The following is a 57,671-nucleotide window of genomic DNA, read 5'->3' as shown; positions in this document are numbered from 1 at the left end:
TCTACAATGAAACGCTCTATCACTTCTTCACTTTCTGGAATAACTTCGTAAGTCGAAATTTTTACGCTATAATCTAAATTATTATCCCATTTGCATAGATGCAAGCTATAAGTCCGAGTTCCCTCCGTACCAAGATGATTTTTAATTCTCGTTTTGAAGTTTGTTGTCGAGCTTCCAACATACAATATATCAGATGAAGTTCTATTATATTTAGAAAGATTAACCCTATCCTTATTTTTAACTTTTAGCTTGTTTGCTGAATGATAATCTTCAAAACATTCAATTAATCTCTTTAGTTTCTTTTGGGATTGAACTTGTAGAACATAAATAAGCGGATTATTATTTTTAGGAATTTTATCTATATATTTTTTTAGAGTTGTCCTATCTCTGAACTCTAAGGAATGAAAAGATACTTCACAGAACGGCTTAACCGCAATTTTTGAAAATTGGTCAGCTATATTCAATGCAAACTTTTCAGATTGCTTTACAATGTCTTTTGTGTCAATTTTCATCTACATAATTTTCTTACGTTTCAAACTGGTCAATTTCACTTTTTCTTTACTTAATTCGTCATCCCAAAAGAGCACTGCCGATTTATAATTTCTATTTTGCGAAGAGGGGTAAATAATTCCCGATATTTTATTCTTTCTATTTTTATTAAATGGATATCTTAAAAATTCGGTCACAACTTGAGTTGGAACGTATTCAGTATGCTCTTTCCCATCCTTAGTGATTTGTTGAGTAATATCTCGTACAAATGAGTATAAAAATAAAAGCAGGTAGTATTTTTTCTTGTCTTTAATTCCGAAAATACTCGGTATTTTAGGTAGCATATTAAAATCAACAACAATCTGATTTTCTAATATTTCAAATTCTGCAATTGTAACGTATTTTTTGTATTTATTTGTCCTGTTTATTGTTTCTAAGATTGCTGTATCAACATCAAAAGCAGAATAAAACATTGATATTCCTGAAGGACTGAACCTATTCGGGTAAATTGCTTTTCTGTTTGGTGGAGCAGATATTTCTTCAAAGTCAGTAATTTTTGTTTTGAAGTCGTGCTGTCTGCAACGATAAAGTTTTGTTCCTGCCGGGATTACTTTTATTATATGTAATTGCGAAATAAGTTTTCCAACCTCTTGTAATATTTGAAAGGCTTTAGGTTGACTACTATCTCCTGACGAAAAAAGATAGCGGGATTTGTGTTTAATAATTTCTTTGAAATAATTCCACTGAAATTCTAAATCATCTTTAATATTGTCATAATATAAGTCTGGTTGAGCCCAGGCAATATCTTCAATTGAGTTAACGACATCTTCGATAACTTCAAAAGGTTCAGCATTTAACTCTATGTGTTCTTGAATGAGTTCGTCAGGAGTATAAATTTCTCCAAGATAACCTCCCTCTCTTGAATTGTAACTCATAAAATTGGCTGCATCTTCGTAAAAATTTGAAATGCCATCCATAATAAATTCCATCAAACTTTCAAGCGGGACAACCTTTAATTCTTTACCACAATAATCGCAATAACCGTCTTGGTAGTTTTGTTTAATGTATCGATTGATACTTTTGTCGTCAAAATGTTTGATACAAATATTCTTATCTGGAATACTGTTCAAATTTCTACTTTCCAATTCAAGCCATCTTTGTTTTACTCCTCCCATATATAATTTGCCGTTCTTTGTTAAAAGACAAATTTAATGAATTTTAAAAGGTGCTTTTAACCTTTTTAATCTAAGACCAAAATTAATAAAACGACGTTCTTTTGCTTCTTTTCTTTGGTCGCTGTGTGGAAAGAAAAGAAGTCTTTTAAACACAAAAAATGGGATACCGAATATCCCACCAAAGAATGTCGCAACCTGTTTGGTAAAATGTAAGGAAAGGAATGTGCGGAGCGGTGCATTTTGACAAAGTGGTTGCACCTATTCAAACCGCAAAAATGCGTTTCCGACCGTAGGCGAGGAATTGCATTTTTGCCCGCCGCCCTGATAGCTATCGGGGTTGGTCAGGCGATTTTTAGGGGTTGGCTTTGGAAGTTTTTCAGATTAAGGAAAAAACCTCTGTTTTCGGTCATTCCAAAGCGGAACATATTCCACAATAAAGAACAACCCATTTGAGCCAGTGTTGTATTGATATACAAATCCTGTTTTTCCAATGCTTCTGCCAAACTGCAACTTGGCGTATTGTCTGTTTGTTCGGACTGTTTCAGCAGTTCGCCAAATTCATCCGTAACCATTGGCAGGCTTGCCACCGTTTCGTACTTTTCGGAGTCGGGTTGTTTGATTGTTCCGATAGTAGATAGTATTACTTGCCCTGTATCTCTGCTATTTCCGAAATCAATCCAATATTTGGCTTCGTCTCGATGGTTTCTGCGTATATTCATCGTCTTTAACATTTCTGTAACATCAAACCGTGTCTGTACATTATCCACACAAGTAATGTAAATTGTTGCTTTCGTATTTTCAGGCAAACCTCCTAAGTCGTTTCTTTCAAATTTTTTGGTTTCTGCTTTCCAATTTGTTCCCATAAAACGATTGACACGGTTTATAAGTGCTACGGACTTATACATACCTGTTTCACTCGGTGCAAAACGCTGTCTTCCCAAATTGGCTTCCGTAATAATATCATCGTCCCACAAACGCACCTGCAAGCCTGCGTGTCCCAATTCTGTTAAACTGTGGCTCATTTCCATTAGGGCGGTCAATACCTTTGATCCTGTACCACCTGCTCCGATAAGATTCACCTCAATCGGATTGGTGGGGCTTATCAGGTAATTATCCGTAAAATGTACTTTCATTTTCTCTGTATTCATCACAATAGATTTTTAAGGGTTTTGTTATTCGTTTTTAAAACTTTCTTCGGAAAGGGTTTATCCGTCCCGATAAGGTCTTTCCATACTTCCACGCAATCACCTTTTATCGGATTATGATTACCTAATAAATGACTGAAATAGGAATTAAAAAAATAGTATTCCCAAGCCTGTACAAATTCTTCAACCGATGCAGATTTTTTAATTTCAACGCTTACCGTTCCCATACAGACTTTTCCGTCATCGTAGATGTTGAAAAATGGGGTGTAATGCAGTTTGGTGTTCTCAGTTGGTCTTCTATCGCTCGCAAGGGCATAAACGCTCAGACTATTTTTGCTCGCTTTCCAAACCATTGATGGCACATAGGCTTTACCGTTGGGTATTTGCAGTCCATCTACAAAAAATAATTGTCTTTGCTGTGCTTTAGTGTACCATATAACCGTGCCTTTTTCCTCGCTCGGATTGAGGTGCAGAATATTGGTAGGCAAAATTCCGTTCGGCTTTAAAAAGGCTCTGTCCCTGTCTTTTTCGGTACGTAGTGCCTTTGCCAATACGTTGGCTTCTCTTACGGTTAAAGGGTGGGCATTGATGGGATTTCCATTTTTATCCATATCAAAATGCTCCACATATACATCGGCTGTCCGTCCTTTGGTTTCATAGAATACCAAAGCCGATTTGGGATGGTACAATGTTCCGAAGTCCTGTGTTATATCGTTTATCGTTTCCATATTCTTGCATTTAACATTGGTTCAAAATATCGCTTAGGCTATGCAATAGTTGAAATAACCTGTTTTCAAAACAAAGATTGTTGACGGTTATATCCCTGCCGTCAAACTGTTTCAGTATAGTGGGTTCTTCCATCTGTCCGTATTCCTGCAATTCGTTATTTACGGATTCTATCAAGGTTTCATTGAGCCAACCTTTGTGGTCTGCGTAAAAGGAGATATACTTTTCCATTCCGATAATGTTGTCTATATCTTCTTCAGATGCTTCTCCGTTGGGTTTTGCATTACGGGAAACAGTGGCATCGGGATAGGTCTGATAGAGAGCAAAGGCTTCTTTTGCTACTGTTAAACATTCCCTGTCAAACTCATTCCTTACTTTGAACTTTTCAATACGCTGTTCAAATACGGTCAGATTGGTACGGTTATAAATCCGTTGTTCGATATAATCCCCGATAAATTCGGATTCTTTTATCTCTGATAAATAAACTTCGGATTCTTCCGTATAGTCGTCCTGTTCAACCCAATCGTTCATCATTTCGTACATCCAATAGAGGTAACTCGCTTCCTGTCTGTAATACGGAATATCGGCTATATGGTACAGATAAGCACAAACGGACAATAATAAATGAGCGTTTGCTTTTCTCTTTTTATCGTGCATAAGACGGTACAATGGCGAAACAGGAATATAGAACAGTGTTGCACCTGTATTGTAGCGTTCTTCACTTACAAAATAGGTTTTCTTACTGTCCTGTACCAAACGGATTTCTTCCCAATCCAAAACTTTACTCTTTAACTTTTCCTCTATATCGGACATCGCCAATGCCATATTATAGGGGTAGGCAAATTGTTTGGTCTGTGCAGGTTCAATATTGTAATGTTCTGTCAATTTGGAAAGGGACTGAAAAAAATCCCTTTCCATTTTATCCAATTTTCTGCAAGCCTGTACGGTTTTCGTTTCTTTCAGTTTAGGCAGAAACGTACTTTTTAGAAAACCATTGGCAACATCCCTATTGGAACCGAACTGCGTTTGTCTTTCTGTACTTCGTTCGCATCCTTTGGCTTTTGCATCCAACCTGCGAACTCGTTTAACTGGCGGTGCAATTGTCGTTGCCTCTTCTGTTCGGGTATTGTGATAGTTCCTGATAGGATATGTTTTTGCATAGTTCATCGCTTTTTAATTTTGGTTTAACCTTTCGTACCCATTACGCTCTCAAATCTGTACTCTACTGCATCATCTTTTATTTGCGGCGCAGATGCTTTGGCAGTCGTGAGAATGGGGTACATATTGGCGTAATAATTCATTACCGCTTCCACGCTCCAACGTGGCTCTGGGTCGGTCAGTCTGATGTCCTGTCCTTTTTCTTTGAGTATAAAAACTCTATCTAATTTCGTTGCTAATAACATAATGCTCATTTTTAATGGTTAATACTCGTTTTCATCTTCGTCCTCGTCTGCTATGTCTGTCGGACAATCGGCAATAGCTACTTCCGTTTGTGGCGGTTCGGGTGCTGTTTCTTCCGTTGCTCCGAAAAGGCTCGGTGTTGCGAACTTGTCGGACAATGATGTTTTGCGTTTGCGTAACTCGTCCGCTTTTTCAGGGTAGTCCGTAATATCGGGTACTTTCATCCACGCTTCACGGTGTTTGCCCTCTTTCTCCAACTCGTCCACCTTGTCCATAGCCTGTTTGAATTTCTTATCTTTGGTTTCCTGCTCTTTTTTCTCTTTCTCGGTTTTGGCTTTCTCAATTGCCGATTGTGCTTTGGCTTCATCCAATTGCTTTTGGAATTTCTCCATATCCACCATTAAACCCGATACCTTTTGTACAGGTGTGCTTATCTGCTGAAAAAATCCTTCGTCAAACTCCTGTGCCGAAGCATTAAATGTCAATGGCGGAATAAGGTTTTTGGCACTATCTCCGCATTGTTCGTTAAGAAGTAGAATAGATACAATTAGGTTATTTTTTGCTCCTTTGGTTATCGTCAGTTGTAGATTTCCTGTAAAATCCAACTGCTGTATTTGATTGAAAAAATTTGTGTTCATCATTCTAAAATTTTAATTGTTATTACGTTTTTCTTTGATTGCTTTTAGTTTCTCGTGCATATCCTGCCAATAGGCTTTTTGTCTTTTATCGAACTCCGAAAAACTTTTGTCTTCGTGCTTGTATTCCTTGTAATCTGCTGATATTTGAATGGCTTCGTCAAGATTTTGTATTTCAATGGAATAACCGTTTAAATCTGTTATTTTCATAAGACTGCCAATTTTCGGGATAATAGTATTTCCAAAATTTCGCAATCGCTTTCGTATTCTTCATTTTCAAAATAATAACGGTCTGTTTGTTCGTCATAACGGTACTGCTCCAAGTCTTCATCACTTAGACAAACATCATCCAAAATACCGTTTGAATAGGTGGCTTTACCATATATTTGGTTGCCCACTTCTGCATACTCCTGTACAAAATCTACCTTGTAGTGTTCTGCTATCTTTTGCACTACTTCAATGTTAGGCGACCATTTTGTTTCATATTGAAATATGCCTATAACATCATCATCTTGATAAATATCAAAAAACCAATCTCCTTTAGTGTCGTCTGAAAATTCGGGTAACTGTCCGCAATTTTCTTGCTGTTGCTTTTCAATCATTGTTTTGAATAGCTGTTGTATCTGTTCGATTGCTTCGGGTTCTCCCTCGAAAACAACTGTGTTACTGCACCAATTTGCCATAATATTTGGTTTTAATAGGCTACCACCAATTAAGGCGGTAGCCTGTTGGTTATTTAATTAAGGTTTAGTATTTCCGCTCCGTCCATTGCAAAAGCGGTACACAAGTCAAATGCCTTTTGTGATTTCATCTGTGCCGTTCCGCCCAATACAATACTCTGTAGTTTGGCTTCGTCATTCTTGTAATTTCGCACATTCTGATAGTATCCTGTGACGGCATTGTACGCTCCGAACAAAGTGCCTTTTGTTGTGTCCATTTGCTGTGTGTCACTCATCATAGCATAACCAAAAGCGTCATCTACTACATTTTTGAACATAGTGGAAACCTCATCTTCTGCACCTTTTTTCAGTAGGTCAAGTGTTTCCTTGTTCGGGCAGAGTGCCATTTGAATGAGTTTTCTTACCTCTCGGTCGGTTACTTTTACCTTTGTCCACTCGTTGAAAATTCCCTCTAACTGCGTACTTAGTGTGTTTGCCAATCCCATAATCCTGTGAGCATTTTCGATACGCTGTTTTGCTCCCGATGTGTGTTTGATACGGACTACATTTGTCATATTCCGTAATGAAGCGTTAAGGGTATTTTGGCAGACGATACGGATAGGCGTAAACGCTGCGGTAATACTTCCGCTACCATCGTGCGAAGTGGTTAGGAAAATGTATTTTTCCGTAACATCATCGCCATTGCCTACACGGATATAGTCGGGCAATTTAGCTGTGATAAAAATGCGTTCACCTTTGCCCAATGCTCCTGCGGTTTCATAGAGAATACCCTCGCCACCACCTACGATAGCATCAAAGAAATTAAAGGCTTCACGGTTCTGTACGATGTGGTAATCCTTACCGACTACACCCAAAACTTCGTTGTTATCGGTGCGAATGTTGGCAAAGTAGTTAGGCACTTCCAATTCGTTACTGCCTATCTCGATACCCTGTGCGGTTTCGATAATGCCCGAACCTTTGGTAAATAGTGGGGATTTTACGACTTCATAGTCTAACCCTGCGTGCTTGATAGCTTCCGCACTTGTCGGGTATTGTTCCACGATTTGCCCCAAACCGTGCCACGCTTTTTGCTGTACTGTAAAGAAACTGTACTTTCCTGTTTTCTCGTTGAAATTGATGTTGTGTGCCATAATGCTAAAAATTTGACGTTAAAAAATGATTGAATACTCGTTGTTAAAATGGGAGGTCGTCGTCCGTTCCCTGTGCTGTAAATCCGTTGATGTCGGTTTGTTCAGTAGCCTGTACGGTTTCGGCTCTCCTGCTACCTCCGTGCAGTTTGATATTCGAGGTATGGAAGTTTAAACCTGCTTTTGGCTCTCCGTCCTTGCCTGTCCACGCTCGTGTACTTACTCGCCCTGTGAGTTCTACCAAAGTGCCTTTGGTCAGTAGCGTTGCCACCTTTGCAGAAATCCAATAGGCACAATCGAAGTAGGTCGTTTGCTCTACTCGTTCGCCCTGCTTGTTGCGATAGTTGTCGTTCGTAGCGATTGAAAAATTCACTACCTGTCTTTCGTCTTTTAGTGTGTGGACTTCTGCGTTTCTTGTTAGTCTTCCGATGATGTTCATATTCTTTGATTTTTAGAAATTGATTTTTGATTTAATTTTTTTTGATTTATTCGGTAATGAGAGGAGGTGCTGTTTCGTTTCATTACCATTTTCAATGCTTTTAATTTTCATACCTGACATTTTTTTTATTCGTCCAAAGAGCCGGAGTATGCTATGTTTCGTTTCACGAGCATTAAAGGTTCGTGTTTAGTCGACACAAGGTTTTGAAAAACAAATACTACCCAACGGGTGGAGATTTTTTTTCAAACTTGCTTGACCTTTTGGCGGCGTTAAGAACACGGAAATACCTTTGCTCTTGAAATGGAACAAAAAAGCATACGGCACTTTGGATAAAAACTATTGTGGAAGTGGAAAAAATGGCATTGCAAAATGGTTTATAGTGGATTGAAATAACACTTCCATTTAGCTGAATGGATAAATGCTTTTTTAATATGGTGGCTTGTATGAGCCACCATAACAGGTATTTGAAAAGTGTGGTAAAAGGGAGTAGCGGGACGGCATTTTTCAAATTTCTGTTTCGGAAGTAGCACGAAGCTCTTTTACAGTATTGGGAGTTGCGAGGGGAATGTAAATGTGCTTTGGCTATCCAAGAGTAAGTAGATTACATGGTCTATATAATGCCTAATAAGTTTGGCTACATAAAAAAACAGACAAAAGAGAAATTAATCAATACATAGTTTAGCCAAATACTACCTTTCAAGGCCAAACACTTCATTATTTATGTGATACCGATCTTTCGAAGCTAATTTTCAGGTTTAGTAATGATTAGACTGCATATGCTATGAGGGAGAAATCACATAATATGAAAATTACACCAGAAAAGATAGTGAAAATGTTAAAACATGAACACATTGACTTGAGTGTAGAAGAGGCTATGAAAGTGTTAGCATTTTTAAAAAAAATTGCAAGGATAACCGTAAGTAAATATTTGGAAATAAATGATTATTGATAGAACGGAGACAGCAGATTTATATATTCGTGTCAGTACTGATGAACAAGCGGATAAGGGGTATTCACAACGTAGCCAAGAGGAGATGTTAAGGAAATACTGTGACAATCACTGTATCGAAGTAAGGAACGTAATATTTGAAGATCATTCGGCCAAATCGTTCAACAGACCTGAGTGGAAAAAATTGCTTTCTACTCTGAAAAAGCATGTACATAAATCAGACCTTGTCCTATTTACTAAATGGGACCGGTTCAGCAGAAATGCGGGCGACGCCTACCAAATGATAAATACACTCCGTGATTTGGGGGTAGAACCACAAGCAATAGAACAACCTTTAGATCTATCAATTCCCGAAAATAAGATGATGTTGGCTTTTTATCTTGCGGCTCCAGAGGTGGAAAACGACCGTCGTGCTCTCAACGTATTTTTTGGTATGAGGAGAGCCAAGAAAGAAGGCCGTTATATGGGACTTGCTCCAGTTGGATATAAAAATAAAATTGATGGACTTGGAAACAAGTACATCGAACCAAAAGAACCAGATTCTACCATATTGCTTTGGGTATTTGAAGAGCTCTCTAAAGGTGTTTTCAATACGGAACAAGTTTGGAAAAAGGCGAAAGAGAAAGGGTTAAAATGCAGTAAAAATGCTTTTTGGCAGTTAATCCGTAACCCGTTATATTGTGGGAAGATATTTCTGCCAAAATATAAAGATGAAGAAAGTCGCTTTGTGCCTGGGCAGCACCAGCCGATTATCTCGGAAGAACTTTTTGAGAATGTACAGGAAATATTAGATGGAAGAGGAAGAAAGTATCGCTCCAAAATTCAGACCCAAGAGGATTTCTTATTAAGAGGGTTTCTTATCTGTCCGATATGCAGAAACCTACTTACAGCAAGTAAATCAAAGGGAAGAACAAAACACTATAGCTACTACCACTGTCGAAAAGGTTGTACTTACCGTATCAGTGTGGAGAAATTAAACTTGGCATTCGAAAAAGAATTAGGAAAGTTTGTGCCTAAAGAAGAAGTTCTATCTATATACCGAGATATAATTGCTGAGACCTATTACGAACTCACGCATAGTTTACAGATTACCAAGAGACAGCTTTCCTTCCAACTTAAAGACTACGACGGCAGGTTATCCCATATCCGTAATTTATTGGCAACACAAAAAATTGACCCTTTAGATTATCTTGAAATTAAGGCCCAATATAATGCTGCTCTCAATGAGTTAAAAGAGAGGCTGGAGACTCTTTGTAACGGAACTCCGTCTATAGAGAACTTATTGAAAAAAGATATAAAGATGTTAATGACGTTGGATAGCGTATTTGAAAAAGGGGAAATTGAAGATAAACGATCTCTGGTTCAAATTCTATACCCGGAAAAGCTTTTATTTTATGGAACGTTGATTCAGAATACAAAGTCAAACGATGCGCTAAAAGCTCTTTATTACTACAAAGCTGATTAAGCCCTAACATGTCAGAGACGAATGTCGATAAAACACCCGTTATGTATGGTGTTTCATTATTTGTTTGTTACTCCGATTCTTACACTTCCCGTTAAATTGAGGTTTAAAGTTAAATAGGCTCTTAGACCAAATTAAATCATTAAATTAGTGCCAACAAAAGCCAAATGACGCCAACGACAGACAAAGTGGTCGAAGCTCAATGTTCTACAGGCTTTTCTTACATTAAAATTTGATGAGAGGTATGAGATATTTAGCAGATTTATACATTCGGGTAAGTACGGATGAACAGGCAGACAAAGGGTATTCTCAACGGAATCAAGAAGAGATGCTGCGGAAATATTGCATTTCCCATCAAATTGAGATTCGTAATGTAATCTATGAAGACCATTCAGCCAAGTCTTTTAATCGTCCAAGATGGAAGGAATTACTCCAAAGTTTAAAAAAGCGTAAGAATAACGTTAATCTAATTCTATTTACAAAATGGGATCGTTTCAGTCGGAATGCTGGCGATGCTTATCAAATGATAAACATATTGAGGAAACATGGTGCAGAACCGCAGGCTATAGAACAACCTTTAGATCTTTCCATTCCGGAAAATAAAATGATGCTGGCGTTTTATCTGGCTGCACCAGAAGTTGAAAATGATCGTAGGGCATTGAACGTATTCTATGGGATGCGACGGGCAAAGAAAGAAGGTCGCTATATGGGGCTGGCACCTGTTGCATACGTAAACAAAACAGAAGAAAACGGAAAAAAATATATTGTACCCAAAGAACCTGATGCTGCAATCTTGCGGTGGAGCTTTGAAGAGATAGCAAATGGAATCTATAATACTGAACAGATCTGGAAGCAGGCTAAAGCAAAAGGTTTAAAATGTAGTAAGAACGCATTTTGGCAGGTTATTAGAAATCCGCTTTATTGTGGCAAGATTTTCATTCCCCAATTTAAAGATGAGGAAAGTCGTTTTGTTCAAGGGCAGCACGAAGCAATAATTTCAGAATCACTTTATTATGAAGTGCAAGATGTTCTTGACGGTAGGGGCAGAAATTACCGCCCGAAAGTTAAAACCCTCGATGAATTTCCTATGAGAGGCTTTTTGATCTGTCCGGATTGTGAAAAATTACTCACAGGAAGTAAATCTAAAGGTCGAAATCGATATTACGCTTATTACCATTGCGTAGGCGGCTGTAAGCATCGGGTAAATGCAGAAAAGATCAATGATGTAATCAAGGACGACTTGTTGAAATTCATACCCAGAATAGAAAACAAGGAATTTTATCAGGAAGCAATTTGTAAAGAGTATCTGGAGCAGACAAACCAAATGCAGTTAGAGCAAAAAGAAATCCTTATTCAGATTAAAGACTTCGAAGATAGGCTTTCGCATATGAGGGATCTTTTGGCCACACGACAGATTGATGCGGAAGACTATCGTGAAATCAAATCACAGTATAGTATGAAAATTGCTGCATTTGAATCTCAATTGACGGCGCTTAACAACGATGTGGGTAATGTACAGAACCTAATAGAACAAGGGATATCAAAGATCATGGAAATCAGCCATAACCTTGAAAACGGAAGTTTAATGGAGGTTAGAAATGATATTGGTTCGATTTACCCTGAAAAAATACAATTTGAAAATAACGGAGTTCGAACCGCTAGGCGGAACGATTTCATTCAATATATCAACTTGATTAACAAAAAGTTAGGAGCAAAAAAAAACGGGACAAAAGTAGGTTTTTCTACTTTGTCCCGTCAAGTCGGGGTGGCAGGATTCGAACCTACGACCTCCACATCCCAAATGTGGCGCGATACCGGGCTACGCTACACCCCGAAAAGGTATCACCTTTTGTTTTGCTGGCACAAATATACGGCAATTTTGATTCTTGTCAATAGTTTTTTTTTTTCGCTAAGCTAACCGCTTCATTGATTGCAATATATTTTTTCACGACCTGTGGAAAAGGCAGGAAAGGACTGTGGATAAAAAAGAAAAAAACTATATAGATTAATAAAAATAATCACTACCTTTGCACGCACTTGATAAGAAGAGGGGCAGGAATATTGCAAAAGTATTTTTTTAATTCAAGAAAAAGCTGTAATATTGCATTCCGATTTTTTACAGGAATAAATCGTTAATAATTACTCGAAATCATGGATTTAGTAAAATTTGTAGAAGAACAAGCGGTAACAAAAAATGAAATTCCCGCTTTCAAAGCAGGAGATACTGTTAGTGTACATTATAAAATTCGCGAGGGAAACAAAGAGCGTGTACAGGTGTACCAAGGTGTCGTTATCCAATTAAACAGCGAAGGTACTAACGCTACTTTTACCGTGCGTAAAATCTCTAACGGGATTGGTGTAGAACGTATTTTCCCTGTAAACTCGCCAAACATTCAAAAAATTGAAGTGAACAGTGTAGGTAAAGTACGTCGTGCTAAATTGTTCTACTTACGTGGCCTTACTGGTAAAGCAGCTCGTATTAAAGCAAAACGCGTGTAATTTCAACACAGTAGAGATATTGAGAGCTCCAACCGAAAGGTTGGAGCTTTTTGCTTTTGTATAGTTTTTTATAATTCCAACCCTGAAAAATGAGCAAGACTATCCGATTGGAAAAATTTACGGCCAATGATTTTTTGTATTACTTCCAGTTGGTGAGTGATGCAACGGTTATGGCGATGATTACCGAAAGAGCGCTTCCTCAGGATGAAGCGGAAAGATTGTTTGCCGAAATATTGGCGAATAATACGCTGCATCCGTATTTTGGTAACTTTAAAATTTTAGATGCGCTCTCCGGTGATTTTATCGGATTGGCAAAGCTGGAAATAAGTAGTGTAGAGTGTGAAGAAGCGGAACTTGGCTATGTTGTTCTGCCAGTTTATTGGGGACAAGGGATAGCCAGTAAAGCTGCACAAATATTGGTTGATAGCGCATACAAACAACCTACTTGCCGTAAGTTGTTTGCTATTATTGATCCTCAGAATCTGCCATCTCGAAAAATCTTGCTGAAGAATGGTTTTGTGTCGAAGGAATTTAAAGACTTCGATGGTTTGTCAGGAGAAGTCCTTGAGCTGATTTTCTAAATCTTACCTCTTTTCCCAGACCTCAAATGTAAAGTCATAAGCATGCTTTTCGTCTTTACTATGATACTCCTGTTGTTTTAGCTCCCATTGGTCAGTTGGAAGTTCAGGGAAGTAAGCATCGCCATCTATCGTGGTATGCACCCGCGTAAGTAACACCTTATGTGCTAAGGGTAAAGTCTGTTCGTATATATTTGCTCCACCGATAATATAAATCTCACGTTCGTCCCTGCAATAGAGCATAACCTCTTGAATGGAATTGGCAACATCCACATCGTCGACAAGCCAATTCTGGTCGCGCGTAATGACGATATTGCGACGTTCCGGCAAGGGCTTTCCAATGGATTCGAAGGTTTTGCGCCCCATAACCACGGAATGCCCCATGGTGTTGCGTTTGAAGTATTTGAAATCATCGGGCAGGTGCCAAAGCATCTTATTGTCTTTCCCAATAGCATTATTTTCAGCAGCTGCTACAATTAAGGTTATTTTTAAATTATTCATTTTTATGAGATGTCAGACATTAGATATTAGACACAGTTTGTGCTATATGGCTTATCTCTGATATTTACTAACTTTTTTCTTCTTTGCTCTTGATTCTTTCTTCTTTTTTTTACCCCTAAATCTTAAACTGCTACCGGAGCTTTAATATGTGGATGGGACTCATAGTTGGCCAATTCAAAATCCTCGAATTTGAAATCAAAAAGATCTTTCACTTCTGGATTGATTTTCATCTGTGGAAGCGGTTTCGGTGTGCGGCTCAATTGTAATTCGGTCTGCTCAAAATGGTTACTATAGATGTGTGCATCGCCGAAAGTATGTACAAATTCTGCAGCTTCCATATCACATACCTGAGCGACCATCATAGTCAATAAAGCGTATGATGCAATATTAAAAGGCACGCCTAAGAAAATGTCGGCACTGCGTTGGTAAAGTTGGCAAGAGAGTTGAGGTTTTAGAATACCTTTCTCGGGTTGCGCTGGAGCGACATAGAACTGAAAGAAGGCATGGCAAGGCGGTAAAGCCATGTGCTCTATTTCAGCCACGTTCCATGCCGATACAATGATGCGTCTGGAATCGGGTGATTTTTTCAGTTGATGGATGACCTGTGTAATCTGGTCGATGTGTCGTCCGTCCGGTGTAGGCCAGGAGCGCCATTGAGAGCCGTATACAGGGCCAAGATTGCCATTTTCGTCAGCCCATTCGTCCCAGATGCTCACGCCGTTGTCTTTTAGGTATTTGATGTTGGTTTCGCCTTTTAGAAACCATATAAGTTCGTGAACGATGGATTTGAGGTGCAATTTCTTGGTCGTTATTACCGGAAATCCTTCTTTAAGATTGAAACGCATCTGATAACCAAAAACACTGCGTGTGCCTGTGCCTGTACGGTCTGTTTTGTCCACTCCGTTTTCGTATACGTGTTTCAGTAAATCTAAATATTGTTTCATGTGAAAGTTCGAATTGTATGGATACGAAGATACTTGTTTTTATATCATGGACATATCACAATTTTTCAACAACTGACATTTTGCTTCTTTTTATGTATTTTTGCAAAATTGTTATGAACAAAAAAGTTGCTTTTTATACATTAGGATGTAAGCTGAATTATTCAGAGACTTCTTCCATTGGTCGGATTTTTAAAGATGCAGGCTATGAAACGACTCCGTTTAATAGTCAAGCGGATGTATATGTGATTAATACCTGCTCGGTAACGGACCATGCAGATAAAAAATGCCGTAAAGTAGTGAAGGAGGCTTTGAAGCATTCCCCGAATGCTTATATAACCATTGTGGGGTGCTACGCTCAATTAAAACCCCAGGAGATTTCTGAAATCCCAGGTGTGGATATGGTATTGGGGGCAGCGGAAAAGTTCAATATCATTGAACATATTAACGACTTGACGAAGCGAGAAAAAGCTATTGTTCATAATGCACCGATTGATGAAACCCACCAGTTCGTATCTGCTTATTCTATAGGAGATCGTACACGTACTTTCCTCAAGGTACAGGATGGTTGTGACTATTCGTGTACTTTCTGTACTATTCCATTAGCACGAGGGGCAAGTCGTTCCGGAAATATTGAAAATATCGTCCGTCAAGCAGAAGAAATAGCAGCTTCGGGTGTGAAAGAAATTGTGCTTACCGGTGTGAATATCGGAGACTTCGGTATTCGTGATGGTAAGCGTCAAGACAAGTTTTTGGATTTGGTGAAGGCTTTAGATGAGGTAGAGGGGATTGACCGTATACGGATTTCTTCCATTGAACCTAATCTACTGGCGAATGAGATTATTGAATTTGTTGCCACGTCCAAACGTTTTGTGCCACATTTTCACATGCCTTTGCAATCTGGAAGTAATAAGGTGTTGGCTAAAATGCGCCGTAGATATAAACGCGAATTGTATGCAGAGCGTGTAGCTAAAATTAAAAGCTTGATGCCAGACTGTTGTATCGGGGTTGATGTGATTGTAGGTTTCCCAGGTGAAACACGTGAAGACTTCTTGGATACATATAATTTCTTAAATGATCTGGATATTTCTTATCTGCACGTTTTTACTTATTCTGAGCGTGAAAATACCATTGCTGCACAAATGGAGGGAGCTGTTCCAGGGGTACAACGCAGCGACAGGAGCAAGATGTTGCATATCCTTTCGGAGAAAAAACGTCGTGCATTTTACGAAAAGCAATTAGGAAAAGTAGGTGAGGTGTTATTTGAAGGCGATGTGAAGGATGGATATATGCATGGTTTTTCCAAAAACTATGTAAAGGTGAGAACACTTTACGATCCATTATTGGTGAACGAAATTGTGCCGGTGAAATTCTGCGCTATCACAGACCAATGTGAGGTGGAGGTGGAAGAACTACCAGAAGTGTTGGTGCATTAGCGTTCGTTATTATCCTTACATAAGGTTAATATTTTCTTCTTTTTAAGGTCACTATTGAATAACATTAAGATAATGTTTCGTTAGTGATGCCTTAATATCTTGCCAATAGATTTGTGCATCAAATTAAACAGATCTATATGGTATCAATGTACAAATCTAATCAGGTATTTAATTTACTGCTATTAAGCTTGCTTTTGCTTTTTACGGTGACTAATGTCATGGGGCAGGGAACGCAGGCTTCTATTGCAGGAATCGTGAAAGATGAAAAGAACCTTGCTGTTGGTAATGCGACGGTGCAGGTCAGGAATGAATCAACAGGCTTCACAGCTAGTTCACTTACGAACGATCGAGGAAATTTTGATTTCAAACAATTGCCTCTAGGTGGTCCGTATACCGTTACTGTCAATCACTTGACTTCGGGTGAGGGGGCGATTACGGGCGTGTATCTGAACCAGGGTGACGTGGCGCGTGTTGAGGTCGATTTAATATCCAGTGCGCGGGCATTGGATGCTATTGAAGTCAATGCTTCAGGCTTAGCCAATACCAAAGATTACTTGGGGGCAGCAACGGCATTTTCTTCACGAACCATCCGTTCACTGCCTGTGAACGGTCGTAACTTTACTTCTTTAACTGATCTTTCTCCATTGGCACGAGGTGGAAGTATTTCGGGACAATTGGGGTCGTCAACCAATTTTACGATTGACGGAATGAACGCGAAAAACCCAACCTCGGCCGGAGCAACGACAAGCAGAAGTGGAGCGCCATACTCCGTTTCTATGGAAGCGGTACGGGAGTTCAAAGTCGTAACAAACCAATACGATGTCACGTTCGGTAGGAGTGGTGGAGGTACTATCAGTGCGGCTACCAAATCGGGAACAAACACGTTGACAGGTTCCGCCTTTGTCTATGGCCGTGCCGACTGGTTGACCAGCAATTATGATATACGCGGAAATCGTCGTATTGGAGACTACTCCACTTATCAGTTTGGATTCTCTCTGGGTGGGCCTATCATTAAAGATAAATTACATTTTTTCGCTGTATGGGACAGACAACAGGATAATCGCTCATTACTGATTGCTGATATTCGTGAAGGAGCCAATGAGAATTTATATCGTATTAATCAGTCTAGCTTGAATCGTTATCTAGATATAGCAACCAGTAAGTATGGTGTAGCAAATCGTCAGCAGGTGGGAGCTATTGATAAGAAAAGAACTTCAGATGCCGGTTTTTTACGTTTGGATTGGCAGATCAATTCTAAAAACTTGTTGACTTTGCGGAATAACCTCACCTATGACTACAATCCTATGGGATTGGGCGACAATACCAGTATCAATATTCTGGAGTCTTATGGTAATGACAAAAACTTTGACAACAGCTTGTTGGCTACTTTGCGTACGGACATTTCGCCAAGGATTACCAACGAACTGAAAGTACAGCATCTTTATGTTTACCAAAACAGTACGCAGGGTGACCAAATTGGTAAGAACTATATCCCAAGAGCTATTGTGGAAAATATTGTCTCTGATATTAATGGAACGAACTTGGCAACGAATATTCAATTGGGTGGACATCGTTTTGCACAGGAAAGCTTCAAAAATAATGTATTTCATTTGACCAATAACTTGTATTACGACACAGATTGGGCAAAATATACTTTTGGAGCAGATTTGATGACCACGACTTCAAAATCTATCTACGGCTCGGAGGTCAACGGTCGTTTTCATATTCGTGATGGCGGTGGAGCGGATGCTTTGACCAACTTTGAGAACCAAGTAGCCTATCGTTACTATCGTGAGGTTCCTTTAAAAGATGATGTTTCTGTTAGAGGGACGATTATGAATTTGGGATTGTACGGTCAGATGCAAAAAGAGCTTTCTGCAGGACTGGAAATGACTGCCGGTGTAAGAATGGACTATGCTTCCTATCCGAAAGCTGTATTCAATCAATTGGTGTACGATGAATTGGGTATCCGTACGGATAACAAACTGGCTTCTTTTATCTTGCAACCGCGTGTGCAGTTTAGCTGGGATATCAATGAGAATAAAACAGATTACTTGCGCTTGGGAGCAGGAATATTTGCCTCAGATATCAATAATTATATGATTATCAATAACCTGACTTTTGATGGTAGCAACTTTGCGACTGTAGATGTTCGCGGAGCAGATGTGCCTACACCTGATTTCTTGGCATATCGTCAGAATATCAATGCAATACCTTCCTTGTCACAACACCAATTACCAACAATCAATTATACGGGCGAGGATGCGAAAGTGCCAACGGTTTATAAGGCAAATTTGTCCTATACGCGGTTCATCACTGAAAAGTTCAAAATGAGCTTGACTGGTTACATGACTTTGGGTAGGAATAACTATACCTACGTGGAGCGTAACTTAGTGGATGATTCTTTCTTCAGGTTGGCAAATGAAGGGAATAGAGGGGTGTTTGTACCAGTAGCAAGTATTCCTGCCAACGGACAGCCTGATTGGAAAGACGGTAGAAAATCTGATAAGCTTGGCCGTGTATTGGAGTTGACCAGTATGGGTAAGATTAATCAATATGCTGTTGTTGTGGATGGGGCATATAACTATCATAAAGATGGTTGGATCAATGTGAGCTATACGTGGAACGATGCTAAAGACAATACCTCGTTCAACGGTAACGTAGCGAATACGGCAACATTGGTGCAGCCGGTTGTCGATGATCCACGTAATCTTGGTAGAATCACCTATTCGGACAATCAGTTCAGACATAAGGTGGTGGTATACGGTACGCTGCCAACTTTCTATGGGGTAAATGTTGGTGTACGTTATACAGGGCTTGGTGGTACACGTTACAGTTTGCGTTCTGGTGGAAACACTAATGGTGACTTTGTGACATCAGACAATGATCTGGCGTATATTTTTGATTATACATCGTCCAGTACACCAGAGGCTATCCGCAACGGGTTGCAGGCGATTTTAGATAATCCAGAGGCGAGCAAAAGTATGAAAGACTTTATTACGTCATATGCAGGTGGTTTTGCAGAGCGCAACGGTGGTATCAATGGTTATTTTGGTACAATAGATTTGCGTGTAAGCAAAAACTTTAGATTCTATAAAACACATGGCGTAGAGCTTTCGGCAGAAATTTTCAACTTCGCCAATATGTTGAATAAAGAATGGGGTGTTAATAAATCTTTGGGTAGTCAAGCATTGTACCGTGTGACAGGGTTTGACCAAAGTCAACAGCAGTTTAATTATTCGGTGAATAGCATTGGGTTGGCTTCGCCATCGGGTAATCCATGGCAATTGCAATTTGGTGTTCGCTATAGTTTCTAAAATTAGAACGATCGAAAATAGGGCTGTCCGAAAGATAGAGTGATTGGCCACAAGATGCAATCTTGTGTGGCAGTTTGATAGACATCCGAAGTTTCGAAAAACTTCGGATGTCTTTTTTATTTTCTTTTATACGTATTGATGAGAATAATGACTATCAAAATAAAAATGACGCCACTCCATTGCAAGGGCGAAACATGTTCATGAAGGACAAAATAGGACATCATCACGGCTACGGGAAGCTCAACAGAGCTAAGGATACTTCCTAAGGAGTAACCTGTCTTGGGCATTCCGTAAGCAAATAAAACCGGTGGGATAACTGTTCCAAATAAGGAAAGCACCAAAGCGTAAGGCAAGATACTTTCCCATGTTCCCAACGACAGTAAGGAAACAGGAGTCAACACCAGCATGACCAATATGGAAGCGCCAGTAATCATTAAGGCACTTTTTTTCAGGACCGGATAATCATTGCCGACCCTGCCGTTCAAGATGATAAACAGAGAAAAAGAGGTTGCTGCTGATAAACCGTATAAAATGCCTGTTGTGGATATGGTTTCTGTGCCTCGTTCGATAATTCCTGTAGATAACAAGGTACCGAAAATAACGAATATAGAGCCAATCACTTGCACTTTTGAAGGCGGGCTTTTGAATAGTAGCCATTCCAAAAGTGCTCCAATCCATATGTATTGCATCAGCAGCACAATCGCTATAGAAGCGGGTACAAGTTCTACACATCTATAATAGAGAATGCTGACTGCTCCGGTACTCATTCCACATAGCATAATGAGCCAAAAAGGATGGGTATATTTCTTTTTTGTCAGAGTCTTTTTATTGGTGAGGAAGAAAGCTAACCATAAGAAAGCGGCTCCGAGGAGCACTTGTGTTCCAGTAACTTCCGCTAAGGTAAAGTCCTGTTTATAGGCTTTTTTAACAAAAGTAGAAAGAATACCAAAGCTTGCTGCACCTAGCGTAACGGCGGCGATGCCTTTGATTTTTACAAATGTAGACATGGGCGCAAAAGTAAATAAAAACCAGCAAAATTGGTCAGTCCATTGTCTAAAAGGGGACTTCTTACCCCCTGATATTGTATATCAAGGTGGATTTCTTTAAGTTTGTTATATGGTTCTAATGGTACGGAGATTTACAGGTACATGGCTATGTATAGTGCTGATTATGGTATTGCTTTCCTCGTGTGGAGCGAAGCGTAAAGTAGCACATCGAAACTATCCTGCAAAAGGATCAAGTTCACGCGGAGCTGTGCTGACGGATGCAAGTGATAGTCGCAATAAAGCCCTGTCCGGTTCGAAAATGGAGAACTATGCTAATCTGTTGGGCGTTCCTGTAAAGGAATTACGCAATGCACCGCTTTATAGTTTTATTGATGATTGGATGGGGAGCCCTCATCGATTGGGCGGAATGAGTAAATCTGGTGTTGACTGTTCCGGTTTTGTGGGATTGTTATATAATAGGGTTTATGGGAAAGATCTTCCGCGTACTTCACGCGATATGGGGGATAATGTGAAAAGGAAGTACGAAAACGGACTGCAGGAAGGCGATTTGGTTTTCTTTTCGTTTGGTGGTAAAAACATTGACCATGTTGGGGTCTATTTGCATAATAATAAATTTGTTCATGTTTCGACCAGTAAAGGGGTCATCATATCCGATATCCGGGATAATTGGTATTACAAGTACTTTGTTCGCTGTGGTACGCCTAAAATCTAACATTCAAATTACAATAGCAGTATAAAAGCCCATATAAAAAGTATCCGGTTCGTGGGCAATTCTGTATTTTTGCGCCAAATTATTTATTGTCATGAGCAAAAGGTCAAAAGCAATTTTTCTGGGACTGTGTATCATCGGTTCTTTTTTCATCTATTGTGTTTTTTATTATTCCAATATGATAAAGAACGCTCCTTACCGATATTCGGATTTTGAATATGTTGACCTTCAATATGGTGAACCAGACTCTATGTTGAATACGTATAATTCTGCTACGCAGAAATACCATTTTCTGAATAATCAGGATTCATTGGTAACGACCAAACTCAAATTGACAGATGATGATCTCCTGTATATTCACCGAAAGGCTATGGAAATGGGGTTCTGGAATGTGGATGATGATATGACTACGCCGCGTACTTCACCCGAAGAGGGGAAGAAAGTACCTCGCTTTATATTAGAAATCAAATATAAAGAAAAGTCTAAGCGTGTAACGATTGATACGGATTATCCAGGAAATCCGAAAATGCGCGATGCGGCGATGACCACTGTAGAAACGGTTGTCCAAACCCTTAACAGAGCCTACGCGAGATGATTTAAAAAGGTATATCGGGATGCTATTGGCATCCCGATATACCTTATTTTTCTGTTTACTTAATCTTCCTTATAATTTCCGTAATCAGTGGATAGGTGTTTTCACGTACTTTGTCCAATTCTTCTGCAGATAGCCACTTTGCATCTGTGATATCCTCTTCAGTCTGCGGAACAAGTTTTGGTACTTTATTCACGCCCATTTCATACCAATTGGTCTGTTTGAGAGTGAATTTGCCTCGCATGATATAGGTGTGATACGTTGTGCATAACTTTGGTCCTAAATAATCGATTTCAATTCCGCATTCTTCTTCCACTTCGCGGACCGCCGCCTCTCGCATTTTTTCATTTTCTTCTACTTTTCCTTTTGGAAGATCCCATTTTCCAAGTCTATGGATGAAAAGATAGGCACCTTCGCTATTTTTTACCAGTCCTCCGGCAGCCTTGATGATATTGATTTTTTGTAAAAGTCCTTTAAAGACCCGCTCTATATCAGGATGAATATAGAGGTAAGTTACGTCCTTTGCGACTTTGGTTTTTGAAGCTTGGAAAAGTTTTTCCAGATCAATGTCTTGTAAACCAATTGTTTGTACAGATGTTAATTTCTTGGGGAGAAAATCAGCCAAAATTAGCTGAGATTCGTTCATATAAATTTTATAAATTTGTGCCATGAAAATTATAAATGAGGTTGAACAAAAAGTTGCTGAATCCTTACTGCAAATTAAAGCAATAAAATTGCAACCTAAAAGTCCTTTTACATGGGCATCGGGTTGGAAGTCGCCAATTTATTGTGATAATCGTATTACTTTGTCTCATCCGGCTATCCGTACATACATCCGTCAGCGGTTAGCACAGTTGATTCAGGATGAGTTTGGGGCTGTGGAAATGATATCGGGGGTGGCAACAGCCGGAATACCTCAAGGGGTATTAGTGGCTCAAGATTTGGGATTGCCTTTTACCTATGTGCGCAGTAGCGCAAAAGGCCATGGAAGACAGAATCTAATCGAAGGAGAAGTGGTGAGCGGTCAGCGTGTTGTCGTTGTTGAAGATTTGATTTCCACAGGGAAAAGTAGCTTGCAGGCTGTTGAAGCTTTGCGCGCTGCAGGATGCAACGTTGTTGGACTTGTTTCTATCTTTACTTACGGTTTTGATGCAGCAGTTAATAATTTCGCAGATGCAAAATGCCCATTTTTTAGCTTGTGTAATTATGATGCCCTTATCAGTGTGGCTGTTGCGAATGGCTACGTGTTGGAATCGGATGTAGAATTGCTTGAAAAATGGCGTGTAGACCCAGCGGTCTGGTCTGGAGAATAAATTTTAAAGTAATGACTATCATACAAAATCATACCGATATTCAGAAGCCTATTGCCGAGGTTTATACCTTTTTGGCTGATTTGAATAACCACGAACAATTGATGCCGGATAACATCTATAATTGGTCATCGACAGTGGATGAAGCACGTTTTACCATCAAAAATATGGCAAAACTGGCCTTGAAAATCAGTCAACGAATAGACAATAAAGAAGTGGTCTGTATTCCTGTGGAAGAAGCCCCATTTGAAATTACGCTTCGTTGGACAGTGGAGAAGAAGGATGAAAATCTGACTACAGCGACCTTTATTATCGAGGCGCAATTGAATATGATGATGAAAATGATGGCATCAGGACCTTTGCAAAAATTAGCTGATCATCAGGTGAATGCTTTGAAGCGGATATTGGGTTAAATAGAATAGACTAAAACAAAAGGTCCTTGGCATGAGTCAAGGACCTTTTGTTTTATTGCGGGTGATAATTATGTCACGATTTGACAAAGCCTTCGGTAAGCGGGAAGAGTTTTGTATTTTTACAACAAATTAAATAAGCATTATTTAGATGGAGCTACACTTAAAACGCCCTTTGGCTTTTTTCGATTTGGAGACAACGGGGGTTAATATTTCTGTTGACCGTATCGTGGAGATATCGATTTTGAAGATTTTGCCTGATGGCAAAGAAAAGGTGCTGACGATGCGCATTAACCCAGAAATACCAATCCCGGCAGAATCTTCTATGTTCCATGGTGTTTACGATGAAGATGTCAAAGACATGCCTACTTTTAAGGAGAGTGCACGAGAAATTGCTGACTTCCTTGCAGATGCTGATTTAGCGGGCTATAATTCTAATAAATTTGATGTTCCTATGTTGATGGAGGAGTTTTTGCGTGCAGGTGTTGATTTCTCATTGAAGGGACGGTCATTTGTGGATGTACAGAATATTTTTCACCAGATGGAACAGCGGACATTAAAAGCTGCGTATAAATTTTATTGTGAAGCTGACTTGACCAATGCGCATACAGCAGAGGCTGACGTTCGTGCTACGTATGAAGTGTTGAAAGCACAGTTGAGCAAATATGAAAATGTGCAATTTGAAGATAAACACGGTAATGTATCCATTCCGGTTGTCAATGATGTGGATGCGTTGCATGAGTTTACCAACCTGAGTAAACCAGTTGATTTTGCAGGTCGATTGGTCTATGATGCAGATGGTGATCCAGTTATTAATTTTGGTAAGCACAAAGGGCGGAAGGTGACGGAAGTATTCGATGTGGAACCCAGCTATTATGCGTGGATGCAAAACGGAGACTTTCCATTATATACTAAAAAAGTATTGGAAGAAATCTGGAATGCACATCGTAACCAAAAGAAAGAAAGTAACAGAAATCAACAGGGTGAACAGAAACAGCCTTATCAGAAACCACAGCAGAAGTCTGCTGAACCTGCAAAGCCGATTACTTCGGATATGTTAGCCCAGTTGCAGGGAAAGTTTGGAAAGTAGATTAGTATTTAGATAATAGTATTTAGATGTTAGACGATAGTATTTAGATATTAGACATTAAATTTGAGATAATAGACATAAGATTAATAATGGCGAATATAGAAGAAATCGAACATTTACAATGTTTAATCATTGGTTCAGGGCCTGCAGGTTATACTGCGGCAATCTATGCAGCACGTGCTGATTTGAAACCGGTAGTATATACGGGTATCGTGCCGGGTGGACAGTTAACCCAGACTACTGAAGTGGATAACTTCCCGGGGTATCCGCAAGGAATTACTGGTCCTGTTATGATGGAAGACCTTAAAGCGCAAGCCGAACGTTTCGGTACAGATGTACGCTTTGGTTATGCCACTGAAGTACAGCTTGCCGAAGATGGTGGCATACACAAAGTGCAGATTGACGGTTCGAAATGGGTATCGGCAGAAACGGTTATCATTGCTACCGGAGCTACGGCGAAATGGCTGGGCTTACCTTCGGAAGAAAAATATAACGGATTTGGTGTTTCGGCATGTGCGGTATGTGATGGCTTCTTCTTCAAAGGACAAGATGTCGCTATCGTGGGGGCTGGAGATACGGCTGCTGAGGAAGCCACTTATCTGGCGAAATTGTGTAATAAAGTGTATATGTTGGTGCGTAGGGAAGAGTTTCGTGCTTCTAAAGCCATGGTACACCGCGTGATGAATACAGCGAATATCGAAGTGCTTTACAATACGGAAACCGAAGAAATATTAGGGAATGAAACGGGTGTAAACGCTGTTCGTGTCATTAACAACCAAACTAAGGAAACTAAGGTATTGGATGTGACGGGGTTCTTTGTGGCTATTGGTCATAAACCGAATACTGAACTTTTCCAAGGCGTATTGGAGATGGACGAAACAGGCTATTTGATTACTAAGGCTGATAGTACAGCAACGAATATCCCGGGTGTATTTGCTTGTGGTGACGTGCAGGACCATATCTATCGTCAAGCGATTACTGCTGCAGGAACAGGCTGTATGGCTGCCTTAGAAGCGGAACGCTATTTAGCGGCGAAACACAGTGAGGTTGAATAATAATTAAGTAGAGACGTAGCATGCTACGTCTCTACATTTTTCAGATTACCCCAAAATGCTTTAAAGCATTCCAAACGCCATCATTATCCACATCTGTGGTGATATAATCTGCAATTTCTTTTACTTCAGGGTTGGCATTGCCCATGCCTACACCAATGTTCACGTGTTGCAACATGGTGATGTCGTTGCCCCCGTCGCCAAAAGCCATCGTTTGCTTAAGATCTAAGTCAAAATGTTGACAAAAGATGTCAATCCCTACTTTTTTGCTTTGTCCCTTTGGATTCACATCGGCAAACAAGGGTGTCCAGCGGGAAGCCAAAGAGTTAGGCATCACTTTTTCCATAAACGCCTTTTCTTCTTCGGGACCTAAAAAGATGTTGGTTTGCAATATACTGGAAACATCAACGGTTTCCATGTTGACCAAAGGAGGAACAGGGAGATTGAGGTGCGCATACATTCCGGCAATTTCTGGGGTGACATCGTGGATAGTAATTTCCCGTTCCGACATAAAGGAAAAGCTTAACGGGTTTTGCTTGGCGTAATCCAATACACCTTGAATATCGGATGGGTTAATAGCTTGTTTGAATAATACATCATCTTCCTGTGTCACACAATAGCCACCATTAAAAGTGATAAAACCATCAAAATCTAAAAATTTGATATGGTCTATGCTATTTATAGAGCGTCCTGTCGACACGATCACCTTAATGTCTTTTGCTTGAAGCTTATGGATTGCCTCCTGAGTCGAGGCCGGTATTTCATGAGTCTTAAAACTTAAAAGAGTACCGTCTATATCGAAAAAAACGGCTTTAATCGTTGGGCTTTGCATAAAGACAAAGGTACAACTTCTTTATGGAATGAAAACGGAGGTTTTATTATCTTTGTGTTATGGATAACTATGCCACTTTTATTGATAGCATTCGCGGAAGTATCCAACGCGAAGAATTCATCAAACTTTCTTTAGGGAATTATCACGGGACAGAACCTTATTTGAAAAATATCTATGTGAAGCCTGTTTTGATTAAACGGCAAAAGAAACTGTCTTTTGTGTTTCGCTATAAAACGAAGGATATTACCAAGAATTTTGATGCAGATATGGCATTGTTGGAGATACAGGGGCTTCTGCAGGTGGAAGGTTTTCGTGTGGCAACATTGTTCAGCGAGACTGAAAATTTGATTTGCGAACTGAGCAAAAAAGGCGTGTGGGGAATACGTACAGAAAAAGCAACGGCTGTTGTGCCAAAGTCTTTGACCCACGATAAACAAAAATCCCGCAAACTGGGACAGGAACACAAAACGTATCTGGAAGAGTTGCGGTTAATGGATGCGGAAGGCAAAGTCTATAAAAATGCACAGGATAAATGGAAGCAGATCAATCACTATATTGAGATATTGAGTGCGATGTTGCAGGATTTGCCTACGCAGGATGTGCTGAATGTTGTGGATATGGGAGCGGGTAAAGGTTATCTGACATTTGCATTGTATGATTATCTTGTCGGGCAACTGAACCGACAGGCTACAGTTGTTGGCGTAGAATACCGCGAGGATTTGGTAGAACTATGCAACCAGATTGCGCGCAAATCACAGTTCGATGGTTTACACTTTGTACAAGGGACTATCGAAGATTATCACCCGACTAATGCGCTCAACGTATTGATTGCTTTGCATGCCTGCGATACGGCTACAGACGGTGCCATTGCCAAAGGCATCCTTAATGGTGCAGATTTAATTGTCGTAGCACCGTGTTGCCATAAACAAATCAGGCGAGAGATGGAGCGAAACAAATCCAAGAATGAACTGGATTTCTTGCTGAAGCATGGGATCTTTATGGAGCGGCAAGCCGAAATGGTCACGGATGGCTTGCGCGCTCTAATTATGGAATATTTTGGTTATCAGACGAAAGTATTCCAGTTTGTTTCCGATACCCATACGCCAAAAAATGTTTTGGTTGTAGGAGAAAAGAAAACGATTAATCCCAAGAGGCAACAGGAGATCTTAACCAAAATTGCGGCTACAAAGGCTTATTTTGGTATCGACTATCATCATTTGGAACGGTTACTTGCTGTCAAATAAGTGTACCACTTTATCGTCGATTTTTTCTTTATTGTCCGCGTTGATTATGTTTAGAATGTATTTAATAGATTCTAATCGGGCGACTTTTTTCTTGTCCGTATTGATGACTGTCCAAGGGGAGGAAGCTGCTGTTGTACGGAACATTTTATCGATATAATGGCTGTATTTGTCCCATAGTTCTTGCGCCTGCTGATCCAAATCACCTAATTTCCATTGTTTCAAAGGGTCATTTTTACGTTCTTCCAAACGTTCGGCTTGCTCTTCTTTAGAAATATTAAGAAACAGTTTGATCAGGATAATTCCGTCGTCGATTAGTAACTTCTCAACTTCATTGACTTGTTGTAAGAAACGTTCATGTTGTTCATCTGTGCAAAACCCGAAGACTGGTTCGACAACAGCACGATTGTACCAAGAACGATCGAAGAAAACAATTTCTCCTTTGTTTGGAAGTTTTTTGAGATAGCGTTGGAAATACCATTGGCCAGATTCTATTTCCGTTGGTTTCGGAAGAGAAACTACTTGATACCTTTTGGGATTCATGAATTCGGTAATTCTGGAAATTGTGCCTCCTTTTCCAGCTGCATCCCGGCCTTCGACAATAATTAATACCCGCTTCTTGGAATGGATGACGTCAGCCTGCATAGCATTTAATTTTTTGTGCAAGTGGTCCATTTCTTTTTCATAGGCCAGTTGTTCCAAAAATTTATCTTCTTTGATGATTTTATTATCCACCAAATAGTTGATGATCGACTGTTTATCGTGATAAGATGTTGCGGTTGATGAGGTTAAGGAGGCTTACAAAATAACCTTTAATCCTCCATAATAATTTCTCGTTGGAGCCGGATTAAAGAAACGGTTTCCAAATGCATTAATATCGTTTCCTAAGCTATATTGTTCATTCAAAAGGTTATCAATCCCGGCAAAGAATTGCAGTTGTCTGCTGTTATTAAACCTATATGTCCAATTACCTTTAAGCTGCACCAGATGAAACTTATCGGCAAACACCGTATTTGCATCATTCAAAGGCATGCTTGATGTGAAGATATGCGCTATATTAAAGTCAAATCGTTTTGGAAAGGAGATCGACATATTGTTGGACCAAACCCAATCGGGTACAGCCGTTATCTTGTTTTGCGAGAAATCGTCGTTGTTGACCAGATATTCGCCAAAGCGATAATGATTATACGAAACACTGGATTGTACACTTAATGCCTGTATCCATTGTTTCTGCTGTGGTGTGAGTAAATACGCCCATATCGACGCTTCAATACCTTTTTGTATCATTTCGCCTGCGTTGACATAGTATTCTGCTCCGTTTTCACGCAGTTGTCGGATAATACCGTTTTGCATATCATAATGGTATAAGGATAGGTCAGCTATAAACCGTCTTCGTTTGGATTCGAACCGGCCCCCGATTTCATAGTTTGTACCTGTTTCGGCTTCAAGGTCTGTATTGACAAGATTATCAGATGAACGAACCTCCGCAATGGTTGGCGTAGAATAGCCTTTGGAAATAGAGCCGCGAAGCGCTAAACGATCGGTCAACAGATAAGACGTTGCTACCCTTGGCATCCATATCCCACCAAAGTCGATATTGTCTTTTGAGGCAGAAGATTCGGGATAACGTTGCCGATAGGTTATTGTCGATTGGTTCAAGCCAATAGAACCTTCTATTGTCCAGCGTTGATAAAGCTTTGTCATAGCCCGATAGAAGAAGCTATGTTGCGTGTTGTCCAGATTATCTTTGGCTTGAGGATTGGTCGAAATACCACCTTCGTTGTCAAAATTATCGATTTTGTTCCAACCTTTTTGTCCTTCATAGCCTATCTGTATTTGCCAGTGCAAATTTTCTTGGTCGGTGTTTTTATAAGAAAAGTATGTGCGTAAGCCCAGATTTTGTTCTTTACGATATTCGTAGTTAGTGATAAACGGGTTCTCAAAATCGGTGTGTGACCCAAAAATGCTGATACTATGTGATAGTTTTTCGCTGATTTGGGTCGCATGGACCAAACCGCCAAAGAATGTTTTGTTATAGATACCCGCCTGTTGCTCTTTTGCTCCCGGGTTAGGACCTGCGGGGGGTCTCGACATTTTTGGGTTCTCATCCATCTGTGACTGAGTTAGTCCTCCAGGCGTACGATAGCCAACGTCACTGTATAGTGCGAAAAACCGTAATTGATTGCTTTGAGTATATTTCCACTGATGTGCGGTTTGAAAAGTCTTTTTGTTCAAAGCTGTATTTTCCCGATAGCCATCTGAACGGATAAAGGATTGGTCAAAGGAAAAATGATACTTGTCGTTTACTTGACGCTGTACGGAAAGCTGTTCCTGAAACAAGCCAAACGAACCGCCACTGATAAGCAAAGAGGCTTGGTTATCTGTTACATCAAATCCTTTAGGCTGTATACGCACCACACCCCCAGAATTGGCTCCATATAATGAACCGTCCGGACCTTTTAGGATATGTATACCCTGTATAGAAGCAGGATCAATGAGATTCAGATACGTATTGCCTCCGGCATCGGTCATTGGAAATTCGTCCACATATATTTTTACATTACGGATGCCAAAGGGAGAGCGGATTAAGCTACCGCGCATCGCCAATCGGTAACTTCCGGGCGAACGTTCCTCCATGCGAAGACCTGCTACTGTATTTAGTGCCGGTAACAGGGTAGTGGTTTGTTGGTTTTCGATAAGTTTACTATCGATGGTTTGCGCTGTTGCGGTTAATCCTAAAAGAGGTTGTTGACTAAAGTAGGCATTGATATTTACAGGAACAATTTCTTGATGGTTGCTAATGCTGTCAGTCGTTTGTGCAAGCGTAGTAGATGGAATCGTAAGAATAGAAGTGAAAAATAATAACGCAGCTGTACGAAACATGAAACCTAATTTTTTTAATATTATCTGTAATCGATGTGAGGAAAATATAGTGTTGATGCTAAATTAAAAAGCTTCGTTTAATCCTAAGAATAATCCGCGTTGTCCGAACCGTCCAAAAGCATAATCTATACAAAGATTGGTGCGTGTTGCTTTGTTGAATAGTAGTCGTAAGCCTGTCCCTCCGGCAGGTTGCCATTGTTGGAAAAGTTTGGTGCCAAGGCGGTCGTTGGCTGTTTGTAGATTGGCAAATACCACGCCGCTTAAAAACTGATTACGTAAAATCGGAAATCGGTATTCTACCTCTGTAGAGAAGAAGGAATTACCTTTGAAATAGCCATTGGTATAGCCTCGGCCTACGCGGGCAAAAGTGTCTTTTCCCGTGCCAGGTAGATCGAGGTAAGCCAAGTTTCCTCCAAGATTATAAGAGCCCCAATGCCAGAAAGCCAAAACATGATTTGGTCGGGATGACGAAAGTTGCCAGTACTTTCGGAAGTCTGTTTGTAATTGATAAGAACTTTGTGAACTTCCCATCCAGGCTTGGCTCATCCGTAAGACAATATCCGTATAGATACCTTTATAGGCACTGTTGGGGTTGTCGCGTGTCATATATTGCCAATTAAACATTAGACCATTGTTGTTGTAGTTTTTTGCACTGTAGCCTGTGAAATCACTGTAGGTTCCCAGAGGTGTTTGTGGATGGTTGCCCACTGTGTGTATATTCCGTTTGAGATCGATAAAAACCCCTGCTCCGATAAACATCCCTGGAGAGAGCTGTTTGTATAAACGTTCATTCAGACCATACACGGTATATTGATTGACAAAGCGTGTACGTTCAGGATTGTTTAGGACTTCTTCTTCTGGTACATCCGTAGGAACGATATTCCCCATTCCCATACCATAATCCAGTCCCACCATCTTGGCTATGATGACTCCACCTTTCAGGTTCCATTTATTTTTGGAGGTATAGATATCATGCATAAGGTAACCAAAAATAATGCCTCGGGTTGTATAATTCAATGCGGTTGCATAGGTAGACATACTGGTGTTTTCCCTGTCACCCAGATACATACCGCTGACGATCTTGGATCCAACCTGAAAACCTATACTGGGATTGTAATTGATATTCGGAAGGATGGATAAACCAGACCTTTTTTTGGGGATTTTTGTGGTGGTATCGTGGCGTATAAAGCGACCAATATCTTTTATACCATCACCGATGTCATACAAATGGTCGAAGGTATATAATGTTGTGTCTTTGGTTTCTACCGTGCTAACGGTATCCTGCAACACGACTTGTTGCGCAAATAAAGGATACGTACATATTAAGGAAAAAAGAAGAACCAACTGTTTATACATTCCACAAAAATAAACTATTTGTGGAATTTTAGGCGAATAAAAACTATTCTGCTTCAAGAAGTTGCTTTTCGTGCAGTTCAAAGTACTCACCTTCTAATGCCATCAGTTCTTGATGTGTACCTTGTTCTATGATACTCCCTTGATTCAATACGATGATATGGTCTGCATTCTTGATCGTAGAAATTCGATGCGCAATGAAGATGGTGGTTTTATTCTGCATGATACGGCTCAGGTTATGCAAAATTTCTTCTTCAGTCTTGGTATCAACAGCGGAGAGACAGTCGTCAAAAATAAGTATATGTGGGTCTTTGACCAATGCACGGGCAATGGAAACACGTTGTTTTTGTCCACCAGATAAGGTGATGCCTCGTTCGCCTATCGAGGTTTCAAAACCATGTTCAAACTGCATAATATTATCATAGACGGCAGCATCTTTAGCGGCTTGTTCCACTCTTTCGATATCAACCGTATCCAATCCAAAAGCGATATTGCGGGCAATGGTATCGGAGAAAAGAAATACTTGTTGTGGTACAAATCCAATCTGTTCCCGTAGGTTTTGTGTTCTCATCTGCCGGATTGGAACACCGTCAAAAATAATATCGCCCTTATCTGCATCGTACATGCGCAATAGTAAGTTGGCTAAAGTCGATTTTCCCGATCCGGTCTTTCCAATGATGGCCAGGGTTTTACCTTTTGGTATCGTGAACGAGACATTTTGTAAGGCTGTAATGCCTGTCTCGGGATATGTAAAAGTCAGATTACTCACAGTAATGTTGCCTTGTAAGCTGATTTCTCGGTTGCCGTCGGGAATTTCAGAAGTGGTTTTAAGAAATTCGTTGATTCTTTTCTGGGAAGCTGCTGCCCGTTGAAATAGGGAAGTTACCCAAGCTAAGGACATGGCGGGAAATGTCAGTTGGTTCACATAGATAATAAACTCAGCGATATTACCCGCCGTGATGGTGCCGTTGTTTACCTCAATACCGCCGACATAGACCGTGATAATCGTACTGAACCCTACAAGAAAAATAATGAGTGGAAAGAAAATTGCCTGTACTTTAACCAAATCCAATGAAGCATTCCTGTAATAATTGCTTTCATCGGCGAAAACATCCATTTTTTCCTGTTCCCGATTATAGGTCTTGATAACACGAATGCCTGAGAATGTTTCCTGCACAAAGGATGATAGTTTAGAAAGTTGCCGCTGAATTTTCTCACTTCGGCTATTGATTACCTTGTTAACGTAAAGAATAATTACAGAAAGGATAGGGATTGGTAGGAGTGAGTAAGTCGCAAGCTTAGCGTTGACATCGTACATCGCGTAGATAATCATCAGTGAGAGTACGACAGTATTGATCGCATACATGATTGCAGGACCCAGGTAGTTCCGTACTTGATTGACATCTTCTGTAGCACGGTTCATCATATCTCCTGTGTTATTTTTACGGAAGAAAGCGAAATCCAGAACCTGATAATGGTTGTAGATTTCATTTTTTAGATCATATTCAATGTGACGTGAAGTCAGGATGAGGGTCTGCCGCATGAAAAACAAAAACACACCACGCAATAAGGAAAGTGCTAAGACAACCAAGCCGAAGAAAAGTAGGCTACTTCCGAAAACCTGATATATGAGGTTTTGTTTGTCAAACCCATCATAGAGGCGGTACAAGTCAATATTTTCCTTTACTAGGTCAAAAGCTTCCCGGATAACTTTTGCTGGCAAAATACCGAAATAATTCGACGCGATAACGAATAGAATTCCGGGAATAACCTGCCAACGATACTTATAGAAATACTTATTGAGATATGCCAACTCTTTCATCGAACGCAAATGTAAGGCTAAAAAATTGAAAAAAATCCATTGCAGTGTGGGATTCCTGTCAAGAAATGACAATTGTGATAAATAATACAATGATAAAGAATTTTGCACGGAAATATTTCCTACTTTTGCATGGTAAAAATGAAAAATGAGGCATTGCCAATTTTGTTATGGAAGTAAATAATCCTTCTGTTTTCGATAAGATGGGGGCATCTAACCATCAGAATCTGTTTTTTTGTCATGATGCGGCAGTCGGTTTACAAGCGATTGTAGCTATTCATGATACGACTTTGGGGCCGGCTATCGGTGGTGTGCGCATGTTGCCATACGAATCGATTTCGGAGGCTGTCGATGATGCTTTGCGCCTGTCGCAAGCCATTACTTATAAGGCTGCTTTAGCTGGGTTGAATCTCGGTGGGGGCAGCGCTATCATTATAGGTAACCATCGCACAGATAAAACGGAGGTCTTGATGCGCCGTTTTGGTCAATTCATCGAAGGGCTGAACGGAAACTTCATTGCTTCTACTGATATCGGTACTACGCAGAAGGATTTGGAATACATGCTTGCTGAGACAAATTATGTAGCAGGTTTGCCAGCCTCATTGAATGGTGGTGGCGATACGACAGTATTTGCCGCTCGTGGTGTCTTCTACGGAATCAAGGCTGCTATCAAAGAATTGTATGGCGATGATAGCTTGGCAGGCCGTAAGGTTGCGGTACAAGGTGTTGGAAGTGTAGGCGAGCAGTTAGTGAGTATGTTGCGCGGTGAGAATGCACGCGTTTATGTATCGGATATGACCGAAGAACGCAAAATGAAAATAGCTGCAAAATACAAAGCCGAGCCTATCACGTATTCGACAAGTTTTGAATTGGATGCCGATGTCTATGCCCCTTGTGCATTGGGTGGAACGGTTAATCCAGATACTGTGCCACGCATGCGCTGTAAGATTATTGCTGGGTCTGCTAATAATCAACTGAAAGATGAGGAGCTGACCAGTACGCTTCTGAAAGAGCATAATATCTTATATACACCTGATTTTGTGATTAATTCAGGAGCCTTGATTAGTTGCTTTTCTGAGTTGGAAGGTCATGGTGGTGAACGCACGGAAGCATTGGTGAAACATATCTATAATGCAACACGACATGTGATTCAAAAATCCAGAGAAGATAATATTACGACGTTTGAGGCGGCTAAACAATTGGCTGATCAACGTATACGAGACATAAAAAAGCTTAAAAGGTAGAATAGTGGTTAATTGGTTATTTATTTAAAAGTTTAGTCGTTTAAACAATTAAATTTTAATCATTATAAACACAAATAATTAAAGTATATTATATACAATCGTTCTTTAAATTAAATTATGCTTAACAGAAGGCACCTTCGGGTGAAAGTCATGCAGACGCTTTATGCGTACAGTTTATCAGAGGATAAACAAATCAAAAATTTTGAAAAAGCGCTTTTGAATAGCGTAGATGAGGTTAATCAGATGTACATCTGGACATTGAACCTTTTGGATGAAGTGGCCGAATATGTACTAATTGATGCAGAGGGAAGAGCAAACAAATTTCTTCCAACGGAGAAGGATAAGGTGTACACAACGAAACTGAACACGAATACGTTTATCGAATCTTTGCGTCAGAATAGAGCTTATCTCGAAGATGTTAAAAAATATAAGGTTTCTTGGTCTTTCGATCCGGAAATTGTACGCTCTATATTTGCACAATTGAAAGAATCTGAGGAGTATTTGGCTTATCTTCAACAGGAGGACCGCTCTATCGGTGCCGAAAAGGATATTATCAAATATATCTTCAAGAAGATTATCCTAAAATCACCTGAAATTGAGCAGGTTTTTGAATCAAAATTTATTAACTGGCCAACTGATAAAGAAATTCTGCAAGCGATGATTGCCAAAACATTCAAGAATTTCAGTAGTGAAAACCCAACGCAGAATAAATTGGCTGATCTTACGCCGAATTGGGATGAAGACGGTGAGTTTATTATCGATCTTTTGAAAGAAACCATTCGTCATACGAATGAGTATCAAGAAATGATTTCTGTTAAGACAAAAAACTGGGAGGCAGATCGTATTGCGTTGGTGGATACACTGTTGATGCGCATGGCCATCAGTGAATTGATGAACTTCCCGACGATACCAGTTAAGGTGACTATTAATGAGTATATTGAGCTTTCTAAAGCGTTTAGTACAGCAAAAAGTAATACGTTTATCAACGGTATTTTAGATAAGATTTTAGTGGAGCTGACCCAACAGGGACGTATCCGCAAAGAAGGTAGAGGCTTAAAAGATTAATCACATGAATATACTGAAAGTAAGTTTGATGGGATTGGCATTTGCAACGTTAATTTCCTGTGGAAACTCAACCAAGAGCGATGCAGAAACGACTTCAACAGAAGCTACGGAAAATACGAATGCCACAAAAGGTAAAGTAGAGTTTGAAGAAACTGTTTTTGACTTCGGTCAGATCAAAGAAGGGGAAGTCGTGGAAAGAACGTATGTCTTCACTAATACAGGTGAGGCGCCGGTGATTCTTTCGCAGGTATCGGCTTCATGCGGTTGTACAACGCCTTCTTATACGCAGACACCTGTGCTTCCAGGGAAAACAGGTGAGATTAAAGTAAGCTTTGATAGTAACGGACAGGCTGGTAAACAACAGAAAATAGTAACAGTGGTTTCCAATGCTGAAAACGGCGTAACTACGGTACAGTTACGAGGGGAAGTTTCACCAAAGTAGTTTAGAAATATTTTTTAATTTTGACTTTTTAATTTTTATTTTGTTAATATGATTACAACATTATTGCAAGCAGCGCCAGGTGGCGGCGGATTGATGAGCTTTTTACCGATGATTTTGATTATTGTGGTTTTCTATTTCTTCATGATCAGACCACAGATGAAAAAGCAAAAAGACCACAAAAAATATATCGAGGAACTTGGTGTAAATTCTAAAATAGTAACTACAGCCGGAATCCACGGACGTATTGTGGAAGTGAGCGAAACTACGTTTTTGGTAGACGTGGGTTCGGGTGTGAAAATCCGTTTCGATAAATCAGCAGTTGCATTAGACGCGTCAAAAGCAGCGAATGGTGACACTGTTAAGAAATAATTTTTTACAGCGTATTTGAAAAGACAATCTGATAAAGATTGTCTTTTTTGTTTTCGTTAGACTTCCGAAGTTTCTAAACAGCGAAGCTCTCAACTTTACCATTAAAAACAGATACTTAAAGTTAAACTTCGGAAGTCTGTATAAAAAATTACTATTTTTGTGGCTATGGTGCAAGCACGGATAACGAAAACTAAGCGGCGTAAATTAGCAATATTCTTGCGTTGTCTAGTTATTTCCTTCGTGGCATGGCTCCTGTTCAGTATATCCAATGTGCAGACGTACACCATTAAAACGGGGATTTCCTATGTTAATATTCCCGAACAGAAAGCTTTTCACCCTTTGCAATCCGATACGGTTAATGTACGGATGAAATTAAGTGGTTGGAAAATATTTCTCAAGAAGTTAAATCCAGATACACCGCATATTCAAGTTGATTTAAGTGGTTTGAAAAACCGGAACTATATTGTGTTTACGAATCAACTGGGGTATATTAATAGACAGTTCCCGGTGGATAATCAGGTTATAGGCGTTAATCCCGATACGTTATTTTTCGATTTTTCCAAGCAGACTCAGCGTAAGGTTCCGGTTCGTCCGTTGCATAATATCCAATTTAAAAAACAATATGGGATTATTGGCGAAACGAAAATATCACCACAATACGTGACGGTAACGGGACCATTGGAAGATGTTGCAAATATTGAATATCTGGAGACGGATACTATCCGAGGAACACAGATTTCATCTGATATTCGGACTGTAGCTTACTTGAACAAGCACCAAAAGAACAATATCACGATTTACCCTACTTTTGCAGAAATTACTATTCCCGTTGGCGAGATCACAGAAAAGGTGGTGGAAGTGCCACTTAAGGTGGAAAACGCATCACGCTATACAACAGTACGAACCTTACCGAGTAAGGTGAAGTTGACCTTTCTCGTGTCGTTGAAAGACTACAACAAATGGACTTCACGTGATTTTGAAGCAATTGTAGATATGGAAAATTGGGCACAAAATAGAGTACAAAGCTTACCTGTTATCTTAACGAAAGTACCTGACTATTGTCAGATGGTGAGCATCGAGCCGCAGAATGTTGATTTTTTTGTGCGTAGGTAAATAAATATGGGATTGCGAATAGGTATTACTGGGGGCATTGGCTCAGGAAAAAGTTATGTAGCAAAGATCTTTAAGGCATTGGGAGTTCCCTTTTATGATGCCGACAGGGTTGCGAAGAATATTATGAATGAGGATGCTGACTTGCGAAAAGAACTAGAGTTTGCCTTTGGAGCAGCAGTCTATGGCGTAGATGGATTACTGGATAGGACTTATCTGGCTGATATCGTGTTTAAGGATAAGGAACAACTGGCAAAGCTCAACAGTTTAGTTCATCCTGTGGTTATTCGTCACGGTGAAGAGTGGGCAGGTGCACAGACGACACCTTATTCGCTAAAAGAGGCCGCTCTTTTGTTCGAAAGTGGTTCTTATAAATCATTGGATTATACCATTTTGGTGGTTGCGCCAAAAGAGGTGCGTATCAAGCGTGTAATGGAAAGAGATGGAACTGACAGAATCCAAGTTGAACAGCGCATGGATAAACAATTGCCCGATGAAGAGAAGGAGCGATTGGCTAATTTTATCTTGATTAATGATGGTGTAAAACCAATCCTTCCCCAAGTACTTGCCCTGCACAATAAATTCTTGCAGGAACACAAATCATGAGTGAAATATTAGAAGATTTTTTAGTCCGTAAGCACGAGGGCTACTACTGCCGTTATGGACAGTTTTATATTGATGCTTTATCGCCTGTTGCCGTTAATCTGATTTCCCATGCACATGGTGACCACGCCACGGCTGGTCATCGTCTGATGTATGCGACGGATGTCACTTTTGCTTTTATGAAAAACAAATTCTCCAAAATGCCTGAAAGCAGTATGCAAAAGGTTGTGTTTGGTGAATCTTTTCGGATTGGCGAAGTTGAGATTGTTTTTATCCCAGCAGGTCATATATTGGGATCAGCGCAGATCAGCATGACTTATGAAGGTGTAACTTATTTATACACGGGAGACTATAAGCTACAAGAGGATCCGACCTGCGAGCCCATCGAAATTGTGCAGGCAGATGTGTTGATAACAGAATCTACTTTTGCTCGTCCTGAGATAGCCCACCCGGCTCCTGTAGCAGAAATCTTAAAACTAAAAGACAGACCTTTCAACATTATGTTGGGCTGTTATACCTTAGGGAAGGCACAACGCTTGACTGCATTAATTAATATGTACTTGCCGGAAAGAGAGGTATTGGTCAACCATAAAATGCACCCTGTGCATAGGATTTACGAGCAATATGGCAATTGTAAGTTACGTTACACTTTGTATAATCGTAAAGCAATGAAGGATGGACTGTCTAATAAGATATATCTGGTTCCACCGCTTACTTTTAATAGCTATTTCCGTGCAACGAATGTGTTGAAGGCTTTTGCCTCTGGTTGGGAGCGTTTACAACGACAGAATGATATTGAGCTTTATATTTCTGATCATGTGGATTGGGAAGATATTTTACACTTTGTGTCTCAGGTGAAGCCTCGGCAAATATGGACTATTCATGGTGACGGTCGTGCTTTGCAAAAACATTTTGACGGACAATTTGTTGTACGAGATATCCTATCGGCATAAAAGTTGTTTTTCCTGCGATAGGGAGGGAAAAGAAGATTGTTGAATTATGAATAGATTTTTTAAGACAATAATAGCAGGTTGGGGAGCAAAAAAATTGGGACTTGGATGCTTCGGGACGATTATCGCATTTATAATCATCTATTGGCTATTAGGCTATCTGTGAGGATAAAAGGGAAAAGAAAAAGAGCAAGGAAATCTTTCTTCTTTGCTCTTTCTTCTTATAATCTTTCTTCTAAAAATTAATGTTTAAAGTGTCTTACACCAGTAATAACCATTGCGACTCCTTTTTCATTAGCCATATCAATGGAAAGCTGATCTTTTATAGATCCTCCTGGCTGCAACACGGCCGCCACACCAGCTTCTCCGGCAATTTCAACACAATCCGGGAAGGGGAAGAATGCATCCGAAGCCATAACGCTACCTTTGATGTCAAAACCGAAAGACTGCGCTTTTTCGATAGCTTGTTTTAGAGCGTCTACACGGGATGTCTGTCCGACCCCAGATGCAATCAAAGTGCCATCCTTAGCAAAGACAATCGTGTTTGATTTTGTATGTTTTACGATTTTATTTGCAAAGTAAAGATCTTGCAATTGCTCAGTTGTTGGCTCAGCTGTGGTAACCGTTTTCATTTCTTCGGGACCTTCTACGGTATGGTCTTTATCTTGGGAGATAACTCCGTTCAATAATGTTTTGAACTGTACAGCCGGTAATTCGATAGTCTTACGACGCAGGATAATGCGGTTTTTCTTTGCTGTTAAAATCTGTAATGCATCTTCGGTATACGAAGGAGCAATCAACACTTCGAAGAAAAGATTGTTGATTTCTTCAGCTGTTTCTTTATCGATTTCACCGTTGGTAATCAATACACCACCAAAGGCCGATACCGGGTCACATGCCAAAGCATCTACCCAAGCTTGTTTTACCGTGGGACGTGAGGCTACACCACATGCGTTCGTATGTTTTAAAATAGCAAAAGTAGGCTCTTCAAATTCATCAATAATCGCCACGGCAGCGTCCACATCCACCAAGTTATTATACGAAAGCTCTTTGCCGTTTAATTTGTCGAACATATCGTCCAGGTTGCCATGGAAAACACCTTTTTGATGCGGGTTTTCTCCATAACGAAGTGTTTGCGACTGTTGGATAGATTGTTTAAAAACAGGAAGAGATTCTTCTTGGTTGAAGTAGTTGAAAATAGCGGTGTCGTAGTGTGAAGATGTGTTGAATGCACGTTTCGCGAAAGATTTGCGTTGCTCTAAGCTTGTTTGTCCTTCTTGCGTTGCTAAGATTTCGGCTAACTCCTTATAATCGTTTTTCGATGAAATAATCACCACATCATTGAAATTTTTGGCAGCCGCACGGATAAGCGAGATACCACCAATGTCGATTTTCTCAATAATATCTTGTTCTGTTGCACCCGAAGCTACCGTCTCTTCGAAAGGGTAGAGGTCAACAATCACAAGGTCAATTTCCGGAATTTCGTATTGCGCTAATTGTTGCTGATCCCCCTCTAAAGGACGACGAGCCAATATACCGCCGAACACCTTCGGGTGTAATGTTTTTACACGACCACCTAAAATAGAAGGATAGCTTGTCAAGTCTTCTACTGGGACGACATCGATGCCTTGCTCACGGATAAATGCTTCCGTACCACCTGTAGAATAGAAAGTTACTCCGTATTTGTGTAATAATTGAATGAGAGGGGCTAAGTTGTCCTTGTAATACACAGACACCAAAGCATTTTTAATCTTAACAGGATGATTCATTGTTGTATTTTTGGAAGCACAAAGATAAACATTTCGACCTAATTCTTGTGATTTTTTACAGCAGAACTTACTGATTACCTTTTTTTTTATGTATCTTTAACTAATCAAACCTTTGCGTGATGTTAAGAAAGTCGATTTCTATTGTTTTAAGTTTGGGCTTCTGGGCGGTTGGTACTGCGCAGGCACAGGAAAATATTGGTGGAAATAAAACCGTTGTCCAATCTCCGGTTGTTCATGAAGACAACGCTGTTACCATTCGTTTAGCAGCCAAAACTCAGGGAGAAGTTTATGTTATTGGTAATTGGATGTCAGGTGGCAAAGAGAAGATGTTACGGGACTCGCTAGGGCTTTATTATACAACGCCTTCGTTGTCTTCAGATCTTTATATGTACAATCTTGAGATGGATGGGGTAGTGGTCAATGATCCATTGAACGTTTATATTGTTCGGGATGTTGCTAACACGTTTAACTATTTCTTGACGAAGGGAGCACAGGCTGATTTTTATCAGATACAGGATGTTCCGCATGGCACGGTTGCCAAACGTTGGTATGACTCACCGACTTTGGGGATGACAAGACGTATGACCGTATATACTCCTGCAGGATATGAACAATCGGAGAAAGCATTGCCTGTGTTGTATCTGCTACATGGTATGGGGGGCGACGAAGAAGCTTGGGCGACTTTGGGACGAGCTACGCAAATATTGGATAATATGATTGCGCAAGGTAAGGTAAAACCAATGATTGTCGTTATGCCTAATGGTCATGTGAGCAATGCTGCTGCTCCTGGGGAGTCGGCGAAAGGACAATATCCCATTAACTTTTTTACGCCGGATGTCGGTAGTGGAAAAATGGAGGAATCTTTTATGGATATTGTTCAGTTTGTCGAGTCGAATTATCGGGTAAAAAAAGAGAAAAGCACCCGAGCCATTGCAGGATTGTCTATGGGCGGTTCGCATACATTATTTACCTCTGCCTATCTGAATAACCATTTTGATTATGTGGGATTGTTTTCTGCGGCTTTTCGTATGAACGATAAGGTACAGAGTCCGGTTTTTAGCAATTTTGAACAGAACCTTGCTAAGCAAAGGGATAATGGTTATAAATTGTATTGGATAGGTATGGGTAAAGAGGATTTTCTATATAAAGTGGGCGAAGATTATCGCAAGAGATTAGATGCTATCGGGATGAAGTACACCTATCGGGAAAGTGAAGGCGGACATACTTGGTCTAATTGGAGGTTGTATTTGACGGAGTTTTTGCCGTTGTTGTTTTAATTGATTTTTCATAGCTTGAATACGCTATGAAAAATCAATTAATTATACTTTCGTAATAAGTTTTCAATCACTTTTGGGAAATACTGATGCTCTAATTGTTGCCCTTTGAACTTGATGATTTCGAGGGTGTCTTCCGGTTCGACTTTGAATTTTGCCTGATGGATAACTTCACCTTCGTCGAATCTTTCATTTACAAAGTGAATCGTAATGCCGTGCTCTTCTTCTCCTGCTTCCAAAACCGCTTTGTGCACGCGGTCACCGTACATACCTTTACCGCCAAATTTAGGTAATAGTGCCGGATGGATATTGATAATTTTATTTGGAAAAGCTTTTAAAAGGTTTTCAGGAACTAACCATAAGAACCCTGCCAATACCACCAAATCAATATCCAGTCTTTTCAAGATATCAACAACTTCATCAGTATCATAAAAAGCATGTCTATCGAACACATGGGAGGGAACCTCGAAGTTGTCCGCACGTTGGAGTACGTAGGCTTCAGGATTATTACTCAATACCAAAGCTACTTCGGCTAAGCTCGAATACTTAAAATGCTCCATGATTTTCTGTGCATTTGAACCAGAACCCGAAGCAAAAATAGCGATGCGTTTTTTCACGATAATGTATCTTTTGTGTTGTAAATATTGATTTGTAACCAAATATAGGCTATTTTTCGCAGATATTAAATATGGAATATTGGATTAGCAGTATAAGAAAGAGATCATGAAGCAAATAATGACATTGAAAGGATTGTTTATCGTAGGGTTACTGTTGGTAAAGGGTGCTTTTGCGCAGGAAAAAGCTGTACAGTTGCCTGAACTGTTGACGATACACGCGAAAGATGATAGTGAAAAGCTATTGAAAAATGTACTGCCCGAAAAAGGAAAAATTATGCTTATTTTTTACGATCCGGGCTGTGGACATTGTCAGGAGTTGGGCGAATCTATTGATAAAAATCCCCAACTTTTAACGAATACTACTGTATTTTTCATCACCATGTACGAAAGTGAACTGGTCGATGGCTATATCAATATGTTTGCTCCAGGACTTAAAAGCAAAAAGAACATCAGCTTTTGGCATGACCCTGGTGTCGAGTTTATTGAGAAGTTAGATCCTAAAAACTATCCAGCTACGTATATCTATAACGTAAAGGAAAAGAAGCTTATTCAGGATTTTCAGGGGGAAAACAATGTCAAGAAGATGACGGAGTATTTGAAATAGAATGAACAAGAAAGCTCTTTTAGAGCTTTCTTGTTCATTCTACATTGGAAAGTAGTTTTTCCAGTATAGTAACACTAATATTGTTTACGCTTGTTTCAGCATTGGAGAGTACGACAAGTGCCGTTTTGGTGTCAGGTGATAAACCAATAAAAGAGCTGCTTCCTCCAGTTCCGCCGGTATGGTGGAAGTAAATAAGCCCATCCATCATATTCATATGCCAGGCAAGACCAATGTCGGTAAAATCCGGAGTGGCAAAGGTGAATAAGCGTGTCAATGCCATAGCATTTTGCAATTCATTTTCCGGCATTTTGAACTGCTCCACAGCAAATAGCATCAAATCTTTCACGGTAGATTTTATACCTCCGGCAGCCAACATGGACTGAAAATTCCACACAGCGACCTCTTCGCCATTTTTGTTGTATACTTTAACCATCTGCTGTTTTTTCGGGTCGGGTTTATCCGTCGTATTGACCATTTGAAGAGGTGTCAGCAGTGTTTGCTGCAGAAGTTGGGCATATGTTTTTTTGCTAATGGAGGCAAGAATTTCTCCCAATAAACCAAATCCCAAATTACTATATTCATATTCTTGGCCGACCTCTCTGGTAGCTTTATAATCTTTCAAAAAAGCATACAAAGCAGCCGTATTGTAAGTGGCGTAAGGATCATTCGGGTTGAAATCTTTTACCTGTTCCAGATTACCGGGAAGTCTGGGCAAGCCGGAAGTATGGTTGGCCAGGCTCTTAAAGGTTATTTTTTGTATATCAGGATTGGCGGCAACAGAGTCAGGAAGGTATTTGGCAATGCTATCATCCAATTGAATGGTTCCTTTGTTGACCAGATCGGCTAATAATACAGCTGTAAAAACCTTGGTAATCGACCCAATTTCGTATTGCGTGTCTTCGGTAGGCAGTTGTTTATTTCCCTTTTCTGTTTCGCCATAGAAATAGGTCTTGTAGCCGTTTTGATGAAAAATGCCAATAGCTAAAGATTGAGCGTTTTGTTTACGTACATAAGAATTGGCTACGGAATCGATAAAGAAATCTATGGGAGAGACCTTTGTGACTTCGCTAATAACTTCCTCTTTATCTGGTTTTGGCAAAGGTTTTTCCGTAGGCCTAAACAATAAACCATCAAAATGATAAGTGCTATCGAGGGTTAAATGCGCTTCAACATAAGCATCATCTTCCAATGTCAATAGATAGATACCTGTGCGTCCTTTGAAATCAAGGGTTTCCGTGTTTTTGATTTGACCTAATTTGTATAGATTGTTAAGGGCAAATTCAAATTGTGCTTTAGACACAGCCGTCTTGAATTTTTCAGAAGCCAATGTATAGATGGAGTCGCCCATGTTGGTGTTTACAAAATATTCAATTCTGTTGAACACCGACCTGTTGATTAGCTCTTCTTTGCTCTGTGCAAAGGAAGTTGCTATGGTTGAGCATAATAAAAATAGGATAAGTAAATTCCGCATGGCACAAAAATACGCAAGAATTGTCGATAAGGCAATTTTGTGGTATGGTTTTGTGCGGCACGGAGTATGCCGCACAAAACAGCCTACAGTCCGATAACTTGTTTCAGGCGGGCATAACCTGACTTGCTGATATTTATCTTTTCTCCGGTCAGAAGTGTAGCAATATAACTTTCCTTTTCCATGGGTTCTATTTTTGCAAGCTGGTCTACTTTGACGATAAAGGAGCGATGTACACGTACAAATTGTTTTGCATCCAGTTGTTTTTCAAAAGAACTCATCGTTTTGTTTTTGAGGAACATACCGTCCTTTGTGTGAATTTTTACATAGTCATCATATGCCTCTAGGAAATTTACCTGTTGGACAGGAATAATTTTTATCTGCGAACCGTTTTTTACAACAATGCGTTCTAAAGATTCCTCCTCGGTTATGGTATTTACTTTTTCGCGCGTGTCTTGAGGCGTTACTGTTGTGTGATTGCTTTTGAATTTAGATATGGCTTGTTCAAAACGTTCCTGACTAATGGGCTTCAACAAGTAGTCGATAGCATTCTTTTCAAAGGCTTTGATAGCAAATTCATCAAAAGCAGTAGTGAAGATAACATTTGGCATTTCATCCAAAATTTCCAACATTTCGAACCCTGTCAGTTTAGGCATCTGTATATCTAAGAAAACCAAATCAGGTTTATGCTGCTGAATGGCTTTTGCGCCTTCAAATCCATCTCCACACTCTGCCAATACGGTAATATCGGTATGCCCTTTTAAGTATTCTAGGATAATCATGCGTGCCAGAGGCTCATCGTCTATAACTATAGTTTTAATCATATTGTGGTATTTTTAAGGTTGAGGTAAAGATGTTTTCGTTCATGGATGTTTCCAACAAATCCGTACGTCCGTATATGAGGTACAAACGCCGTTGTATGCTCGACAATCCAAAGCCTGTGCCTTTTTTCGTTTCGAACTGGTCGCTATCGTAAGGATTGGTGATGGTAATCCATAAGATATAATTCTCTAAGTGGATATTGATGGTGATGTTCACATCGCCAATGACATTGTATAGTCCAAATTTAATGGCATTTTCAAGCAATGGTTGTATAATCATGCTGGGCACTCTGGCTGTGCTTGCTTCTTCTTGAACTTGGAAATTGGTTGTTAAGCGGTGGCCGAAGCGTACTTTCTCAATGTCTAAGTATAAGCGGAGATGCGCTATTTCATCCGCTAATGGGATGAGTTGCTTGTCATCTTTCCGCATAGTTCCACGAAGGAAATCAGAGAGCTGGAAGGTCATTTTCTTTGCCTCGTCTGGCTTGATACCTATCAAAGCAATGATGGAATTCAAACTGTTGAAGAGGAAATGGGGCTGTAACTGTTGACGTAGGTTATAAAGCTCCGCATCCCGTAAGATACGCTCAGATTCTTCTTTTCGCTTTTTATTTTCTTCGTACTCTTCTTGAATATTCCAAAAGATATTGATGATAATGACGCAGAGCAGCAATAGGAAGTTGATGATAAAACGATACGGCAATATCTCATAGAAATGGTTTAACGACAAGCCGTCGAAAAATTGGTTGAGGAAGAAAATAGACAATCCAAGACTAATTACCGTCAATACAAGACAAATTGCCGTTATCTTGATATATTGATTCTTGCGTGGTAGATAATATTGCAGCGTGCTGTAAATCAAATAGCAGCATATTGTTATGGAAAGAGCGCCTATGATAGGTTCATAGGGTGTTACTGCTTTGGGCTTGCTGTCCCACCAGAGCAAGAAGTATGAAATCAAGAAGTATAAAACGCAAATAGTCCATGTGCTTACATGGATTAAACGGTTTTTTGATGTCAGTTTCAAGGTCATGTATAAGATTAACTATTCTTGATTGTTATACTGCCAAATATCGATGTACCTGTAATGTACAGCTGTTTGTTTTGATCCTGCGCATGAGTGAGGATTACTCGGCGGTCATCATTTTCACTTAGGATAGACGATACCGTTGTTGCTATAATCCAGTGAGGGGGCACGATAATTTTGGTGCTTCCAAACAGTTGAAAGATATCTACTGCAACCGGTTGTTGCATATCAGCTTGAATAAGGTTTATTTCAGTACTGCCGAATACATTGGTGATGTTGCCACCAAGGAAATTTTTAGTGAATATAATTTTTTTGGCATCGCCAAAGATTGTGTCTACTTTAATATAGTTTTCGCCCTCAAACGTATACCCTTTGGTATTGGCCTGCTGCCCATCGCTTTGCTGATGGGCAGTAGGGTTGCCATGTTGTTGGAATGGCGATGTGAAATCCGGAGTTTCGTTGGTTACTTCCACACGCTTGTCCCAATCAAACTCGTCCTTAGGGGACGGATTTGGTGTATATGGGGGAGGGACTGTTGGTGGCACATTTGCCTTGCGGTTTTTCATGATAAGGTAAATCCCTACTATAATGACTGCCAAAGGGATAATAACACCACCAAAAGACAAGCTTAACATCTTTTTCAATAAGAAAAGACCGCCAATAGTAATCAGGATAACGGATGAACGTTTTTCGAAGTTGGAGTTAATGCCAATCACGATACCGATGATGATAAGAATCATTTCCCAACCGAAAATCCATCTTGGGAAATGAAATCCCAGATCCAGATTCCGCAGGAGAAGCATAAGACCTAAGAATACGATTGCCGCCCCTACAATATTTGCGCTCTTATTGTTTTTTGGCGGGGTGGGCGGGGGTGTTGTTTGATAATCTCTTTCCATTGTTGTGTTTGTTTGAATGTTTGATTCAAAAGTAGCGCTATACCTTGGAATCGGTTAGCCAAAATAGGTAATATGAGGCACTTTTTCGGTAAACACCTCTTTTTTTTCGGTGAAAAGGTTTATTAGATGTTTAACTGATTAACTGTTTAATTGATTAACTGTTGAACTGTCGAACCCCAAACCAAGCTAATCGATTCCACAATTCCACAACCCTACGATTCAAAACATAAGAATATTTTTTTTAATAAAATTTGGTAGAATGAAATTAAATATTATATATTTATGACTGTAAAAAGATTTAAACTTAAATACTTAACTATACTAATGGGAGATTTTGACAACAAAGAGCGTGAAGAGGTATTTTCAAAAAAGGTGAGAGCGGGCAAGCGTACTTATTTTTTTGATGTAAAAGCAACTCGTTCAAACGATTATTATGTGACCATCACGGAGAGCAAAAAGCGTTTTGAGGATGGGCAGTTTATCAAACATAAGATTTTCTTGTACAAAGAGGATTTTGAAAAATTTGCAGAGGGATTGACTGAGGTTGTTGAATATATCAAAAGCAATCAAGACGTTGTCGAAAAACGTTATGAACCTGGGCTTGAAGATTCTGCGTACGAGTCAAACGGATATAGTGAAAAAGATAATTATTCTTTCTAATCCTGTTATTGGGATAAAAAATTGTTAAGCCACTGTTGAAGTGGCTTTTTTTTATTTAAATAAACATGTTACAGCTAAAATGCTGTATCGGTTCTGAAAAATTCCTAATTTCGCAAGTTCTTGGATCTTCTTTGAACCTTAACAAGATTTCAAACCTTGACAAGGTTCAAGGTTGAAAAAGATTGATCAATACCAAAATATATATGAATAAAATACTAACGAGTTCTGTTTTAAGCCTTCTGTTTATTGTTAGTGCGCAGGCGCAGACAAAAGACTTGACTTTTTCACAAGCCTGGGGGCAAGAGCCTTCTGTAACTGTTCCTATTAATCAGTATGTCGGTTGGGCGGATGCCAATCATTATATTGAGCGAGACACTAAGGACGGCAAAACCTATCAGGTCAATATCAAATCAGGTCAGCGTTCCTTATATGTGCCGATGCCGACAACAGACGTAAAAATTTTTACAAAAGAGAAAGATATTTATATACAATATGGTGAGCAAGAAGCTAAGCGCTTGACACAATCGCCTGATGCGGAGGAAAAGAACCCTACGCTTTCTCCTGATGGGCAATATGTAGCTTTCACCAGGGAAAGTGATTTGTACAGTGTAAAGGTTGCTGATGGGAGCGAGGTGCGTTATACATCGGATGGTACGGATGTAATCTATAATGGTTGGTCGTCTTGGGTGTATTACGAAGAGATTTTGGGCCGCTCAACCAATTATAAGGCGTTTTGGTGGTCGCCAGACAGCAAGCAGTTGGCTTTTATGCGCTTTGATGATACGAAAGTGCCGATGTTTCCAATATATGTTTCTAAAGGACAGCATGGTGAATTAGAAGAAACACGTTATCCGAAAGCCGGTGATCCAAATCCAGAGGTGAAAGTTGGTTTTGTGAAAGTAGAAGGCTCTTCTGTGGTATGGGCAGATTTTAACGAGAAAGATGATCAATACTTTGGTCAGCCTTATTGGAGCTTCAACAGCAACACTATTATGGTACAATGGATGAACCGCGATCAGAGCAATCTAAAATTTTATGAGGTAAATCCTGCGGATGGTAGCAAAAAGGAAATCTATGATGAGAAGCAACCAAGCTGGATCAATCTAGACCATGACGAACGTATTACCTATCTGGCGGACAATAAGCATTATATCTTGAAATCGGATAAAACCGGTTGGGCTCATTATTATTTGTACACGTTGAACGGTACTTTGGTGAATCCGATTACTTCAGGTGATTGGCAAGTGAGTGCTTTGCAATATATTGATGAGAGGAATAAAGCCGTTTATTTTACAGCAAGAAAAGAGAATTCGGCTACGGTGGATTTATATCGTGTAGATTATTCCGGTAAAAACTTGAAACGTTTGACTTTTGGAGATTATACGCACCAGGTAAAGGTATCTCCTGATGGGAAGTATTTTATTACGACTTATTCAAATGTAAACACACCGACTAAGGTCGCTTTGTTGGATAATAACGGTAAGGTTGTCAAAGAATTGGCGGATAGCAAGTCATCCGAATTTGCTGCTTATAACATCGGTAAGACGGAATATTTTACCATTAAGTCGGATGATGGCAAGTACGATTTGCCTGTTATTATTACTTATCCGGTAAATTTTGATGAAAACAAGGAATATCCGGTTGTTATGAGCATTTACGGCGGCCCTGATGCTGGAACTGTGCGCAATACGTGGAAAGGTACGGCTAACCAGTTTTGGGCGCAAGAAGGGATTGTCCAGATTGCCTGCGACCATCGTGCTTCTGGACATTTTGGTAAGCAAGGTGTAGCCTTGATGCACAGGAATCTGGGCAATTGGGAAATGGTAGATTATATCACCGTTGCCAAGTGGCTGAAAGCAAAACCTTGGGTGGCGAATAATAAGCTGTTGATTACCGGGCACAGTTATGGTGGATATATGACCTGTTTGGCATTGACCAAAGGGGCTGATTATTTTGACTTTGGTATTGCTGGGGCACCTGTAACTGGCTGGGAATTGTATGATACGCATTATACGGAGCGCTTTATGGATACACCGCAGGACAACCCAGAAGGATATAAGGCTGGGTCGGTTTTGACGTATGCAAATCAATACAAAGGTGTGTTGCGTATTATGCATGGCGATTTGGATGATAATGTCCACATGCAGAACACTATGCAATTGGTAGATGCATTGACGGATAGAAATGTGCCTTTTGAATTAATGATCTATCCGGGAAGCAGGCACGGATTTGCACGGTCTAAATCTGCTTATGATTTTAAAGAACGCGTGCGTTTTTATTACCAGTATCTGTTAGAGAAACCGGTTCCGAAAGAATTTAAATAATATTTTGATTGAGGCCTTTATCACAAGACAAACATCACCGTCATTGCGAGGAACGAAGTCCCGCCTAAGGTGGGAATGATGTCGAAAACACAGATTGCTTCGTCATTCTTCCTAGCAATGACGTGTTTTCTTGAGTTTCAAATGAATTTATGAAATAGCCTCAATCAAATCCCTATATTTCCTCTGTAATATAATTTTTAATGGCAGAGGAGAGCTAAATAAATTCATTTAATCCTGAGACGGTATTATATTGTATCTACCGATGAATTTATTTAGGTTTGCATAATTTTTTGTGCTATGTTGCAATATTTTAAGGAAAGTACATTTCGGGCCAACGAGGTGTTTTTAAGGGCGATAAAACTATTGAAAAGCCATTATTTTTCAGTGGCAGGACTCTGTTTTTTATTATTTATCACGAATAATCTATCCTCTTTTCTCGCGATGTATCTCAACGACAGTATTGACTCTTGGTTGAAAATACTATTGTTGTTTATCTTTTTGGTATTGTTTTTCAGTTTGCAGCTGATATTGATACGAAGAGCATTGAATCTGGTGTATCATCGGGAAGGGATGAGTGTGCTAAGCTATATTCCTACGGCAAAACATTTTTTATCATTTATGGTCGGGTTGCTGATCGCAATATTTATATCTGTGCTAGTTGCCTGTGTGATGTATGTGCTTTGTTTTCCGTTGCTTTATATAGGCGTTTCCATGGAGACGGTTATGTATGAAGTGCATCCGCTGGTTACGGCTATTATTTCTATGCTTATTATTTTGCGTACGATGTTCTTTCCGTTTTTTATTTTGGATAAGGATTTTCGCGTGTTTAAAGCCTACCGTTTTAGTATAGCTTTGACCAAGGGTAATTTCTTTCGATTGTTTTTGGTGTTGCTGATTGTTTCTTCAGCTTTTTTGTTGCAATTGGGCGCAGAGTATATGGGGTATAATATTTTGGCAAGAATATTCAGTATTATCAACTCCTTTGTTATTATTCCATCGGTGAGTTTGGTGTTAGCTGTAGTTTATACCGATATGATTAAGGAGTATCAGGGTGAAGACGATCCGCAGTTGCTGAAAAATATAATTTAACAAAAATTTGAAGAAGAGAAATATTGCTTTATTAGGCTCTACCGGGAGTATTGGGACGCAGGCGTTAGAAGTGGTATGGGCTTTTCCTGATTTATTGGAAGTGTCTGTACTGACAGCGGCAAAGAATGTAGACCTACTGATAGCGCAAGCTTTGGCATTCCATCCACAATTTGTGGTGCTGATGGACGAAACCCAAGGTGATAAATTAAAGGAGGGGCTTCTTGGAACGGGGATAGCCGTGTTGTTGGGTGAAGATGCTTTGGTTGAAGTAGTACAACATGAGCCTATTGATATCGTACTGAACGCTATTGTAGGCTCAGCAGGATTGCGCCCAACGGTGAAAGCTATTTCCTGTGGTAAAGATATTGCCTTGGCCAATAAGGAAACTTTGGTCGTTGCGGGGGAAGTTATCATGCCTTTGGTAGAAAAGCATGGTGTAAAAATGTTGCCGGTAGATTCGGAACATTCGGCTATATTCCAATGCTTGGCAGGGGAAGAGCAAAATCCTATAGAGAAGATTTATCTGACTGCGTCCGGAGGGCCTTTCCGTGGGAAAGATATTGCTTTTTTGGAAACGGTCACAAAAGAACAGGCCTTGAAACATCCGAATTGGTCGATGGGCGCCAAGATTACCATTGATTCTGCTTCGTTAATGAACAAGGGTTTGGAAGTTATCGAAGCTAAGTGGTTATTTGATTTGGATGTAGAACAGATTGATGTGATCGTGCATCCGCAGTCCATTATACATTCCATTGTGCAATTTCAAGATGGCTCGATGAAGGCACAATTGGGATTGCCCGATATGAAGCTTCCGATTCAACATGCCTTAACTTATCCTTTACGTCAGCCAAATACATTTGAGCGTTTCAATTTTTTAGATTACCCGACATTGACGTTTGAGCGGGCAAATCATGATGTATTCCGGAACTTGGAATTGGCCTACGAAGCCTTGCGTCAGGGGGGGGATAGACCTTGTGTATTAAATGCTGCCAATGAAATTGCGGTGGATGCCTTTTTGAGGGATGAGATTTCTTTTTTGGGTATGAGTAAGCTTATTGAAGCGACAATGTGTCAGCTATCTTCTATAAAACAGCCTTCTTTGGATGATTTAATAGCAGTTGATCAACAAACGAGAGTTGTGGCACGGAGTTTAATAAGGGGTATTGGGTAGAGAGATATTAGTATTGAGTAGTGCGTATTGAGATATTAGATTGAGGGAAAAGGGGGGCGAGGCATTCGCCGATATACTTTCAAGCAGACTTTTATCCGTTTGAAAGTTTTTTTAATTTTTAATTTTGACTTTTTAATTTAATAAATGGGAACATTAATCATGATAGGGCAGGTCGTTTTGGGCTTGTCAATTTTAATCATTCTGCATGAGCTTGGGCATTTTCTTGCCGCGCGTGCGTTTGGTATCAAGGTGGAAAAATTCTACCTATTTTTTGATGCTTGGGGAGTCAAGCTTTTTAAATTCAACTACAAAGGTTGTGAATATGGTATCGGTTGGCTTCCATTAGGAGGCTATGTGAAAATTGCCGGAATGATTGATGAATCCATGGATACTGAGCAACTGAAGCAAGAACCCCAACCTTGGGAATTTCGCTCAAAACCAGCGTGGCAACGACTTATCGTGATGTTGGGTGGTATTATCGTGAATGTGATCGTGGGTATTTTTGTATTTTGGATGATTACCTTCTCTTATGGCGAAAGGGATATCGATAATTCCAAATTGCAATATGGCGTAGTGCCGGGTATTATCGGGAGCAATATCGGTATTGAAACCGGCGACAAGATTCTTGCAGTAAACGGAAAACCTGCTATTAATTTCTTTGGAGATGTTTTAAGTTCGGAAGTGTTGATGGGAGATGCAAAGCTGACCATAGAACGTAATGGGCAGCAACAAGAAATTCAGATTCCGTCGGATATTCTGAATGAGGTCGCTGAACACAAACGCAATGAATTTGTACAGCCTCGAACAAAAATAGGAATCATTAGTGAGGTATCTGAACAATCTGAAGCAGCGCGTATGCAATTGCAAAAAGGCGATAGTATCACCTGTGTAAACGGGCGTGAAATTCAATTTTTCGATGAGTTTAAACAGGCTTTAGAGCAGCATGTGAATAAGGGAGTGGAACTGACAGTGGTACGCAATGGAGAGGAGATCGCCCTACATGGACAGGTCGATTCTACAGCTGCATTGGGAATCGTGCTCTCTCGGGAAGAGTTGCCTGTCACTATCCAGAAATACGGACTTGCAGCATCTTTCCCGATCGGCGCTAAGAAAGCATTCTCTGTTGTGACAGATAATATCAAGGGGTTTAGTAAGATATTCAAAGGCGAAGTGCGTGCGGATAAAGCGCTGTCCGGACCTGTTGGGATAGCAAAGATGTTTGGTACAGAAGTCGATTGGCTTAGGTTCTGGAACTTGGTTGGTTTGCTTTCGATGGCATTAGCCTTTATGAACCTTTTACCTATTCCAGCGTTGGATGGAGGGCATGTATTGTTTCTTTTGGTGGAAATGATACAAGGGAAACCGTTAAGTGATAACTTCCTTGAAAAAGCACAAATGATAGGTTTCTTTATTCTGATCGCCCTGATGCTTTTTACGCTTGGGAACGATATTATTAAGTGGTAAAAAAAAGAGTTAAATAACTTGTAATTATAGAAAGGCGAATCATTATGGTTCGCCTTTTTTATTGTTAAAAATATACATATGAAATCCAAGTCTTCATAATTAGACATCTTTGTTCTGAACCTCTATAGGTAGCAGTCAGGTATAACCCCTTAGAATCTGTAGGAATATCGATTGCGCAAAGCAGGTGTCACAATGATATGCGATTTTTGTGGGTTGATTCCACCTTCTGTATCGCTTTCTCCTTCTCTATAGTCTTGTCTAGGCAAGATATGGCTACAATGGTTATTAATAAAAACTTCTTTTTTAATAATTTGAAACGAGTACACGAAACTTCTTATTGTGAAGAAATAGGGAGGAAGTCTAGTTAAAATCTTCCCAAGTAGAGTTCTCATCGTCTATTCTCATTAAATAATAAGAAAGGTCACTATCTGTCGTTGGTTTTATTCGAATATATTAGCCTATTTAAATCAAAACAGGGTTGTAGCTGAAAATCTACAATATTTTTAGTTTGTAAATTTTTATCTACCTTGTTGATTTTCAGTTTTTTATGTTTCTAAATTTTCTTAAATCCGATAGCTAAATCTAAAAATGAGACTTGTTTAATTTTTCTTTGTCTATTGTGAATAGTCTATGTTTTTCATAAAATAAGCAGTCTCAAAATTAACAAAAAAGGCTTTGTTCTTTTTGAGACATCTTGTTTTATATATGTATAGGGAACTATACTTGCATCCGAATTCTGTACGGAGAAAAGGGAATGTGTCAGAAAAAAATCCAAATATCTATGGATTTGATAGTTTAAAAGACTTATAAATGAAACGTTTTCTCCAAAAAGATGTAAAGTAGTAAAAACAAGAAATTACAAATATATTATGAAGAAAAGATACCTTGGCTTATCATTGGCTCTTTCATTATTAGGAGGAGTGTCTATGGCGCAGCAAAAGATATCCGATGGCTCGAATACAGAGGGTATTGCTATCCATGCAGATGCGATTTTGGAGTTATCGAGTGCGAACAAAGGACTTCTGCATACACGTGTTGCTTTGGAAAGAAGTACGTCGGCGTTTCCATTGTCAAAGCATGTAGCTGGTATGATGGTGTACAACACGATGAAAGTTAATGATGTTGTTCCTGGCATCTATTACAATGATGGGGCAAAGTGGGTTCTTGCATCTGCGGGTTCAGCCACCAATATTTTCTATAATCCTACGGACTATATTATCACTTATATAGATGCTGAAGGTAAGGAAGTGAATATTGACTTTAAAAAAGTTGTAAAAGATAACGAAACAGTCACCACATTGGTGAAAAACCAAAATGGTACTTATACCTATACTTCAGAGAACGGCACTGTTACTGTTATTGACGTTCCTGCTGATGTGATCAATAACTTTGAGCAAATCGTTAATAATGGAGATGTATTGAATCACCTGATTGAAGTGCTTGGTGATACCTTTGTGGGAGGGAATGTCTACTATGACGGGAATAAGTTTACATACATCACTCAGGAAGGAGAGCGCAAAGAGATTACCCTTACTGAGCTGGTCAAAGCGAACGAGACCAGAACCCAATTGGTAAAGAACGCGAACGGTACCTATACGTACTATAACGAAGTGGAGATCGATGCATCGGGCAACCCTGTAGCGGGGACAGGCACCGTGATCGATATCCCGGCTTCTGTTATCCAGAACTTCCAGGACATCATCAGCAACGAAGCTGTCAAGAATGAGCTTTTTGAAACGATCCACAACACGTATGTTGGAGGTAACGTCTATTACGATGGCGATAAGTTCACGTACATAACCGAAACGGGCGAAACGAAAGAGATCACCATCAAGGAGTTGGTTGAGGCCAATGAGACCAAGACGATTGTCCGTAACAACAATAATGGTACCTATACCTACTTCAACGAAGAGGCCATTGATGCGAACGGTCAGCCCATCGAGGAAAGAGGCGTTGTGATCGATGTTCCTGCAAGCGTGGTCAACCAGTTCAACGAGATTGTGAACAGTGGTCCTGTAACCATCAATGGCGATACCTATAACACTATAGAAGAATATCTGCAACACGTTGTTGAGGCGAACGAGACGGTTACAAATATCGCGGACAACCAAGATGGCACGTATACCTATACCAACGAGAAAGGCGAAACGTTTATCATCGATGTACCTGCATCCGTAGTGAACCAGTTCGAGAACATCTACAACGATATCGTGAACGAGACCATCACGGTCAACGGTGACAACTACAATACCTTCGAGGAGTACCTGACACAGATTGCGAACCAGAGCGTGAAGATTGGCGGAAGCGAATTTGTAAACGTGACAGGTACGGGCACAGAAGCCGATCCTTATCAGGTTTCCATCAAGGAAGGCTTGGCGAACACAATGCTGATCACGAATGTTGACGGTGAGTTGCAATGGGCTACGATCAAGGACATCGTTTCGGCTAACGAAACAGTAACTACTTTAGAGAAGACAGCCAACGGAACTTACACTTATACAAGTGAAGACAACACAGTGACCGTTATTGATATTCCTGCTTCAGTAGTAGAGAACTTCGAAACCATTGTAAACGAAGGTCCGGTTACTGTAAACGGAGATACGTTCACTACCATCGAAGAATACATCGAGCATATTGCTAATTCAAGTGTAACTATTAATGGAGGAGACAACATTACAGTTACCGGTTCAGGAACAACAGCAGATCCTTACGTAGTAACAATCGAAGGTGGTGCTGATAACTCAATGTTGATCACAGACGAAAACGGAGATGTAGTTTGGGCTACTATCGAAGACATCGTTAAAGGCAACGAGACCGTGACTACTTTGACTGCGAGTGCTAATGGTACTTACACTTATACAAGTGAAGACAACACAGTGACCGTTATTGATATCCCTGCTTCA

At 39.9% G+C, this 57,671-nt stretch carries 53 protein-coding genes, 1 tRNA gene and 1 pseudogene (1 of these 55 running past the window's edge); 28 read left to right on the top strand and 27 right to left on the bottom strand.

Annotated features, from left to right (window positions below):
- The 11 genes from BM375_RS13090 to BM375_RS13035 all read right to left on the bottom strand — a co-directional run.
- On the bottom strand, positions 1-512 hold the 5' portion of the coding sequence (locus BM375_RS13090) for a GIY-YIG nuclease family protein (protein WP_093366698.1). The gene continues 64 nt to the left of window position 1, outside the view; only the first 512 of its 576 coding nucleotides appear in the window; its start codon is at positions 510-512; its stop codon lies beyond the left edge, outside the window.
- Positions 513-1,664, bottom strand: coding sequence for a HEPN-associated N-terminal domain-containing protein (locus tag BM375_RS13085; protein WP_093366696.1), 1,152 nt, complete (start codon positions 1,662-1,664; stop codon positions 513-515).
- Positions 1,665-2,005: 341 nt separating this feature from the next.
- Positions 2,006-2,812 carry a PRTRC system ThiF family protein gene (locus BM375_RS13075; protein ID WP_093366693.1) on the bottom strand — a complete coding sequence of 269 codons (807 nt, stop codon included), beginning with the start codon at positions 2,810-2,812 and terminating at the stop codon, positions 2,006-2,008.
- Positions 2,812-3,537 (bottom strand): PRTRC system protein B, encoded by a 726-nt coding sequence (locus BM375_RS13070; protein ID WP_170852668.1) that lies wholly within the window; start codon positions 3,535-3,537, stop codon positions 2,812-2,814. The genes BM375_RS13075 and BM375_RS13070 overlap by 1 nt, the downstream gene beginning before the upstream one ends.
- A gap of 10 nt (positions 3,538-3,547) precedes the next feature.
- Entirely contained in the window at positions 3,548-4,702 is a 1,155-nt protein-coding gene (locus BM375_RS13065; protein ID WP_093366692.1) for a hypothetical protein, read from the bottom strand.
- A gap of 17 nt (positions 4,703-4,719) precedes the next feature.
- Complete coding sequence (locus BM375_RS13060) at positions 4,720-4,938, bottom strand: PRTRC system protein C (RefSeq protein WP_093366826.1); 219 nt, start codon at positions 4,936-4,938, stop codon at positions 4,720-4,722.
- 18 nt (positions 4,939-4,956) lie between these two features.
- Complete coding sequence (locus tag BM375_RS13055; protein WP_244525906.1) at positions 4,957-5,577, bottom strand: PRTRC system protein E; 621 nt, start codon at positions 5,575-5,577, stop codon at positions 4,957-4,959.
- 9 nt (positions 5,578-5,586) lie between these two features.
- Positions 5,587-5,781, bottom strand: coding sequence for a hypothetical protein (locus tag BM375_RS13050; protein ID WP_093366688.1), 195 nt, complete (start codon positions 5,779-5,781; stop codon positions 5,587-5,589).
- Positions 5,778-6,254, bottom strand: coding sequence for a DUF1281 family ferredoxin-like fold protein (locus BM375_RS13045; RefSeq protein WP_093366687.1), 477 nt, complete (start codon positions 6,252-6,254; stop codon positions 5,778-5,780). The genes BM375_RS13050 and BM375_RS13045 overlap by 4 nt, the downstream gene beginning before the upstream one ends.
- A 53-nt stretch (positions 6,255-6,307) precedes the next feature.
- On the bottom strand, positions 6,308-7,381 hold the full coding sequence (locus BM375_RS13040; RefSeq protein WP_093366685.1) for a DUF932 domain-containing protein: 1,074 nt from the start codon (positions 7,379-7,381) through the stop codon (positions 6,308-6,310).
- Positions 7,382-7,424: 43 nt separating this feature from the next.
- Entirely contained in the window at positions 7,425-7,817 is a 393-nt protein-coding gene (locus tag BM375_RS13035) for a single-stranded DNA-binding protein (RefSeq protein ID WP_093366684.1), read from the bottom strand.
- 938 nt (positions 7,818-8,755) lie between these two features.
- Between BM375_RS13035 and BM375_RS13030 the strand changes: the two genes are divergently transcribed.
- A complete protein-coding gene (locus BM375_RS13030) occupies positions 8,756-10,231 on the top strand; it encodes a recombinase family protein (protein WP_093366682.1) in 1,476 nt (491 codons plus the stop codon).
- A gap of 232 nt (positions 10,232-10,463) precedes the next feature.
- Positions 10,464-11,411 (top strand): annotated as a pseudogene (locus tag BM375_RS13025) (recombinase family protein); the annotation flags it as partial.
- Positions 11,412-11,988: 577 nt separating this feature from the next.
- On the opposite strand, the gene BM375_RS13020 reads toward BM375_RS13025, so the two are convergent.
- Positions 11,989-12,062: transfer RNA gene (locus BM375_RS13020), tRNA-Pro, on the bottom strand.
- 317 nt (positions 12,063-12,379) lie between these two features.
- Between BM375_RS13020 and rplS the strand changes: the two genes are divergently transcribed.
- Both rplS and BM375_RS13010 read left to right on the top strand, forming a co-directional pair.
- Complete coding sequence (gene rplS / locus BM375_RS13015) at positions 12,380-12,727, top strand: 50S ribosomal protein L19 (protein WP_093366680.1); 348 nt, start codon at positions 12,380-12,382, stop codon at positions 12,725-12,727.
- An 89-nt stretch (positions 12,728-12,816) separates the two neighbouring features.
- Positions 12,817-13,308 carry a GNAT family N-acetyltransferase gene (locus tag BM375_RS13010; RefSeq protein ID WP_093366679.1) on the top strand — a complete coding sequence of 164 codons (492 nt, stop codon included), beginning with the start codon at positions 12,817-12,819 and terminating at the stop codon, positions 13,306-13,308.
- A gap of 3 nt (positions 13,309-13,311) precedes the next feature.
- On the opposite strand, the gene BM375_RS13005 is transcribed toward BM375_RS13010, so the two are convergent.
- Positions 13,312-13,806, bottom strand: a complete 495-nt coding sequence (locus BM375_RS13005) for a dihydrofolate reductase (protein WP_093366678.1) — start codon at positions 13,804-13,806, stop codon at positions 13,312-13,314.
- Positions 13,807-13,928: 122 nt separating this feature from the next.
- On the bottom strand, positions 13,929-14,750 hold the full coding sequence (locus tag BM375_RS13000; protein WP_093366676.1) for a thymidylate synthase: 822 nt from the start codon (positions 14,748-14,750) through the stop codon (positions 13,929-13,931).
- Between the two features lie 113 nt (positions 14,751-14,863).
- Between BM375_RS13000 and mtaB the strand changes: the two genes are divergently transcribed.
- Both mtaB and BM375_RS12990 read left to right on the top strand, forming a co-directional pair.
- Complete coding sequence (gene mtaB, locus BM375_RS12995) at positions 14,864-16,183, top strand: tRNA (N(6)-L-threonylcarbamoyladenosine(37)-C(2))-methylthiotransferase MtaB (protein WP_170852667.1); 1,320 nt, start codon at positions 14,864-14,866, stop codon at positions 16,181-16,183.
- 137 nt (positions 16,184-16,320) lie between these two features.
- Positions 16,321-19,500 (top strand): TonB-dependent receptor, encoded by a 3,180-nt coding sequence (locus tag BM375_RS12990; protein WP_212611681.1) that lies wholly within the window; start codon positions 16,321-16,323, stop codon positions 19,498-19,500.
- A 116-nt stretch (positions 19,501-19,616) separates the two neighbouring features.
- Here BM375_RS12990 and BM375_RS12985 read toward each other — a convergent pair whose 3' ends face one another.
- Positions 19,617-20,507, bottom strand: coding sequence for an EamA family transporter (locus BM375_RS12985; RefSeq protein WP_093366672.1), 891 nt, complete (start codon positions 20,505-20,507; stop codon positions 19,617-19,619).
- Between the two features lie 118 nt (positions 20,508-20,625).
- Between BM375_RS12985 and BM375_RS12980 the strand changes: the two genes are divergently transcribed.
- Together BM375_RS12980 and BM375_RS12975 are read left to right on the top strand one after the other, a co-directional pair.
- Complete coding sequence (locus tag BM375_RS12980) at positions 20,626-21,219, top strand: C40 family peptidase (protein WP_244525905.1); 594 nt, start codon at positions 20,626-20,628, stop codon at positions 21,217-21,219.
- 175 nt (positions 21,220-21,394) lie between these two features.
- Positions 21,395-21,811: a hypothetical protein gene (locus tag BM375_RS12975; protein ID WP_093366825.1), complete on the top strand. Its 417-nt coding sequence runs from the start codon at positions 21,395-21,397 to the stop codon at positions 21,809-21,811.
- A 55-nt stretch (positions 21,812-21,866) separates the two neighbouring features.
- Here BM375_RS12975 and BM375_RS12970 read toward each other — a convergent pair whose 3' ends face one another.
- Positions 21,867-22,454, bottom strand: a complete 588-nt coding sequence (locus BM375_RS12970; RefSeq protein WP_244525904.1) for an NUDIX domain-containing protein — start codon at positions 22,452-22,454, stop codon at positions 21,867-21,869.
- Between the two features lie 22 nt (positions 22,455-22,476).
- On the opposite strand from BM375_RS12970, the gene pyrE reads away from it, so the two are divergent.
- The 4 genes from pyrE to trxB all read left to right on the top strand — a co-directional run bounded on the left by pyrE (position 22,477) and on the right by trxB (position 25,673).
- Positions 22,477-23,121, top strand: coding sequence for an orotate phosphoribosyltransferase (pyrE, locus tag BM375_RS12965; RefSeq protein ID WP_093366668.1), 645 nt, complete (start codon positions 22,477-22,479; stop codon positions 23,119-23,121).
- Positions 23,122-23,132: 11 nt separating this feature from the next.
- A complete protein-coding gene (locus BM375_RS12960) occupies positions 23,133-23,531 on the top strand; it encodes an SRPBCC family protein (protein WP_093366666.1) in 399 nt (132 codons plus the stop codon).
- Between the two features lie 148 nt (positions 23,532-23,679).
- Positions 23,680-24,618, top strand: coding sequence for a 3'-5' exonuclease (locus tag BM375_RS12955; protein ID WP_093366665.1), 939 nt, complete (start codon positions 23,680-23,682; stop codon positions 24,616-24,618).
- Positions 24,619-24,707: 89 nt separating this feature from the next.
- The gene (gene trxB / locus BM375_RS12950; RefSeq protein WP_093366664.1) at positions 24,708-25,673 is read left to right on the top strand and encodes a thioredoxin-disulfide reductase; all 966 of its coding nucleotides are present in this window, start codon (positions 24,708-24,710) and stop codon (positions 25,671-25,673) included.
- 40 nt (positions 25,674-25,713) lie between these two features.
- Here trxB and BM375_RS12945 read toward each other — a convergent pair whose 3' ends face one another.
- Positions 25,714-26,502: a Cof-type HAD-IIB family hydrolase gene (locus BM375_RS12945; RefSeq protein ID WP_093366662.1), complete on the bottom strand. Its 789-nt coding sequence runs from the start codon at positions 26,500-26,502 to the stop codon at positions 25,714-25,716.
- A gap of 59 nt (positions 26,503-26,561) precedes the next feature.
- Between BM375_RS12945 and BM375_RS12940 the strand changes: the two genes are divergently transcribed.
- On the top strand, positions 26,562-27,746 hold the full coding sequence (locus BM375_RS12940; RefSeq protein ID WP_093366661.1) for a class I SAM-dependent methyltransferase: 1,185 nt from the start codon (positions 26,562-26,564) through the stop codon (positions 27,744-27,746).
- Here BM375_RS12940 and ppk2 read toward each other — a convergent pair.
- The 4 genes from ppk2 to BM375_RS12920 form a co-directional block, all read right to left on the bottom strand.
- On the bottom strand, positions 27,729-28,478 hold the full coding sequence (gene ppk2 / locus BM375_RS12935) for a polyphosphate kinase 2 (protein WP_244525903.1): 750 nt from the start codon (positions 28,476-28,478) through the stop codon (positions 27,729-27,731). The genes BM375_RS12940 and ppk2 overlap by 18 nt on opposite strands.
- A 63-nt stretch (positions 28,479-28,541) precedes the next feature.
- Positions 28,542-30,626 (bottom strand): TonB-dependent receptor, encoded by a 2,085-nt coding sequence (locus BM375_RS12930; protein ID WP_093366659.1) that lies wholly within the window; start codon positions 30,624-30,626, stop codon positions 28,542-28,544.
- Positions 30,627-30,689: 63 nt separating this feature from the next.
- Positions 30,690-31,982: a BamA/TamA family outer membrane protein gene (locus tag BM375_RS12925; protein WP_093366658.1), complete on the bottom strand. Its 1,293-nt coding sequence runs from the start codon at positions 31,980-31,982 to the stop codon at positions 30,690-30,692.
- A 43-nt stretch (positions 31,983-32,025) separates the two neighbouring features.
- Positions 32,026-33,801 carry an ABC transporter ATP-binding protein gene (locus tag BM375_RS12920; protein ID WP_093366656.1) on the bottom strand — a complete coding sequence of 592 codons (1,776 nt, stop codon included), beginning with the start codon at positions 33,799-33,801 and terminating at the stop codon, positions 32,026-32,028.
- A 167-nt stretch (positions 33,802-33,968) separates the two neighbouring features.
- Between BM375_RS12920 and BM375_RS12915 the strand changes: the two genes are divergently transcribed.
- The 7 genes from BM375_RS12915 to BM375_RS12885 all read left to right on the top strand — a co-directional run bounded on the left by BM375_RS12915 (position 33,969) and on the right by BM375_RS12885 (position 39,584).
- On the top strand, positions 33,969-35,042 hold the full coding sequence (locus BM375_RS12915; RefSeq protein WP_093366655.1) for a Leu/Phe/Val dehydrogenase: 1,074 nt from the start codon (positions 33,969-33,971) through the stop codon (positions 35,040-35,042).
- Between the two features lie 117 nt (positions 35,043-35,159).
- Positions 35,160-36,107, top strand: coding sequence for a transcription antitermination factor NusB (gene nusB, locus BM375_RS12910; protein WP_170852666.1), 948 nt, complete (start codon positions 35,160-35,162; stop codon positions 36,105-36,107).
- A 4-nt stretch (positions 36,108-36,111) separates the two neighbouring features.
- Positions 36,112-36,549 carry a DUF1573 domain-containing protein gene (locus tag BM375_RS12905; RefSeq protein WP_093366652.1) on the top strand — a complete coding sequence of 146 codons (438 nt, stop codon included), beginning with the start codon at positions 36,112-36,114 and terminating at the stop codon, positions 36,547-36,549.
- 48 nt (positions 36,550-36,597) lie between these two features.
- Positions 36,598-36,918: a preprotein translocase subunit YajC gene (yajC, locus tag BM375_RS12900; RefSeq protein ID WP_093366650.1), complete on the top strand. Its 321-nt coding sequence runs from the start codon at positions 36,598-36,600 to the stop codon at positions 36,916-36,918.
- 240 nt (positions 36,919-37,158) lie between these two features.
- Positions 37,159-38,031, top strand: coding sequence for a YbbR-like domain-containing protein (locus BM375_RS12895; protein WP_244525902.1), 873 nt, complete (start codon positions 37,159-37,161; stop codon positions 38,029-38,031).
- Between the two features lie 6 nt (positions 38,032-38,037).
- Complete coding sequence (coaE, locus tag BM375_RS12890) at positions 38,038-38,634, top strand: dephospho-CoA kinase (protein WP_093366647.1); 597 nt, start codon at positions 38,038-38,040, stop codon at positions 38,632-38,634.
- Entirely contained in the window at positions 38,631-39,584 is a 954-nt protein-coding gene (locus tag BM375_RS12885) for an MBL fold metallo-hydrolase RNA specificity domain-containing protein (protein ID WP_093366646.1), read from the top strand. Before coaE ends, BM375_RS12885 begins: the two co-directional genes overlap by 4 nt.
- 239 nt (positions 39,585-39,823) lie before the next feature.
- Here BM375_RS12885 and purH read toward each other — a convergent pair whose 3' ends face one another.
- Positions 39,824-41,350: a bifunctional phosphoribosylaminoimidazolecarboxamide formyltransferase/IMP cyclohydrolase gene (gene purH, locus BM375_RS12880; RefSeq protein WP_093366644.1), complete on the bottom strand. Its 1,527-nt coding sequence runs from the start codon at positions 41,348-41,350 to the stop codon at positions 39,824-39,826.
- A gap of 119 nt (positions 41,351-41,469) precedes the next feature.
- Here purH and BM375_RS12875 point away from each other — a divergent pair, with 119 nt between their 5' ends.
- Positions 41,470-42,627 carry an alpha/beta hydrolase-fold protein gene (locus BM375_RS12875; RefSeq protein ID WP_093366642.1) on the top strand — a complete coding sequence of 386 codons (1,158 nt, stop codon included), beginning with the start codon at positions 41,470-41,472 and terminating at the stop codon, positions 42,625-42,627.
- Between the two features lie 38 nt (positions 42,628-42,665).
- Here BM375_RS12875 and purN read toward each other — a convergent pair whose 3' ends face one another.
- Entirely contained in the window at positions 42,666-43,241 is a 576-nt protein-coding gene (purN, locus tag BM375_RS12870; protein WP_093366641.1) for a phosphoribosylglycinamide formyltransferase, read from the bottom strand.
- A gap of 106 nt (positions 43,242-43,347) precedes the next feature.
- On the opposite strand from purN, the gene BM375_RS12865 reads away from it, so the two are divergent.
- A complete protein-coding gene (locus BM375_RS12865) occupies positions 43,348-43,845 on the top strand; it encodes a hypothetical protein (RefSeq protein ID WP_093366639.1) in 498 nt (165 codons plus the stop codon).
- Positions 43,846-43,879: 34 nt separating this feature from the next.
- Here BM375_RS12865 and BM375_RS12860 read toward each other — a convergent pair whose 3' ends face one another.
- The 4 genes from BM375_RS12860 to BM375_RS12845 form a co-directional block, all read right to left on the bottom strand.
- Entirely contained in the window at positions 43,880-45,316 is a 1,437-nt protein-coding gene (locus BM375_RS12860; RefSeq protein WP_093366638.1) for a serine hydrolase domain-containing protein, read from the bottom strand.
- 83 nt (positions 45,317-45,399) lie between these two features.
- A complete protein-coding gene (locus BM375_RS12855) occupies positions 45,400-46,137 on the bottom strand; it encodes a LytR/AlgR family response regulator transcription factor (RefSeq protein WP_093366636.1) in 738 nt (245 codons plus the stop codon).
- Positions 46,130-47,095, bottom strand: a complete 966-nt coding sequence (locus BM375_RS12850) for a sensor histidine kinase (RefSeq protein ID WP_244525901.1) — start codon at positions 47,093-47,095, stop codon at positions 46,130-46,132. Before BM375_RS12850 ends, BM375_RS12855 begins: the two co-directional genes overlap by 8 nt.
- An 80-nt stretch (positions 47,096-47,175) precedes the next feature.
- Positions 47,176-48,060 carry a LiaF transmembrane domain-containing protein gene (locus BM375_RS12845; RefSeq protein WP_093366633.1) on the bottom strand — a complete coding sequence of 295 codons (885 nt, stop codon included), beginning with the start codon at positions 48,058-48,060 and terminating at the stop codon, positions 47,176-47,178.
- Positions 48,061-48,384: 324 nt separating this feature from the next.
- On the opposite strand from BM375_RS12845, the gene BM375_RS12840 reads away from it, so the two are divergent.
- The 6 genes from BM375_RS12840 to BM375_RS12815 form a co-directional block, all read left to right on the top strand.
- The gene (locus BM375_RS12840) at positions 48,385-48,720 is read left to right on the top strand and encodes a DUF3276 family protein (protein ID WP_093366632.1); all 336 of its coding nucleotides are present in this window, start codon (positions 48,385-48,387) and stop codon (positions 48,718-48,720) included.
- Between the two features lie 203 nt (positions 48,721-48,923).
- Positions 48,924-51,044 carry a S9 family peptidase gene (locus tag BM375_RS12835; protein WP_093366630.1) on the top strand — a complete coding sequence of 707 codons (2,121 nt, stop codon included), beginning with the start codon at positions 48,924-48,926 and terminating at the stop codon, positions 51,042-51,044.
- A gap of 297 nt (positions 51,045-51,341) precedes the next feature.
- A complete protein-coding gene (locus BM375_RS12830; RefSeq protein WP_093366629.1) occupies positions 51,342-52,133 on the top strand; it encodes a hypothetical protein in 792 nt (263 codons plus the stop codon).
- A gap of 7 nt (positions 52,134-52,140) precedes the next feature.
- A complete protein-coding gene (locus tag BM375_RS12825; RefSeq protein ID WP_093366627.1) occupies positions 52,141-53,304 on the top strand; it encodes a 1-deoxy-D-xylulose-5-phosphate reductoisomerase in 1,164 nt (387 codons plus the stop codon).
- Between the two features lie 144 nt (positions 53,305-53,448).
- Positions 53,449-54,768, top strand: coding sequence for an RIP metalloprotease RseP (gene rseP, locus BM375_RS12820; protein ID WP_093366626.1), 1,320 nt, complete (start codon positions 53,449-53,451; stop codon positions 54,766-54,768).
- Positions 54,769-55,637: 869 nt separating this feature from the next.
- The coding region (locus BM375_RS12815; protein WP_212611680.1) for a hypothetical protein at positions 55,638-57,671 on the top strand (2,034 nt) is incomplete at its 3' end.

It is taken from the genome of Sphingobacterium wenxiniae (assembly GCF_900116225.1).
GTDB lineage: Bacteria > Bacteroidota > Bacteroidia > Sphingobacteriales > Sphingobacteriaceae > Sphingobacterium > Sphingobacterium wenxiniae.
The sequence above is the reverse complement of the archived record's forward strand: the minus strand, read 5'-3'. Positions and strand labels throughout refer to the sequence as shown.

Coding starts and splice junctions, on each gene's coding strand:
- BM375_RS13085 (WP_093366696.1), bottom strand. CDS start 1,664: ATGGGAGGAGTAAAACAAAGATGGCTTGAATTGGAAAGTAGAAATTTG.
- BM375_RS13075 (WP_093366693.1), bottom strand. CDS start 2,812: ATGAATACAGAGAAAATGAAAGTACATTTTACGGATAATTACCTGATA.
- BM375_RS13070 (WP_170852668.1), bottom strand. CDS start 3,537: ATGGAAACGATAAACGATATAACACAGGACTTCGGAACATTGTACCAT.
- BM375_RS13065 (WP_093366692.1), bottom strand. CDS start 4,702: ATGAACTATGCAAAAACATATCCTATCAGGAACTATCACAATACCCGA.
- BM375_RS13060 (WP_093366826.1), bottom strand. CDS start 4,938: ATGTTATTAGCAACGAAATTAGATAGAGTTTTTATACTCAAAGAAAAA.
- BM375_RS13055 (WP_244525906.1), bottom strand. CDS start 5,577: ATGATGAACACAAATTTTTTCAATCAAATACAGCAGTTGGATTTTACA.
- BM375_RS13050 (WP_093366688.1), bottom strand. CDS start 5,781: ATGAAAATAACAGATTTAAACGGTTATTCCATTGAAATACAAAATCTT.
- BM375_RS13045 (WP_093366687.1), bottom strand. CDS start 6,254: ATGGCAAATTGGTGCAGTAACACAGTTGTTTTCGAGGGAGAACCCGAA.
- BM375_RS13040 (WP_093366685.1), bottom strand. CDS start 7,381: ATGGCACACAACATCAATTTCAACGAGAAAACAGGAAAGTACAGTTTC.
- BM375_RS13035 (WP_093366684.1), bottom strand. CDS start 7,817: ATGAACATCATCGGAAGACTAACAAGAAACGCAGAAGTCCACACACTA.
- BM375_RS13030 (WP_093366682.1), top strand. CDS start 8,756: ATGATTATTGATAGAACGGAGACAGCAGATTTATATATTCGTGTCAGT.
- rplS (WP_093366680.1), top strand. CDS start 12,380: ATGGATTTAGTAAAATTTGTAGAAGAACAAGCGGTAACAAAAAATGAA.
- BM375_RS13010 (WP_093366679.1), top strand. CDS start 12,817: ATGAGCAAGACTATCCGATTGGAAAAATTTACGGCCAATGATTTTTTG.
- BM375_RS13005 (WP_093366678.1), bottom strand. CDS start 13,806: ATGAATAATTTAAAAATAACCTTAATTGTAGCAGCTGCTGAAAATAAT.
- BM375_RS13000 (WP_093366676.1), bottom strand. CDS start 14,750: ATGAAACAATATTTAGATTTACTGAAACACGTATACGAAAACGGAGTG.
- mtaB (WP_170852667.1), top strand. CDS start 14,864: ATGAACAAAAAAGTTGCTTTTTATACATTAGGATGTAAGCTGAATTAT.
- BM375_RS12990 (WP_212611681.1), top strand. CDS start 16,321: ATGGTATCAATGTACAAATCTAATCAGGTATTTAATTTACTGCTATTA.
- BM375_RS12985 (WP_093366672.1), bottom strand. CDS start 20,507: ATGTCTACATTTGTAAAAATCAAAGGCATCGCCGCCGTTACGCTAGGT.
- BM375_RS12980 (WP_244525905.1), top strand. CDS start 20,626: ATGGTACGGAGATTTACAGGTACATGGCTATGTATAGTGCTGATTATG.
- BM375_RS12975 (WP_093366825.1), top strand. CDS start 21,395: ATGATAAAGAACGCTCCTTACCGATATTCGGATTTTGAATATGTTGAC.
- BM375_RS12970 (WP_244525904.1), bottom strand. CDS start 22,454: ATGAACGAATCTCAGCTAATTTTGGCTGATTTTCTCCCCAAGAAATTA.
- pyrE (WP_093366668.1), top strand. CDS start 22,477: ATGAAAATTATAAATGAGGTTGAACAAAAAGTTGCTGAATCCTTACTG.
- BM375_RS12960 (WP_093366666.1), top strand. CDS start 23,133: ATGACTATCATACAAAATCATACCGATATTCAGAAGCCTATTGCCGAG.
- BM375_RS12955 (WP_093366665.1), top strand. CDS start 23,680: ATGGAGCTACACTTAAAACGCCCTTTGGCTTTTTTCGATTTGGAGACA.
- trxB (WP_093366664.1), top strand. CDS start 24,708: ATGGCGAATATAGAAGAAATCGAACATTTACAATGTTTAATCATTGGT.
- BM375_RS12945 (WP_093366662.1), bottom strand. CDS start 26,502: ATGCAAAGCCCAACGATTAAAGCCGTTTTTTTCGATATAGACGGTACT.
- BM375_RS12940 (WP_093366661.1), top strand. CDS start 26,562: ATGGATAACTATGCCACTTTTATTGATAGCATTCGCGGAAGTATCCAA.
- BM375_RS12930 (WP_093366659.1), bottom strand. CDS start 30,626: ATGTTTCGTACAGCTGCGTTATTATTTTTCACTTCTATTCTTACGATT.
- BM375_RS12925 (WP_093366658.1), bottom strand. CDS start 31,982: ATGTATAAACAGTTGGTTCTTCTTTTTTCCTTAATATGTACGTATCCT.
- BM375_RS12920 (WP_093366656.1), bottom strand. CDS start 33,801: ATGAAAGAGTTGGCATATCTCAATAAGTATTTCTATAAGTATCGTTGG.
- BM375_RS12915 (WP_093366655.1), top strand. CDS start 33,969: ATGGAAGTAAATAATCCTTCTGTTTTCGATAAGATGGGGGCATCTAAC.
- nusB (WP_170852666.1), top strand. CDS start 35,160: ATGCTTAACAGAAGGCACCTTCGGGTGAAAGTCATGCAGACGCTTTAT.
- BM375_RS12905 (WP_093366652.1), top strand. CDS start 36,112: ATGAATATACTGAAAGTAAGTTTGATGGGATTGGCATTTGCAACGTTA.
- yajC (WP_093366650.1), top strand. CDS start 36,598: ATGATTACAACATTATTGCAAGCAGCGCCAGGTGGCGGCGGATTGATG.
- coaE (WP_093366647.1), top strand. CDS start 38,038: ATGGGATTGCGAATAGGTATTACTGGGGGCATTGGCTCAGGAAAAAGT.
- BM375_RS12885 (WP_093366646.1), top strand. CDS start 38,631: ATGAGTGAAATATTAGAAGATTTTTTAGTCCGTAAGCACGAGGGCTAC.
- purH (WP_093366644.1), bottom strand. CDS start 41,350: ATGAATCATCCTGTTAAGATTAAAAATGCTTTGGTGTCTGTGTATTAC.
- BM375_RS12875 (WP_093366642.1), top strand. CDS start 41,470: ATGTTAAGAAAGTCGATTTCTATTGTTTTAAGTTTGGGCTTCTGGGCG.
- BM375_RS12865 (WP_093366639.1), top strand. CDS start 43,348: ATGAAGCAAATAATGACATTGAAAGGATTGTTTATCGTAGGGTTACTG.
- BM375_RS12860 (WP_093366638.1), bottom strand. CDS start 45,316: ATGCGGAATTTACTTATCCTATTTTTATTATGCTCAACCATAGCAACT.
- BM375_RS12855 (WP_093366636.1), bottom strand. CDS start 46,137: ATGATTAAAACTATAGTTATAGACGATGAGCCTCTGGCACGCATGATT.
- BM375_RS12845 (WP_093366633.1), bottom strand. CDS start 48,060: ATGGAAAGAGATTATCAAACAACACCCCCGCCCACCCCGCCAAAAAAC.
- BM375_RS12840 (WP_093366632.1), top strand. CDS start 48,385: ATGGGAGATTTTGACAACAAAGAGCGTGAAGAGGTATTTTCAAAAAAG.
- BM375_RS12835 (WP_093366630.1), top strand. CDS start 48,924: ATGAATAAAATACTAACGAGTTCTGTTTTAAGCCTTCTGTTTATTGTT.
- BM375_RS12830 (WP_093366629.1), top strand. CDS start 51,342: ATGTTGCAATATTTTAAGGAAAGTACATTTCGGGCCAACGAGGTGTTT.
- rseP (WP_093366626.1), top strand. CDS start 53,449: ATGGGAACATTAATCATGATAGGGCAGGTCGTTTTGGGCTTGTCAATT.